The organism is Enterobacter cloacae complex sp. P1B (genome assembly GCF_014982345.1).
Lineage (GTDB): Bacteria > Pseudomonadota > Gammaproteobacteria > Enterobacterales > Enterobacteriaceae > Enterobacter > Enterobacter bugandensis.
This window is the reverse complement of record NZ_JADCLF010000013.1, coordinates 802,717-858,535: the sequence shown is the minus strand read 5'-3', so window position 1 is coordinate 858,535 and position 55,819 is coordinate 802,717. Positions and strand designations below refer to the sequence as shown.

The following is a 55,819-nucleotide window of genomic DNA, read 5'->3' as shown; positions in this document are numbered from 1 at the left end:
GGGCGAGAATAATCCCGTTAAACGGCAGGGCGGAGATACCTTCCGTCCCGTTGTAGTTCCCTTCCTGGGTCGCCGTCAGCAGAGGATGCAGCACTTTGATCGGTGCTTTAAACATCTCGACGAATTCCATAATCCCCTGGTTGGCGCGGCACAGCGCACCGGAATAGCCATAGGCATCCGGGTCGTTTTGTGCGAAGTTTTCCAGCTTACGGATATCGACTTTACCCACCAGCGCCGAGATATCCTGGTTGTTCTCATCACCCGGTTCCGTTTTGGCGATAGCGATCTGCTCCAGTATGGATGGCCACACTTTCACGACGCGGAATTTGGTGATATCACCGCCAAATTCGTGCAGGCGTTTTGCCGCCCACGGCGACATAATGGTGCCGAGGTAGCGACGCGGGATGCCAAACTCTTTATCCAGAATTTGCGCATCTTCCTGCGGGTTAAACAGGCACAGCGGATGGTCGTTCACCGGGCTGCGTTCGCCGTTGGCGCTCAGCACGTAAATCGGTACGCGCTGCATCAGCGACTTCAGGCGTTCAGCCAGCGAGGATTTACCGCCGCCGACGGGGCCGAGTAAATAGAGGATCTGTTTCTTCTCTTCCAGACCCTGGGCGGCATGCTTCAGATAGGAGACAATCTGTTCAATGGCATCTTCCATACCATAGAACTCTTCGAACGCCGGATATCGGGCGACCACCCGATTCGAAAATAGACGGGAAAGCCGTGGCTCCAGGGCAGTATCAACCATGTTTGGCTCACCGATAGCCATCAATAGCCGTTCTGCCGCATTGGCATAGGCACTGCGATCTTGCCGACAAATGGTAAGAAACTCCTGCAGTGTGAACTCTTCGTCCTTGGCAGCTTCGTAGCGCTGGCGATAGTGATCGAATATATTCATGGCATGCCGTCCTTTCGTTTTTTAGCACAGGATAAGAGCCGTTCGTATGAGTAGTGGAGGCTCCCGGAAGAGAATCTCTCGCACCCCACTGCCAGAGCAGCAACCTGTGTGCCAGGTCAGACGCTAAGAACCGCAGGTGTTCAGGAAAACTCTTCTTAAATTTAAGCGTAGATGGCATTTGCCAAACTTGCATGCTGAGAAAAACTAATTTCAATGACATATCAATAACTCATCCAAAAATTTCCACCCTGGTTATAAGGCTTAAGCACGTTTTTCATTCATCGGTCATATAAATGAAAGCGGGTTGTCATCTGAAAAGTTAAAAATAATGGGTTAATCAGACTGATTAGCAGGCAAAAAATTTTGGGATGTACGGGAATGGCGGTTACACTTCACCCGCTGATTATTTGACTACAGGAAAGAATGGATTGTGACCAAACTCAAACTTCTGGCATTGGGCATCCTTGCCGCGACCGCAGTTAGCACCGCTCAGGCGGAAAGTCAGTGGACGGTGGGTGCGGGCGTTGGCGTCATTAACAGCCCATACAAACAGTATGACCGCGATGTTTATCCTGTACCAGTTATCACCTATGAAGGCGATAACTTCTGGTTCCGCGGTCTCGGCGGCGGCTACTATCTGTGGAACGATACGGCCGATAAGCTTTCTATCATGGCCTACTACGATCCAACGCACTTCAAGCCGGGCGACAGCGACAGCCACGCGCTTCGCCAGCTCGACAAACGCAAAAGCTCTATGATGGCCGGGCTTTCATACGTGCATAACACCCAGTATGGCTTCCTCCGTACAGCCCTGGCGGGTGACACGCTGGATAACAGCAACGGCTTTATCTGGGATCTGGCGTGGTTGTATCGCTATACCAACGGTGGGCTCACCCTGACGCCGGGTATCGGCGTGCAGTACAACAGTGAAAACTACAACGACTATTACTACGGCGTTTCTAAAAACGAGTCCCGCCGCAGTGGGCTGAAAAGCTACAGCGCCGATGATGGCTGGGATCCTTACCTGGAGCTGACCGCGAGCTATAACTTCCTTGGCGACTGGAACGTCTACGGTACCGGCCGTTACGAGCGTCTGAGCGACGAAGTGAAGGATAGCCCGATGGTTGATAAGTCCTGGGCTGGCATCTTCTCGGTGGGTGTGACCTACAAGTTCTGATTGTGCATTATCGTGGTGCAATCATTGCATCAAAACGGGGCGCTTGCGCCCCGTTTGCTTTGGTGTGGTGCAGCGACCTTATCGCTTAACGATGCGAATTGTCTGCCCTAAACGAGACGGCTTTTCCTCGCTCGCTTTCTGCGGGGTGGTTACGCAGGCCGTTTCCACGCAGACGAACGTTTTGTAACCGTCATCAGGGATGTCGGCCATGCTGATGGAGAGTGCAGGCCCCGGGTTCCAGCCCACCACGTTGCTGTGATGGTGATGAACCACCTCAATGCCGCGGTTCAGAGCACCGTCGTGGATCACGCTGCACGCTTCCGGATGCAGATAGACGCGGTCAGTACGGTCAGGGAACGCCTGAACGCCGTCGCTCAGCTTACCTTCCTTCGCGTTATCAACTTTGTCGATAAAGGTATCGCCCAGGCCGCTCACCTTCACTGCATTGATGTCACCCACGTTGAAGTAGGTATGCAGGGCAGAGGTGGTCTCGAACTCGCCGTGGGCTTCCAGCTCAATCTCGCAGCTCTGACCCAGTTTGAAGCGGGCATACAGGGTGAAATCATGCGGCCACAGGGCGCGGGTTTCATCATTAGCCTGCAGCTCAAAGGTCAGTACTGCGCCGTTGTCATCTTCGTTATGCGCTTTCAGCGTCCACTGCTGGTTACGGGCGAAACCGTGAGAAGGCAAACCCGGCTGTACGGACGGGCCAAACCACGGCCAGCAGATCGGTACGCCGCCGCGAATCGCATCCCCTTTTTTGAACGAGGTGGCGTCACTCAGCCACAGCGCTTCCGCTTCGCCTTCCGGTTTCCAGGAGAGCAGGTGTGCGCCGTTCAGCGCCACGGAGGCTTTAACGCGCGGGTGGTCAACGACGATAACGTCGGCACCGTCAATCTGACGGCGGGAGAGCACAGGGGTAAGTTGTTCGACTACCGGAAGTGCAAAAATTTTATTTATCATTAAGCAATCCTCTGTCTAAAAAACAATAAAAAAGGCGACCGAAGTCGCCTTTTTGGATCAATCACTCATCTCAACTTATTTGGAGATGTGAGCGATCAGGTCCAGTACTTTGTTAGAGTAGCCGGTTTCGTTGTCGTACCAGGAAACCAGTTTCACGAAGTTGTCGTTCAGTGCGATACCTGCTTTAGCATCGAACACGGAAGTGCACACTTCGCCGTTGAAATCGGTAGATACAACGTCGTCTTCGGTGTAACCCAGAACGCCTTTCATTGGGCCTTCGGAAGCAGCTTTGATTGCTTTCTTAATTTCTTCATAAGAAGCAGCTTTTTCCAGACGAACGGTCAGGTCAACAACGGATACGTTAGGAGTTGGAACGCGGAACGCCATACCAGTCAGTTTGCCATTCAGTTCTGGCAGTACTTTACCTACAGCTTTAGCAGCACCGGTAGAGGATGGGATGATGTTCTGAGCCGCGCCACGGCCGCCGCGCCAGTCTTTGTGAGACGGGCCGTCAACGGTTTTCTGAGTAGCGGTGGTCGCGTGAACGGTAGTCATCAGACCTTCGATGATGCCGAAGTTGTCGTTGATCACTTTAGCCAGCGGTGCCAGGCAGTTGGTGGTGCAGGATGCGTTAGAAACGATGTCCTGGCCAGCGTAAGTTTCGAAGTTTGCACCGCGAACGAACATTGGGGTGTTGTCTTTGGAAGGACCAGTCAGAACAACTTTCTTCGCACCCGCAGTGATGTGTTTACGTGCAGTTTCGTCGGTCAGGAAGATACCGGTTGCTTCAGCAACAACGTCAACACCGATTTCGTTCCATTTCAGGTTAGCTGGGTCTTTCTCAGCAGTAACGCGGATGGTTTTGCCGTTAACAACCAGGTGGCCGTCTTTCACTTCAACGGTGCCGTCGAAACGACCGTGAGTTGAGTCGTACTTCAGCATGTACGCCATGTATTCAGCGTCCAGGAGATCGTTGATACCAACGATTTCGATGTCAGAACGTTTCTGAGCAGCACGGAAAACAATACGGCCGATACGGCCAAAACCGTTGATACCTACTTTGATAGTCATATATTCCACCAGCTATTTGTTAGTGAATAAAAGGTTGCCTGTAAAATTACAAAAACCTTACGCAGCGTCAAGCGGAATCGTGTCAATCATTGCGACAAATCAATCCTGTGACTAACGTTTGTGCGACTGACTCGCCTCACTTTCCCTTTGAGCTTGCAACCACATGGGGGCTGCGCCCGGAATTTTAAAGACCTCGCAGGATAAAAATGTGAACGTGATCACAATTGCCTGACCGCCTTTTCGCGACACATAAGTTTAGAACAAAAGTGCACGCAAGGGTGTTAATGTTTTGTTAGAATCCGGGTTAAAAGATGTCTGTTTCTACAGCGAGATGTAAGCATATGTCGAACCAACATAACCCTGACGATTTGAAAAAAAACCTCACCGAAATGCAGTTTTACGTGACCCAGAATCACGGCACGGAGCCGCCATTTACCGGGCGACTACTGCACAACAAGCGAGACGGTGTCTATCACTGTCTGGTCTGCGATGCCCCGCTGTTCAATTCACAAACGAAATACGACTCCGGCTGCGGCTGGCCGAGCTTTTACGAGCCGGTGAGCGATGACGCAATTCGCTATCTGACCGACTCGTCGCACGGTATGGTGCGCACGGAAATTCGCTGCGGTAACTGCGACGCGCACCTGGGGCACGTCTTCCCGGACGGTCCTCAGCCAACGGGTGAGCGTTTCTGCGTGAATTCAGCCTCAATGAGCTTCACCGATGACGAAAACGGCGACCAGATTAAGGGTTGAAAAAACGATTCAGCAAATTATTCCTTTAAAAGGGAGAGATCGTGAATATTGAGGACATGATTAACGGGATGACCCCGGAAGTTTATCAGCGTCTGGTGACCGCCGTTGAGCTGGGAAAATGGCCGGACGGTGTGGCGCTCACGCCTGAGCAAAAAGAGAACAGTTTGCAGTTGGTGATGCTGTGGCAGGCGCGCAATAACACCGATGCGCAACACATGACTATCGACACTAACGGTCAGATGGTGATGAAGAGCAAGCGCGAGCTGAAGGAAGATTTTGGCATCACGCCGAAGCCGATTGCGACGATCAAAATGCAATAACGGTACGGGTTGATGCCCTCACCAGGCCCTCTCTCTGTGGGAGAGGGCCTGGTGTCTTACTACTTATGCGGGATCCCGAGCGACTCCGCCAGCTGTTTCGCTAACTGATTATTGTCGTCTGCTCCGTACTCCCAGAACATCGCCCCGGCGAGGCCTTTCTCTTTGATGTAGTCCGCCTTGATCGCGACAGAACGCGGATTCTCATACGAAATCGCAAACAGCGCGTTGCCATCGGCACCCTTTACCGAGAGCCACGGTACCTTCGCCTGGTCGTCCCAGTGCTCGGTGAAACGCTTCTGCGGATCGTTCAGCAGCTTCTTCACGATATCGTTGTACTTCACGTAGGTATCTTTAGTCAGGTCATAGCCGAGCGACTTAAACAGGGCGATCTCCTGCGGTCCAAAGTAGGGCTGTGTGACCGGATTTTTTTGCGCGTCCGGCTTGCTCCAGTCAATGCCCGGTTCAACCGCACGTTTCGGTACGCGGCCGTAAAAACCGATCCCGAGATTCATCTGCTTCGGCTTAAGTCCGGCGGCCAGATAGTTGTTCACCACAAAATCGACGCTGTATTTGTCGGCGGCAGCCACCGTTGGCCAGGCGCTGGAGTCATACAGGTTCGCGTTGAAGTACTGTGTCCCGTACGCCATGTCGTAGGTCATCAGGTTGATGTAGTCGAGGAGCGGGGCGATGGCTTTAACATCCACCCAGCTTTTCGGACTTTCCGCATTCGCGCCCACCGCAATGGTCACCAGCTTTTTCTGCCCGAACGCGTCGCGCATCTCTTTCAGCAGGGCGGTGAAGTTATCCCTGTCGGCGGGCTGGCTTGCAACCAGCCCCCACGCGCCGTTGACCGGATATTCCCAGTCGAGATCGATCCCGTCCAGACCGTATTTCTCAACAATTTCCTTCGCGGAGCGGATAAACACCGCGCGACTCTCCTGGGTTGCCGCTGCGCCAGAGAAGCCACGCGCCCCCCAGCCGCCAACGGAGAGCAGGACTTTCAGGTTCGGGTTTTGCTTACGCAGAGTGGGGATTAAGGCCAGATCGGACGCCACTTTTGGCGACAGCCAGATTTGATGCAGCTTCGCCGGATCTTTCAGCGCGGGGTTGGTCTCGTCTTTCTCGTTGTTATAAACAAGCCCAAACGAGTAGTTCAGATGGGTGATCTGACGAACGTCCAGTTTATTGATATCGCCACCCGGTCCGGCGGTGACGTCGCCACCCCCGTTAAAGTAGCCCACGGACATCAGAGGTGCGGCGGAAGCAAGCGACGCGCAAAGCAAGGGTAATGCTGCCAGCAGGGGCAAACGTTTCATACAAGTTCCTCTTTGACTTAATAAAATAACCACGCCACAGAAAAGGCGTGGCGAAAAAACAGCCTGAAGAGAATAGCATTGCCGCTTCGCTGAGGATGCGAGGGAGTTCACTTTATGGGGATTGGGGAGGGGTTTTGCCGGGTAAGCGTCAGCGCCACCCGGCTTAAAAGGCTACGCCTGCGTTTCCTGCCAGTCTGCCAGCGTATACAGCGTGGCACCTTCGGCGGCCATATCCATAAATGCCTGAGCGCTGTCCTGTGGTTGGATGTTCACCCCACGACAGCCGTCGGTGATGACGCTAACGGTATAACCCAGCTGGAGCGCGTCCAGCACGGTAAACTTCACGCAGTAATCCGTCGCCAGACCCAGCACGATCAGCTCCGTGATTTCATGGTGACGTAACCAAGCATCCAGCGCCGTCTTCTGGCGATGCCCGTTATCGAAAAATGCGCTGTAGCTGTCGATAGCCGGATTTTCACCTTTATGAAACACCGCGTCGATGGCCTTCTGATTCAGGAGCGGGTGCAGCTCCGCTCCTTCGGTCTGCTGTACGCAGTGATCCGGCCAGAAGGTTTGCGCCAGACCGTCGAGTTCACCCTGGGTGAAAGGCTCAACGTTGTGCTGGCTGGCAAAGCTGCCGTGGTTCGCCGGGTGCCAGTCCTGGCTGGCGACAACCGCTTCACCGCGGGCTTTGCACCAGTCAATCAGGGTATTTGCCACGTCAACGGTACTGTCACCTTCGGCGACGGCCAGCGCGCCGCCCGCGCAGAAATCATTTTGCAAATCGACCAGTAGCAGGGCGCGTTGCTTCATGAGAGCTCCTTATTCGTCCGGGGTCAGCTCGCCGCGCAGGTTTTGCATCATCGCGCTGCGAATGGACTGAATGTCCAGATCCTGACTCAGTAAATAGTGAAGTTTAGTCAGCGTTGCCTCAACGGTCATATCGAAACCGCTGATCACCCCCGCATGCGCCAGCGCGTTGCCGGTGGCATAGCCGCCCATATTGACCTTGCCAGACATGCACTGGGTCAGGTTTACCACCACAATTCCGCGCTCGCTGGCCTCCTGAAGCTCTTTCAGGAATTCACCGTTCTGCGGGGCGTTGCCCACGCCGTAGGAGCGCAGCATCAGCGCCTTCACCGGCTGGCGCAGGAAGTTACGCACCACGTCCGCAGAGATACCCGGATAGATGGTGACCACGCCAATCGGTTGTGGCGTAATCGGATGCACAATCAGCTCGCCCGCGGTGTTTGGCGCAGGCGGCGTGCCCAGACGACGGATATGAATCCCGGCCTCCAGCAGCGGCTGCAGGTTGGGTGAGGCGAAGGCGTCAAAGCCGTCGGCGTGGGCTTTGGTGGTGCGGTTACCGCGATACAGACGGTTGTTAAAGAACAACGACACTTCGTTAATCGGGTAATTCGCCGCCACGTACAGGGAGTTCAGCAGGTTGATCTGCCCGTCGGAGCGCAGCTCCGCCAGCGGAATTTGCGACCCGGTCACAATAACCGGCTTGCTCAGGTTCTCCAGCATGAAGGAGAGCGCCGAGGCGGTAAACGCCATGGTGTCGGTGCCGTGCAGGATCACGAAGCCGTCGTACTGGTCATAATGGGCTTTAATGTCATCCGCGATGTGCTGCCAGTCTTCCGGCGTCATGTCGGAGGAGTCCATCAGCGGCTCGTATTCGTGGATAGTAAAGTCAGGCATTTCCGGACGGTGGAATTCGGGCATCAGCGCAAGCTGACGCTGCAGGTGGCCGGAGACGGGGATATAGCCGTTTTCAGAGCGCTGCATACCGATGGTACCGCCAGTGTAGGCTACATAAATGGATTTCTTCTGCATGGTAGTGAGTTCTTGTTCTTCAAAAGAAAAAAATCCCCTCTTCGCGGGAAGAGGGGACGGTTTTTAACGGACGTTCGCGCAGGTCAGGCAAAACGCGTAACGACTCTGTGGATCGTTAAAGGCCGCAAGCTTATCGCTTTCTGCCTTCATCGCTTTTGCCGCCGTGGCGACCGGCGCAGGCAGGTAAGCCTGCAGCGCCTCAGGCAGCATGGCACGCACCGAGCCGGACATGCTGTCCATGACCATATCGAAGAACGACGGTTCGTCCTGGTAATACTCGATATGCCACTGCTTCAGCTTCGCCAGTTCGGCGGCTTTCTTCACCGCGTCATCGAAGTCACCCAGGCTGTCCACCAGTCCATTGCTCTTCGCATCCTGACCGGTCCAGACGTGGCCCTGCGCAATCTGGTCAATCTGCTCAGGCGTCTTTTTACGCGAGTCCGCGACCAGGGTGATAAAGCGTTTATAGCCGTTCTCAATGCTGAGCTGCATCATCTCAGAGACTTCCGGCGGCAGGGATTTGGTCACCGAGACATCCGCCAGCGGAGAGGTCGCTACGCCGTCGGTATGCACGCCCAGATAATCCAGGCTGTTCTCTACGGTGTTGATCACCCCGAAGATGCCAATCGAGCCGGTCAGCGTGCTTGGGTTAGCCACGATGTAGTTGGCTGGCGTTGAGATCCAGTACCCCCCGGAGGCGGCCATTCCGCCCATTGAGACGACGACCGGCTTGCCGGCGGCGCGCGCCGCGGCCAGTTCAGCGCGGATCACCTCGGAGGCGCTGACGCTGCCGCCTGGGCTGTTGACCCGCAGAACAATCGCCTTCACTTTCGGATCGAGGCGCGCATCGCGGATTTGTGACGCCGTGGTATCGCCGCCCACGTTCCCCGGGGTCTCCTGACCGTCCATGATCGCACCGTTGGCAAAGACCACCGCGACGCTGTCACCGCTCTCATCCGGTTTCTTCGTCGAGTAATCATACATGCTGATAGCGCTGTAATTTTTGTCCTCTTTGCTCCAGCCAAACTGTTTGCTCAGGGATTTTTCAATCTCGGCGCTGGTGCCCAGGGCATCAACCAGTTTGTTATCGAGCGCATACTTCGCGGTATCGCCGTCAACCTTGCGCAGGCCTTCCAGCACGCCCTGCGCGCCGGGGAACACCTGCTCAGGCGTAATCTGACGATTAGCGGCAACGGTACCCAGATAGTTCTGCCACAGCTCGCCAATCCAGCGGCTGTCCGCTTCGCGGGCGGCAGGCGACATATCGTCGCGAATAAACGGCTCCACGGCGGATTTATACGTGCCGACGCGGAAGACGTGGGTGGTGACCTTCAGCTTGTCGAGCAGAGACTTGTAGTACAGGCCGTTGGTGGCGAAGCCGTGCAGATCGACCGCACCCTGCGGAGAGAGCCAGATCTTATTGGCGAAGCTCGCCAGATAATATTGCCCCTGGCTATAGCTGTCGCCTACGGCAATCACCGGCTTGCCGCTGTCGCGGAATTCGCGCAGCGCTTTACCGATGTACTGCATCGACGGCTGATCGCCTCCGGCAAAATCTTTCAGATCCAGCACGATGCCGGTGATGTTGCGGTCATCTTTCGCCTGGCGGATGGTATCGACGATATCGAAGAGAGAGTTTTCCTGCAGGCGGTCGGACGTGGCGCCAAACAGCTGGCGACCAATCACGCTCAGGCGACTGCTGGTGGACGGCTTATCAACGATGACGCCGGTAATATCGAGTAACAACGCGCCGCGCGTTGAATGCTGCGCCTGATTCGCGTTGCTGATATGCATCCAGATGCCCGCGCAAACCAGAACCAGCAGGATGAAGAAGATGTTCATCACCAGATTGCGGACGAAGTTGAGCAGTCGCCACGTCCATTTAAAGAAACCGGCAATAATTCGCCAAAGGGTTCGCATGTATTCTCCCTAACCAGAAAATGACTGTTTCCGTCGCCACTGGACGGTAATGTTGGGTTATCGTAATGACCCAACCGCCACTTGTCAGCAGGAATCGCCTGCCAGGCTGTAACAAAATCTGCCGTCGTGTTAATTTTGTGAGTAAATTTCAAGAAAGGAGTTAACCAATGGACGCACTCGAACTGCTTGTTAACCGCCGTAGCGCTTCCCGTCTGGCCGAACCTGCCCCGGCAGGCGAGCAGCTGGAGAACATTCTGCGTGCCGGCATGCGTGCCCCCGATCACGGCACGCTGCAGCCGTGGCACTTCTTTGTGATTGAAGGCGAAGGCCGCGATCGCTTCAGCCAGCTGCTGGAGCAGGGCGCGGTAGCCGCAGGGCAGGATGAGAAGGGGATCGATAAGGCGCGCAATGGCCCGTTTCGTGCACCGATGATTATTGCCGTCGTGGCAAAATGCCAGGCTGGTCATAAGGTGCCGGTCTGGGAGCAGGAAATGTCTGCGGGCTGTGCGGTGATGGCGATGCAGATGGCCGCCGTCGCGCAGGGCTTCAACGGTATCTGGCGCACCGGACCGCTGACCGAAAGCCCGGCGGTCCGGGACGGTTTTGGCTGCGGTGAGCATGACAAAATTGTCGGTTTTCTCTATCTCGGCACCCCGCAGCTCAAAGCCTCCAGCACCATCAGCGTGCCGGACGTCACGCCTTTCGTCAGCCGCTTCTGATAGCGCACGCTAAACTGTCTGGATTCTGAGCATCTGCCGCAGAATTCAGACAGTCATACTTACCTCTTGATGGAATGAGCGCTACCATAGCGCGATTGAGATGACAGGAGACGTCCATGAGCGAGCAAACCATTCGTTTAACGCAGTACAGCCACGGAGCCGGTTGCGGTTGTAAAATTTCCCCGAAAGTGCTTGAGACTATCCTGCACAGTGAACAGGCGAAGTTTGTCGACCCGAACCTGCTTGTCGGCAATGAAACGCGCGACGATGCTGCAGTTTATGACTTAGGTAACGGCACCAGCATTATCAGTACCACTGACTTCTTTATGCCGATTGTCGACAACCCGTTCGACTTCGGTCGCATTGCGGCCACTAACGCCATCAGCGATATCTTTGCCATGGGCGGTAAGCCGATTATGGCGATCGCCATTCTGGGCTGGCCGATCAACACCATCCCGCCGGAAGTGGCCCGTGAAGTGATTGATGGCGGCCGTTTTGCCTGCCAGCAGGCGGGGATTGCGCTGGCCGGCGGCCACTCTATCGATGCGCCGGAGCCTATCTTCGGCCTGGCCGTTACCGGCGTAGTGCCGACCGAACGCGTGAAGCGCAACAGCACCGCGCAGGCGGGCTGCAAGCTGTTCCTCACCAAGCCGCTGGGCATTGGCGTGCTGACCACCGCCGAGAAAAAATCCCTGCTCAAACCGGAGCACAAAGGGCTGGCAACAGAAGTCATGTGCCAGATGAACCTCGCGGGTGCCGCTTTCGCTAATATCGACGGCGTGAAGGCGATGACCGACGTGACCGGTTTTGGTCTGCTGGGGCACCTCTCCGAAGTGTGTCAGGGCGCGGGCGTGCAGGCGCAGGTCTGGTACCAGGACGTGCCGAAGCTGCCGGGCGTGGAAGAGTACATCGCGCAGGGCGCGGTTCCGGGCGGTACCCAGCGCAACTTCGCCAGCTACGGTCACCTGATGGGCGAAATGCCTGAAGAATGGCGCAACCTGCTGTGCGATCCGCAAACCTCCGGCGGCCTGCTGCTGGCGGTGACGCCGGAATCCGAAGCCGATGTGCAGGCCACGGCCGCCGAGTTCGGCATTACCCTGACGGCGATCGGCGAGCTGGTAACCGCGCGCGGTGGCCGACCGATGATTGAGATCCGTTAATTCGATGCGGTTGTTTATTGCCGAAAAGCCGAGCCTGGCCCGTGCCATTGCCGACGTGCTGCCTAAGCCGCATCGCAAAGGCGACGGCTTTATCGAATGCGGTAACGGGCAGGTGGTTACCTGGTGTATCGGTCACCTGCTCGAGCAGGCGCAGCCGGATGTTTACGACAGCCGCTACGCCCGCTGGAATTTGAACGATCTGCCCATCGTGCCTGAAAAATGGCGCCTGCAGCCCCGGCCTTCGGTTACTAAGCAGCTCAACGTAATCAAGCGCTTCCTGCATGAAGCCGATGAAATCGTGCACGCGGGTGACCCGGACAGGGAAGGACAGCTGCTGGTGGATGAGGTGCTGGACTATCTTGAACTGGCACCGGAAAAGCGCCAGCAGGTGCAGCGCTGCCTGATCAACGACCTCAACCCGCAGGCCGTTGAGCGGGCGATCTCGCGCCTGCGTTCCAACAGCGAGTTTATTCCGCTGTGCGTCTCTGCTTTAGCCCGCGCCCGCGCCGACTGGCTGTATGGCATCAACATGACCCGCGCCTACACCATTCTCGGGCGCAACGCGGGCTATCAGGGCGTGCTCTCGGTGGGGCGCGTGCAGACGCCGGTGCTGGGGCTGGTCGTACGTCGTGACGAAGAGATTGAGAACTTCGTCGCCAAAGATTTCTTTGAAGTGAAGGCGCATATCGTCACGCCTAAAGACGAGCGCTTTACCGCCGTCTGGCAGCCGAGCGATGCCTGCGAGTCGTACCAGGATGAAGAAGGGCGTTTGCTGCACCGTCCGCTGGCGGAACATGTAGTTAACCGGATTACCGGACAGCCCGCTATCGTTACCAGCTATAACGATAAACGGGAATCAGAACCCGCGCCGCTGCCGTTCTCGCTGTCGGCCCTGCAGATCGAGGCCGCAAAGCGCTTCGGCCTCAGCGCGCAGAACGTGCTGGATATCTGCCAGAAGCTCTACGAAACCCATAAGCTCATCACCTATCCGCGCTCGGATAGCCGCTATCTGCCGGAAGAGCATTTTGCCGGACGTCATTCGGTGATGAACGCCATTAGCGTGCACGCGCCGGATCTGCTGCCGCAGCCGGTGGTGAACCCAGATACCCATAACCGCTGCTGGGATGATAAAAAGGTGGACGCCCACCACGCGATTATCCCGACGGCGCGCGCCAGCAGCGTCAACCTGACCGATAACGAAGCGAAGGTCTATAACCTGATTGCCCGTCAGTACCTGATGCAGTTCTGCCCGGATGCGGTGTTCCGCAAGTGCGTCATCGAGCTGGAAATTGCCAAAGGCAAGTTTATCGCTAAAGCGCGTTTCCTCGCGGAAGCGGGCTGGCGCACGCTCCTCGGTAACAAAGAGCGCGATGAGGAGAACGACGGCACGCCGCTGCCCGTGGTCGCCAAAGACGATGAGCTGCTGTGTGAAAAAGGGGAAGTGGTGGAACGCCAGACCCAGCCGCCGCGCCATTTTACCGATGCGACGCTGCTTTCCGCGATGACCGGCATCGCCCGGTTCGTGCAGGATAAAGATCTGAAGAAGATCCTGCGCGCCACCGACGGTCTGGGTACGGAAGCAACCCGCGCGGGGATCATCGAGCTGCTTTTTAAGCGCGGTTTTCTCGAGAAAAAAGGGCGCTATATCCATTCAACCGAGCCGGGACGCGCGCTGATTCACTCCCTGCCGGAGCTGGCCGCAAGGCCGGACATGACCGCGCACTGGGAGTCGGTGCTGACGCAGATTAGCGAGAAGCAGTGCCGCTATCAGGACTTTATGCAGCCGCTGGTGGGGACGCTTTACCAGCTGATCGATCAGGCTCGCAGCACGCCGGTGAAGCGGTTCAGAGGCATGGTTGCACCCGCTGGTGGCGCGAAGAAACCGTTCAAGAAGAAAAAGAGCGCGGCCTGATACGCCCGGTTTTCTCCCTCTCCCTGTGGGAGAGGACCGGGGGCAGGGCTCCCGGCCGCACGATATAAACCTTAAATCACACCCTGCCCAATCATGGCATCCGCCACCTTCACGAACCCGGCGATATTCGCCCCGCGCACGTAGTTGGTTTGCGACGCTTCACCGCCATACTCCACGCAGGCGTGGTGAATATCCAGCATGATATGGTGCAGGCGCGCATCCACTTTCTCCGCCTTCCAGCCGAGACGCGCGGCGTTTTGCGCCATCTCGAGGCCGGACGTCGCCACGCCGCCCGCGTTGGCAGCCTTGCCCGGTGCAAACAGCACGCGCGCCTCCAGGAACAGGTCCGTCGCGTCGATCGTGGTCGGCATGTTCGCTCCTTCGGCTACCGCTTTTACGCCGTTGCTAATCAACGTGCGCGCGGCTTCCGCATCCAGCTCGTTCTGCGTGGCGCACGGCAGGGCGATATCCACCGGCACGCCCCACGGCTGTTTACCTTCGAGGTAGGTCAGACCAAACTCCCGGGCGTAATCCGCCACGCGACCGTCGCGGCTGGCTTTGATTTCACACAGGCGCGCCAGCTTCTCTGCCGTGAAGCCCGCTTCATCCACCACCGTTCCGCTGGAGTCGGAGGCGGTCACCACGCGAGCGCCAAACTGCATCGCTTTTTCAATCGCGTACTGCGCCACGTTACCGGAGCCGGACACCGCAACGCGCATACCTTCGAAGCCCAGTCCGTGACGCTTGAGCATGGCTTCGGTGAAGTAAACCAGTCCGTACCCGGTCGCTTCCGGGCGGATCAGGCTTCCGCCAAACGATAGCCCTTTGCCGGTAAAGACGCAGGCGCTGTTGTTGGAGAGCTTTTTCATCATCCCGGCCATAAAGCCCACTTCACGTCCGCCCACGCCGATATCACCGGCAGGCACGTCGGTATCCGGGCCGAGGTGACGGTAGAGTTCGGTCATCAGCGCCTGGCAGAAACGCATGACTTCACCTTCGCTTTTGCCTTTCGGGTCGAAATCGCTGCCGCCTTTCCCGCCGCCCATGGGGAGCGTGGTGAGGGCGTTTTTAAAGGTCTGCTCGAAGCCGAGGAATTTCAAAATGGACAAATTCACGGAAGGGTGGAAGCGCATGCCGCCCTTAAACGGGCCGATGGCGGAGTTAAACTGTACGCGCCACGCGCGGTTGACCTGCACCTGATTGCGATCGTCCACCCAGGTCACGCGGAACTGGACCACGCGCTCTGGCTCGACCAGGCGTTCGAGCAAAGACATCTGGCGATAGCGCGGATTTTGTTCAAGGAAGGGCCACAGCGTGGTCATCACTTCACGCACGGCCTGCGCGAACTCGCTTTGGTGCGGGTCGCGCTGCTGAACATGGGCAAGGAAACCTTCCAGAGAGCGTGTCTGATCCATAGATATAAGAACCTCTTATAATCATGCTTGTATGTGATTTATGCGTTTTGTGTTGTTTTTTTGACTATACCACCCGTACTGCTTTGTGTGGCAAGCAGAAATTCAGGGCGAAAGGGAAATTAATGATGGGGGGTGCGTCATAACCAAAAGCGATGACGATATATATTAAAGGTTCCGCGCGGGATTACCGTTATAGTCATTATCAAGGAAACAACAGGAAGATGTGTCTATGAACCGTTATGTACTTACCGCGTTATGTTTGATCTTTACCGCAGGCGCGCAGGCTGACCGCATTCGCCCGGACGTGGAAGTGAATGTGCCGCCAGAAGTGTTTAGCTCCAGCGGCCAGCGTGCGCAGCCGTGTAACCAGTGCTGCATTTATCAGGATCAAAACTATTCTGAAGGGGCCGTCGTGAAGGCGGATGGCGTGCTGCTGCAGTGCCAGCGCGACGAGCGCGCCATCAGCACGAACCCGCTGGTCTGGCGTCGCGTAAAACAATAAACGCCTCCAGCAGGGGAATATCCGCGGGGGCTAAGGTATAGCCAAACGCCTCTTCAGGCGTACACCACGCCAGCGCGCTGTGGTAGTGCGCCCTGAGCTCGCCGCTAAACGCAGGAACGTGCCAGGCGTGCAGGTTGATTAAGCGCTGCGAGACTTCGCGCTGGTGGCTTGCCACGTATTGCGCAGGGTGGGCTTCAATACCTAACTCTTCACGCAGCTCGCGGATAAGCGCCTCGGACTGGGTTTCTCCCGCCTCGACTTTACCGCCTGCAAATTCCCACATGCCCGGCTGGTCGGCGTGGGCAGGGCGCTGCGCCAGTAAAATTTTGTCGTCTTTTTCGATGATGGCGGCAACGACATCGAGTGTTTTCAGCATGGTCGTCAATAATTGATAGCAAAAAAAGACATATTATCGTGCCCTTTCTCAGAGTCCAGCTATCAGGAGAATCAGGTGAAAGAGACTACCGCCTGGGTTGCCCCTATTGAATCCCTTCCCGTTAGCCTTAAGCCCATTGCCGTGATGCAGAAAAAGCATTTTGGCGTCGTGCTGAATCCCACGCGCTGGTGGGGACGCATGCCGCGTCTGTTCTGGCTGGTGGCGTTGTTCGTCGGTTTTCTGGAGCGTCGTCGCGCGCGACTGACGCCCGTGCTTCGTTCGCTGCTCATGACGCGGGTGTCCCAGCTCTGCCACTGCGCTTTCTGTATTGATGCCAACAGCCTGCGGCTGGCCGGGCGCTGCGGAGCGCTGGAAAAGGTGCAGGCCGTGAGCGACTGGCGGGATTCCGCCTTGTTCACGGAGCAGGAGCGCGCGGCGCTGGCCTACGCCGAGGCGGTGACCGCCACGCCGCCCCGGGCGGATGAGGCCATCAGAGCGGCACTGAAGGACCACTTTACGGATGACGCCATCACCGAAATGACGGCGCTCATTGCTTTTCAGAACCTCTCGGCCCGCTTTAACGCCGCGCTGGATATTCCGGCGCAGGGGCTTTGCGCCACCTTTAACGAGACGCCCGATGCTTGATCGCCACCTCCATCCACGAATCAAACCCGTCCTGAATCGTCTGGTCTCCGTGCTGGACCGACCGGGAATAACGCCCGACGGATTAACCCTTGTCGGGTTTGCCATCGGCGTGCTGGCGCTGCCGTTTCTGGCCCTTGGCTGGTACCTGGCGGCGCTGGCTGCCATTCTCCTGAACCGCCTGCTGGATGGTCTGGACGGGGCGCTGGCGCGCCGCAGAGGGTTGTCCGATGCGGGGGGATTCCTCGATATCGCGCTCGATTTTCTGTTCTATGCCCTGGTGCCGTTTGGCTTTGCGCTCTCAGCACCGGCGGAAAATGCCCTGGCCGCCGCCTGGCTGCTATTTGCGTTTATCGGGACCGGCAGCAGTTTTCTGGCGTTTGCGGCGCTGGCCGCGAAGCACGACATCGACAACCCCGGCTATGCGCACAAGTCGTTTTATTACATCGGCGGGTTAACGGAAGGGACGGAGACCATCGCGCTGTTTGTGCTGTGCTGCCTCTTCCCGGCGCACTTTACGCTTTTCGCGTGGGTATTTGGCGCGCTGTGCTGGCTGACCACCACAACGCGCATCTGGAGCGGCTACGTGACGCTGAAGTCACTTAACGCTTAGAACGCGCTTTCTGGCCCGCGCTCACCGGTAGTCACCGGGTTCTGCGGGTGACTGCTCCATTCGTACCAGCCGCCGTCATAGACGGCGATATTCTTCCAGCCCATCGCCCGGGCGTACATAAAGGTTTCGGACGCCCGCCAGCCGGTGCCGCAGTAAAACGCGACGTGCTGTTCCGGCAGAATATTCCAGCGCTTCCACTGGGCGGCGATGTCGTCAGCGCTGCGCATGGTGCCATCCGGGTTATGGAAATCCTCCATGTGGGTGGCATCGCTGCCCGCGTGACCCCAGCGGGCACCGGCAATTTCACCTTTTGGCTTGATGTAGCTGTAGCCGCTGGTTTCGCCGGTGAACTCCGGCCACGAGCGAATGCTGACCAGGGAGGCATCCTGACGGTGCAGCATGCCGCGCGCCTGTTCCATATCCACCATCAGCTGCGGCTGGCCGGGGATCGGCGCGCCAAAATCGGGGGCGGGCGTCACTTTGCCGGGCGTGCCGCGTTCAACCGGCAGGCCTGCATCTGACCACGCCTTCCAGCCGCCATCGAGAATACGCACATCCTTCACGCCCGCGTACAGCATTATCTGCGCCACGCGCGCGGCGGCGTAGACGTCGCGGCCATACAAGATGACGGTGGTGTCGTGGCGGATCCCGTGCTTTGCCAGCACCGCTTTTAGCCTGTCGTCGGCGACTTTATTCCACAGCGGCTCGCTTTCCACCTCGTTGGTGTCGATGTAGCCCGCGCCGGGAATGTGGTTCAGCAGGTAAAACTTCGGTGCGCCCCACGCGGCTTCGATCACTTTCCAGTCGCCCGCCGGTGCGGCGATCGCGGGCTTACCCTGCTGGAGCCGGTGGATCCACTGCGGGTAAACCAGCTGTTCAAAGTGGGGCAGGCGCTGAAGGCGGTCGGGCGTCTGCAGAGCATCGCTGAGCAGCGAAACGTGGTGGTAACCCGCTTTCTCCAGACGGGCTTTCACCGCCTGGTTATCGTTCTCGTCGCCGTACAGCGCGATGGCCGTCGCAGGGGTAAGCTGATGCTGTTTTGCCCAAAGTGCAATCTGCTCGTCGCTCATGGCGCTAAGCCAGGCGGCAGCAAGGTTGAGCGCAGCGGGTTCGTGCCCGGAAGGACCGCTGAGGGTCTGAGGCCAGCCGTTATAGAAGGCGCTGGGGCGGGTGTCGATTGCCGCGCCGTGCTGCGCCTGAAGCTGAGACAGCGTGATTGCGTTGGGCATATCAGCCGCCAGCGAGGAAAAAGAGGCGAGGCCGCAGAGCAGGGCCAGCGCGGTCAGTTGAGAAACACGTTTCATCGAATAACCTGACGTCAGTAAAAGAGGGGGGCATTGTCGTCTCTCCCGAAACGGAAAACATTGCGTTAGCACATTATTGCCAGCGAGAAATCTCAATCAGCTCGCCGCCGGGTGGAATATCGTCCTCATCGTGCGTGACCAGCACCGCCGGGATATGGCGCGCGCGGATGGCGTCAAATACCCATGCCCGAAACGAGGCCCGTAACGCTTTATCGAGGCGGCTGAACGGTTCATCCAGCAGCAGCGCCTGCGGCTCCGCGAGCAGGGCCCGCAGCAGGCTGACCCGGGCGCGCTCCCCCCCGGAAAGGGTGGCCGGATCGCTGGCGTAATAACCGCTCAGCCCGGCAGAATCCAGCGCCTGCTCGACCGCTTCCCGACGCGCGCGCCCGGCGATCCGCTCAGGCAGCGCCAGCAGCAAATTTTGCCCGACGCTGAACTGATCGAACAGCAGCGCATCCTGAAAGAGAATGCCCAGCCCGCGGGACTCCACGGGAAGCGCGTCGCAGCGACGCGCGTCGAGCCACAGTTCGCCCCGCGCCTGGAAATCGTCTGACAGCGCGCCGACCATCCAGGAAAAAAGGGTCGATTTGCCGCTGCCGGACGGCCCCATCAGAGTGACGATCTGCCCGCGGGGCGCGCAAAAACTGACCTCGCGGAAAAGCGGTTCGATGGTGAGATTTTTTACCTTCAGCATTAACGTAACCCTTGTCGGTAGTGGCCCGCGAGCCGGGATAGCAGGGCGGCAGCACCAAACACCGAGCCCGTGACCAGCAGTAATCCCAGCGCCCGGTTAGCGAGAATCGGGATGCTGCCTCCGCTGCTGAGCGCCACGGTTTCGGTGGTCAGCGTGGCGAAACGCCCCGCGCCCAGCCACAGCGTCGGCATATATTGCGCCATGCTGACGGAAAAACCGGTGGCAAAGGCCAGCAGCGCTGGGCGCACCAGCAGGGGGCATTTCAGCAGTAAGAATATTTTTGCCCGTCGCCAGCCGAGCGTTCTGGCGGTGAGAATCAGCCGGGGATCGATCCGGCGCCAGGCGGGGTGCAGCACCAGCAGCATCCACGGCAATACCCACAGGAGGTGGCTCCAGAGCACGGCGGCGTAGTGCCCGTCGATGCCCAGGTGCAACGCAATCGCATACTGGCCGGTGACGAGCGGGAGGGCCGGAAGGGCGAGCGGTAGCCACACCCACAGCGCGCCGCGCTGCGGGCCCCACTCCAGCCAGAGTAACCCGACGACCAGGCCGATCAGGCTTGAAAGCAGGCCGAAGGAAAGGCTGGTTCCCACCGGGCCAGCGTCATCCCGTTGTGCCAGCATCAGCAGTACCGCGGCGCACAGGACGCCGCACGCGGGCAGGAACCCGCCCAGTGCCCGCTCAGGCAGGACCCGCTGCGACCGGGGGCGCGTTCCGGTGAGGTCCGAAAGCGTACGACGCCATGCCTTCCACAGGCCGTATCCCAGGGCGGCAAGCGCGGCCAGCAGCAGAAGGAGAAGCAGGCACAGCAGCGTCCCTTTTGCCTGCTGCTGCGCGTCGCCCTGGCTCAGCCACTGCCAGGCCAGCACGGCCAGGGTAGGCGGGTTGCCGGGCCCGAGAACGATCGCCACGTCCACAACCGACAGCGACCACGCCAGCACCGCCAGCATCACTGACCCGAGAACGGGCGCGACAGCCGGCAGGATCAGCCAGCTGAGCGTCTGAAAACGCCCGTAGCCCAACGTCTGAAGGACGATCTTCTGCTGCGCGAGCCGTTTCTCCGGCAGCACGGCGTAAATTGCCCACAGCACAAACGCGCTCTCTTTAACCGCGAGCGTCAGGCCCAGCCCGACGCCGTAGCGGTCAAACGGCGGCGAACAGACGGTACAGACCTGATAAAACAGACCGCCCTCGGCAAACAGCAGCAACGCGCCGGTAGCGAACGCCACATGGGGGATCGCCAGCAGCCACGGCAGGCGGGTTGTGAGGCGTCGCCAGCGTTTACCGGGCCAGACAAGGCTGACGAGGAGAAGGGCAATCAGCAATGCCCCCAGCGTGGCGATGAGCGTAGAGACCAGCGTGGCGACGGCCGCCTGAGGCAGCTGCGGATCGTTCAGCAGCCGCTGCCAGTTTGTCACCGAAAACGCCGGGGCCAGCAGCATGGCGCCGGCGGGCAGAAGCGGCAGATAAATTACCGCCATCGCCAGCCAGACGAGGCCGCTCAGCGGGTGCCGTAACGACGCAGCCATTCCTGCTCCAGCGCGTTCACCCAGGCGGACTGCGGCTCTGCAAGCACCTTCGGCAGCCCCTGCGGCGTATGGACCAGCAGCTGTCTGGCTTCACCTTCGGGCAGCGTTTTCGCATCCAGCACGCTCGGATCGCCCCAGATGGCCGGGTCAGCTTTACGGATCTGCGCCTGCGGTGACAGCAGGAAATTGGCGACCACTTTCGCGCCCGCGCTCGCGCTGGCGTTGGCCGGAATCGCCACAAAATGGACGTTGCCAATCGTTCCGCCGTGGAAACCAAAGCTGTAGCTGTCGGCGGGCAGTTCGCCGCTCGCCACTTTTTGCTGCGCATGCGCGGGGTTAAAGGTCAGCGACAGGTTCAGGCTGCCGCTGGCAAGCAGGGCATCCATCCGTGCAGGAGAAGGGGGAAAATCTTTCCCTTCGCGCCACAGCAGCGGGTGGAGTTTGTCCAGATAATCCCAGAGCGGGGCCGTCACCTGGGCAAAAGTGCTATCGGGGGCCTTTTGCAGCGCGTCCGGATGCGCGGTCAGCGTCAGCAGCAGCTGCTCAAGAAATGCCGTGCCGGTAAAATCGGGCGGGCGAGGATAGCTGATTTTACCGGGGTGCTGCTGCGCGTAAGCCAGCAGCGCCTGTGGATCTGCCAGCGGGGTCGACATGCTGGGTTTGCGGGCGATAAAGGTCAGCTGCGCGCCGCCCCACGGCGATTCCGCCCCGTCGGTTGGGACGGCAAAATCTTGCGTAACCGGTTTGCGGGTATCGACATAGCGCCAGTTGGGCAACGTCTGCGCCCATCCGGTCTGCAGCAGGTTTGCCTCTTTCAGCGTGCGGAAATTTTCGCCGTTAACCCACAGCAGGTCGACGGAGCCGTTGGCCTTACGCCCTGCGGCGGCTTCGGTCTGAATACGTTTTACCGCGTCTGCGGCATCCGCCAGCGGGACGATTTTAAGGGTAATGGCATAGTGCGTTTGCATCTCGCCGCTGACCCACTCCAGATAGCGGTTGACCGCCGGATCGCCGCCCCAGGCGTTAAACCAGACGGTCTGGCCTTTGGCCTGTTGCTGAATAGCCTGCCAGCCGTCGGCGGCATACAGAGGGGCCGCCAGCAGCAGCCCGGTGAGAAACGTGCAAAAACGCACACGGCGCATAATGCCTCACTTTTTTGCAGATGGGAGATAGCGGGAAAACAGCCGGCGGGTGACCAGCGGTAATAACCCCAGTAGTGTAAAGGCAATGACCATGCCCGGCGACATAATATCGCGTGGGGAGGTCACTTTTCCCAGCTCGCGCCCGGCGTTCAGAAAGACAATCGTGGCGGGCAGCATGGCAATCTGGCTGACCCACCAGTAGCGAAATACCCCAATGCGGGTCAGCCCCATCAGTAAATTCACCAGAAAAAACGGGAACAGCGGCATCAGGCGCAGGGCAAAAAGAGAGTTCGCGCCGTCGCGCGCCATGCCGGAATTCACAGTATCCATCTGCCGGGCAAACCGCCGTTGCACCCAGTCGCGTAAAAGATAGCGGCTGGCGAGCATGGCCAGCGTGGCCCCAAGCGTGGAGGCAAAGGAGACCAGCACGGTGCCTTCCCACAGGCTGAACAACGCTCCGGCCAGCAGGGTCAGGATCGCCGCGCCGGGTATCGAGAGGGCGGAGACCACGACATAGATAGCAAAAAAGATCAGCGCGCTGCGCAGCGGCGCGTGGTCGACATGAGCGAGTAACGCCTGCTGGTGAGTTTTAATCCCTTCCAGGGAGAGGGTGCCCGGGGGAAGCATGACAAACGACATGATAAATGCGCCCAGAAGGGCGCACAGGAGGAGTGTTTTTGGAATGTTCACGCGTTATTAAAGCTTGAATGTCGCCCACACCGGCGCGTGGTCAGACGGTTTTTCCATGCTGCGGATGTCGTAGTCGATACCGGTTTCGATGCAGCGCTCGGCCAGCGGCGAACTGGCCAGCAGAAGGTCGATACGCAGGCCGCGGTTGTCGTCAAAGCCTTTGGAGCGGTAGTCGAACCAGGAGAAGCGATCCTGCGTTTCCGGGTTGGCATTGCGGAACGTATCCACCAGGCCCCAGCCCAGCAGGCGCTCCATCCACTCACGTTCTTCCGGCAGGAAGGAGCATTTGCCGGTGCGCAGCCAGCGCTTGCGGTTTTCTTCGCCGATGCCGATATCCAGATCCGTCGGGCTGATGTTCATATCGCCCATGATCAGCACCGGATTCTCTTTTTTCAGTTCGGTCGTCAGATAGTTCTGCAGATCCTGATAAAACTTCGCTTTGGCCGGGAATTTTGTCTCGTGATCGCGGCTCTCACCCTGCGGGAAATAACCGTTAATGACCGTAATATTCCCGAGCGCGGAAGGCACTTCCGCCATGATGATGCGGCGCTGGGCTTCTTCACCGTCGCCGGGGAAGCCGCGGCGCACGGAAACCGGCGTGTCTTTTGTGAGCAGCGCGACGCCATAGTGACCTTTCTGACCGTGGTAAAAGACGTTGTAGCCGAGTTTCGCCACATCTTCGAGGGGGAACATGTCGTCGTGAACCTTGGTCTCCTGCAGGCCGATCACATCTGGCTGATGTTGCTCAACAATGGCTTCTAGCTGATGAGGGCGGGCGCGCAGGCCGTTGATATTAAAAGAGACAAATTTCATAGTCGCTGCCAGTGCAAGGTGAATAGTGCATGGATGGTAGCAGAATTTGCGTCAACTGTTACCGGGTTCGACCAATAACTGCGACAGATATTGCCGGTGGTGCAATATTTGCACCATTCTGACGCGCTTCGCCCTCAAACAGGGCGTAAAGGGCCGATAAATTTCGCGAGCGATCACAATTCCAGAATTATATTTGGCCTGTGCATACTCTTTCTGATTTTCATGCGGCAAAGCGCCGCTTGTCGTAAAAATATTCACTTTTTATGCACTAACAGTGAATAACTCCATATTGTAACCTATTGATATTCTGTTACCTCACCCCGTTTATGCATTTTTATCGCTGGCTGGCACGAAGGCTGCAATCTACATTCACAGTGCAAACACTCAATTATTTAACATTCAAATAACTTTTTATTTACCGGATGAGGTCGCTATGTCTCTGTCAATTACGCGTGAAAATTTCGATGAATGGATGATGCCGGTTTACGCTCCGGCGGCTTTTATTCCGGTTCGCGGGGAAGGCTCACGCCTGTGGGATCAGCAGGGTAAAGAGTATATCGACTTTGCCGGGGGGATTGCGGTGAATGCGCTGGGTCATGCCCATCCGGCGCTGCGTCAGGCGCTGAATGACCAGGCGGCGAAGTTCTGGCATACCGGTAACGGCTTTACCAACGAGCCCGCACTGCGCCTGGCGAAAAAGCTGATTGACGCGACCTTCGCCGAAAAAGTCTTTTTCTGTAACTCCGGCGCGGAGGCCAACGAAGCGGCGCTGAAGCTGGCGCGCAAATATGCCCACGACAAGTTTGGGACGCACAAGAGCGGGATTGTGGCGTTTAAAAATGCGTTCCACGGGCGCACGCTCTTTACCGTGAGCGCGGGTGGCCAGCCTTCTTATTCGCAGGATTTCGCTCCGCTGCCGCCGGATATCCGCCACGGCATTTATAACGATCTTCAGTCCGCCAGCGAGCTGATTAACGACACCACCTGCGCGGTGATTGTCGAACCGATGCAGGGCGAGGGCGGCGTGCTTCCGGCGCAAAAGGCATTCCTGCAGGGGCTGCGCGAGCTGTGCGATCGTCATGATGCGGTCCTGATTTTCGACGAAGTGCAGACCGGCGTGGGCCGCACCGGCGAGCTGTATGCCTATATGCACTACGGCGTGACGCCGGACGTTCTCTCTACCGCCAAAGCGCTGGGCGGCGGCTTCCCGATTGGCGCGACGCTGACCACCGATAAATTCGCCAGCGTGATGACCGTGGGCACCCACGGCACCACCTACGGCGGTAACCCGCTGGCCACCGCCGTCGCCGGACAGGTGCTCGACATCATTAACACCCCTGAGGTGCTGAAGGGCGTTAAGCAGCGTCACGAGTGGTTCGTTGAGCGCCTGAACGCCATTAACGGCAAGCTTGGCCTGTTTAAAGAAATTCGCGGCCTGGGGCTGTTGATCGGCTGCGAGCTCACGGCTGAGTTTGCCGGAAAAGCGAAGCTTATTTCACAGGAAGCGGCAAAAGCGGGCGTGATGGTGCTGATTGCCGGTGCCAACGTGGTGCGTTTTGCCCCTGCGCTGATTGTCAGCGAGGAAGAGGTGCAAACCGGTCTGGATCGTTTTGCGCTGGCGTGTGAGAAGGTGAAATCCGGGGTGTCATCATGATGGTCATCCGTCCCGTTGAGCGCGGCGATATTGCCGGGCTCATGCAGCTTGCCGGTAAGACGGGAGGCGGGCTGACCTCGCTTCCTGCCGATGAAAAAACGCTGTCGGCGCGCATTGAGCGCGCCCTGCAAACCTGGCAGGGGACGTTGCCAAAAAGCGAACAGGGTTACGTGTTCGTGCTGGAAGACACCGACACGGGGAGCGTGGCCGGGATCTGCGCCATTGAAGTGGCCGTCGGGCTTAACGACCCGTGGTACAACTACCGCGTCGGCACCATGGTTCACGCCTCGAAAGAGCTAAACGTCTATAACGCGCTGCCCACGCTGTTTCTCTGCAATGACCACACGGGCGCCAGCGAGCTCTGCACGCTGTTCCTCGACCCGGCGTGGCGCAAAGAGGGCAACGGCTATCTACTCTCCAAATCGCGCTTTATGTTTATGGCCGCTTTCCGCGATCGCTTTAACGAAAAAGTGGTGGCAGAGATGCGCGGCGTGATCGACGACAAAGGCTACTCGCCCTTCTGGGAGAGCCTGGGCGAGCGCTTCTTCTCGATGGAGTTCAGCCGGGCGGACTATCTCTGCGGCACCGGCCAGAAAGCGTTTATCGCGGAGCTGATGCCTAAACATCCTATCTATACCCATTTCTTAACGCCGGAAGCGCAGGCGGTAATTGGCGAAGTGCATCCGCAAACCGCGCCTGCCCGCGCGGTGCTGGAGAAAGAGGGCTTCCGCTACCGTAACTATGTCGACATCTTTGACGGCGGGCCAACGCTTGAGTGCGATATCGACCGCGTGCGCGCCATCCGTAAAAGCCGCCTGGTTGAGGTATCCGAAGGCCAGCCCGCGCCGGGTGACTGGCCGGCATGCCTGGTGGCGAACGAAAATTACGCCAACTTCCGCGCCATGCTGGTGCGGAGCAACCCGAAATGTGAACGTCTGGTGCTGACGGCTGCAGAGCTGGATGCCCTGAAATGTAACGCCGGCGATACGGTTCGCCTGGTGCGTCTCTGCCCTGAGGAGAAAACAGCATGACATTATGGATTAACGGTGACTGGGTAACGGGCGAAGGCGAACAGCGCGTAAAAACCAATCCAGTTGGAAAAGAGGTGCTGTGGAAGGGAAATGACGCCAGCGTCGCGCAGGTCGAGCAGGCCTGCCGTTCCGCACGACACGCGTTTCCCGCGTGGGCAAAACGGCCATTCGCCGAGCGCCAGGCGCTTATTGAAAAATTTGCCGGACTGCTGGAGGCCAACAAGGCCGAGCTGACGCGCATCATCGCGTCCGAAACCAGCAAACCGCGATGGGAAGCGGCGACCGAAGTGACGGCGATGATCAATAAAATCGCTATTTCGATTAAGGCGTACCACACCCGCACCGGCGAGCAGCATACCGAGATGCCGGACGGCGCGGCCACGCTGCGCCACCGTCCGCACGGCGTGCTGGCGGTGTTTGGCCCGTATAACTTCCCCGGGCATCTGCCGAATGGTCACATTGTGCCCGCGCTGCTGGCGGGCAATACCGTCATCTTCAAACCGAGCGAGCTTACGCCGTTAACCGGCGAGGCGGTGGTGAAGCTGTGGGAGCAGGCCGGGCTGCCGCCGGGCGTGCTGAACCTCGTGCAGGGCGGGAGGGAAACCGGTCAGGCGCTGAGCGCGCTGAGCGATGTCGATGGCCTGCTGTTTACCGGCAGCGCCGGAACGGGCTATCAGCTGCACCGCCAACTGGCGGGGCAGCCGGAGAAAATTCTGGCGCTGGAGATGGGCGGCAACAACCCGCTGATTGTCGAAGATCCCGACGATATCGACGCTGCGGTGCACCTGACGATCCAGTCCGCCTTTATTACCGCCGGACAGCGCTGCACCTGCGCCCGCCGCCTGCTGGTCAAGCGCGGCGCGCAGGGGGATGCCTTCCTGAAGCGTCTGGTAGAGGTGAGCGCGCGGCTGGTGCCTGCCGCGTGGGATGCCGATCCGCAGCCGTTTATCGGCGGGCTGATCTCCGAACAGGCCGCGCTGAACGTGCTCAACGCCTGGCAGGGCCACGTTGCGCGCGGGGCGAAAACCCTGCTGGAGCCGAAGCAGGTTCAGCCGGGTACCTCGCTGCTGACGCCGGGCATCGTTGAGATGAGCGGTGCGAGCAGCGTGCCGGATGAAGAGGTGTTTGGCCCGCTGCTGTGCGTCTGGCGTTACGACGATTTTGATACGGCCATTGCGATGGCGAATAACACCCGCTACGGCCTGTCGAGCGGGCTGATATCGCCGCATCGCGAGAAGTTTGAACAACTGCTGCTGGAAGCGCGTGCCGGGATCGTGAACTGGAATAAACCGCTGACCGGGGCGGCGAGCACCGCGCCGTTCGGCGGCGTGGGCGCCTCGGGCAACCATCGCGCCAGCGCCTGGTATGCCGCCGATTACTGCGCGTGGCCGATGGCGAGTCTGGAAACCCCGGCGCTGACGCTGCCGGCGACGCTTAATCCGGGGCTCGATTTTACGAAGGGAGAAGGCCATGAAAGCGCGTGAAGTCAACTTTGACGGGCTGGTGGGGCTGACGCACCACTATGCCGGTCTCTCCTTTGGTAATGAAGCCTCGACGAAGCACCGCTTTCAGGTCTCCAACCCGAAGCTGGCGGCGAAGCAGGGGCTGCTAAAAATGAAGGCGCTGGCGGATGCCGGCTTCCCGCAGGCGGTGATCCCGCCGCAGGAACGCCCTAACGTGGCGGTGCTGCGCCAGCTGGGATTTAGCGGTACGGACGAGCAGGTCGTCGAAAAAGCGGGTACGCAGACGCCGCATTTGCTCTCTGCGGCAAGCTCTGCCTCTTCAATGTGGGTGGCAAACGCGGCCACCGTCGCGCCGTCAGCCGATACGCTGGATGGTAAAGTCCATCTGACGGTGGCGAACCTGAATAATAAGTTTCATCGCGCCACCGAAGCGGACACCACCGAGCGCGTGCTGCGCGCTATTTTCAAGCATGACGCCCATTTTGAGATCCATCAGGCCCTGCCGCAGGTGGCGATGTTTGGCGACGAAGGCGCGGCCAACCATAACCGGCTGGGTGGCGATTACGGCGATCCCGCCGTGCAGCTGTTTATCTACGGGCGGGAAGAGGGTGGCCACGCCGCGCCAACCCGTTATCCAGCGCGTCAGACGCTCGCGGCCAGCCAGGCGGTTGCGCGCCTGAACCAGGTCAATCCTTCCCAGGTGATTTTTGCCCAGCAGAACCCGCACGTGATCGACCAGGGCGTGTTCCATAACGACGTGATTGCCGTGTCCAACCGCCAGGTGCTGTTCTGTCATGAGCAGGCCTTTGCCCATCAGGATAAGCTGCTCGCCACGCTGCACGAACGCGTGCCCGGTTTTATGCCGATCCAGGTGCCAACGCAGGCGGTCAGCGTGCAGGACGCGGTCGAAACCTATCTGTTCAACAGCCAACTGCTGAGCCGCGATGACGGTAGCATGATGCTGGTGCTGCCGCAGGAGTCCCGGGATCATCGGGGCGTGTGGCGCTACCTCACCGAACTGGTGAAAGCCGATAACCCGATTGACGAGCTGCGCGTGTTTGACCTGCGCGAAAGCATGGCTAACGGCGGTGGCCCCGCCTGTCTGCGCCTGCGGGTCGTGTTAACGCCAAATGAAATACAGGCCGTTAACCCGGCAGTCATGATGAATGAGACGCTCTTTAACGCCCTGAACGACTGGGTGGACCGCTACTATCGCGACCGGTTAACGCAGGCCGATCTGGTTGACCCGCAGCTGCTGCGCGAAGGGCGCGAGGCGCTGGACGCATTATCGTCAATCCTGCAGCTGGGCTCGGTTTACCCGTTCCAGCGCTAAAGGAGTGGATATGGAAAATTTACTGGCGCTGACCCTGGCCGATGAAACGCCGGACCAGAGTGAGGGGGAAGGCCCCTCATTCCGCTGGCGGTGGCTGGGGCGCGGGGTGCTTGAGCTGACGCCGAAGGCCAGCAGTGCGTTATCGCTGCTGCTTTCCTCGGGGATCCACGGGAATGAAACCGCACCCGTTGAGATCGTCGATGGGCTGCTGCGCGCGCTGTATCGCGGCGAGATATCCCTTGCGTGCCGCGTGCTGGTGGTGCTTGGCAATCCGCCTGCGCTGGCGCAAAACAAACGGTACCTGGTTAGCGACATTAACCGCATGTTCGGCGGTCGCTGGTCGCAGTTTCCGCAGAGTGACGAAACGGCGCGCGCGCAGTGGCTGGAGAATGTCGTGACGACGTTTTTTGCCGCGGCGGGACCGGCGCGCTGGCATCTGGATCTGCATACGGCGATCCGCGCCTCTTACCATGTCAGATTCGGCGTTCTGCCGCAGCGCAATCAGCCGTGGGATGAAGCGTTTCTGAGCTGGCTGGGGGATGCCGGGCTGGAGGCGCTGGTGTTTCATCAGTCGCCGGGCGGGACCTTTACTCACTTCACTTGCGAACGGTTTGGCGCGCTGTCCTGTACGCTGGAGCTGGGAAAAGCGCTACCGTTCGGACAGAACGATCTCACGCGCTTTGCGCCTACGGAGCTCGCGCTTCGGGCGCTGCTCGGTGGGACGGCTACCGAGCACGCACATCAGCCCGTTGAGCGGTACCGGGTCGTTCAGCAGATCACCCGCCGCAGCGAGGCTTTCCAGCTTCACATGGCCGCGCACACCCTGAACTTCACACCGTTTCGCAAAGGGGCTCTACTGGCGGAAGATGGCGAAGAGCGTTACGAGGTGCAGAAAACCACCGAATATGTGCTGTTCCCCAACCCCTCCGTAGCGTTTGGCCTGCGGGCCGGTCTGATGCTGGAAAAACTCACCTGAACCTTTCCCCTCTCACCATCCGGGAGGGGAAGTAAAAATGTTTTCTTAGCGATTAAAGCGCTCTGATTTCTTTTACGGAATATTCCTGGCGAATTGCTTTATTATTCACCGTCACTTCGTTATACTTCTGCTAAATATCTTTAAAATCATCGTATTGAATATTTCTTGTTGCAACTCTCCACGCTTTATCCTTATTTCCTCCACATTTGGCGAAAAAATGTTTTTTACACTTTCATTGTTTTACCGTTGCTCTGATTAATTGACGATAAACCCCGTAAAGTTAATCTCGTCAACACGGCATAGCGCCGAAGAATAACTGAAAGAAAGGAAATAAATTATGCGTAAGTTTACTGCACTGTTTGTTGCTTCTACCCTGGCTCTGGGCGCTACCAGCATGGCGTTCGCCGCAGATACCGCAACCACCACCGCCGCGCCAGCTGAAGGCAAAATGATGATGCATCATAAAGGCAAGCCGGGTATGCACCACGAGATGATGATGTTCAAAGATTTGAACCTGACGGACGCGCAGAAGCAGCAGATCCGCGACATCATGAAAAGCCAGCGTGACCAGATGAAGCGTCCTCCGCTGGAAGAGCGCCGCGCAATGCATGACATCATTGCCAGCGACAGCTTCGATAAGGCGAAAGCCGAAGCGCAGATCGACAAAATGGCCGAGCAGCACAAAGCCCGCATGCTGGCCCACATGGAAACCCAGAACAAGATCTACAACATTCTGACCCCGGAACAGAAAAAACAGTTTAATGCCAATTTTGAGAAGCGTCTGACAGAACGTCCGGCGATGGAAGGTAAAATGCCAGCACCAACCGAATAATCGGTTCACTCTCTTAAGACCGCCGGGATCCTGTCCACAAAAGCGAAATCGCTGTGGACAGGACCGGCGGTTTTTCTATTCTGCCCTCTTGCCTGCCGCCGCCAGCGCGGTATTCTCCTGTAGTCGCTTCAGAGAATGTCTGTAGAGTCATGGCGTTAGCATTTTTATTAACGTTCCGCTAAGGCCTGCCCGCTCTGCTGCCGATACTGTGTCTGTGAATACCTAACGATAACAAACAAGACTGCAGGGGTAGCGATATCCTTGCCCTGGCACGGGTTGTGCCATTCAGGAGTGGTGATGGAGTTCTTTGATATTCGTAAGATGCCGGTCAGCCTCTGGCGCAATGGTGCCGGCGAAACGCGAGAAATTTGCTGTATCCCTCCCGCGACGCGCGATTTTTACTGGCGTGCCAGTATCGCGACCATCGCCAGCAACGGCGAATTCTCCTCGTTTCCCGGTGTCGACCGGGTCATTACCCTGCTGGAAGGCGGGGAGGTGACGCTGGATGCCGGTCAGGCGTTCTGCCATACCCTTAAACAGCATCAGCCTTACAGTTTTGCCGGCGATTTGCCGGTGAAGGCGCTGCTTTCCGATGGCAGGATGGCGATGGATTTCAACATCATGACCCGGCGCGATTGCTGTCAGGCGAAGGTGCGGGTTGCCGATCGTACTTTTACCACCTTTGGCTCGCGCGGGGGCGTGGTGTTTGTATTAAGCGGTGCGTGGCAGCTGGGTGATAAATTGCTGACGGCCGATCAGGGCGCCAGCTGGCAGGAGGGGACCCATACTCTGCGTCTGCTGGAGTCTCAGGGCACCCTGCTGTTCAGTGAAATTAACTGGCTGCCGGGTCACTGAGTGCGATGATCTCGAACTTGCCCGCTAATACGGGCTTGCAGAGGATTTTGTAGCCGTCGTGGTCGAATCCCGCTGGGGTGCGCAGCAGGGTTGCCGCGTCGCTTAAATCATCGACAGCCCCGAGCCAGAGCCAGTTATTGACGATGTGATACTGCGTCATGGTTTCACCCACTTCTTTTAGCGCAACGGCGCCGTCCCACGGCCAGCAGTTGACGCTGATCCCGGCCAGGCCCGCGAGGAGCCGGGCGTGATGCGCCTCAACGCTCTCTTTTCCGCAGCAGGCGCCTGCGCAGCGCTTCAGAGCGGAGCGGAAACAGGCGCGGCCCCGCGTGGTGCCCTCTAGCCCTAAAAGGCTATAGCAAAGCTGCAGCTCGTCCGCGAGCGTCTGCAGAGACTGCAGGGCGGCACGCTTGTTTGCGAACAGCCCGAAGAGATTCGGGGCGTGGGAGAAATCGACCTCGCGGGCGTAGACGACCTGCGGCTTGCCGTCGGTGATCTGCAGGGAGCAGAGCTGGCGGTTGCGGCGCAGGCGCTTATTGAAGAGCGGCTGCTGCTCTTTTATCAGCCGGGCTTCCAGCAACAGCGCGCCCATTTCTCCCGCCGTCTGGAACCAGGTAATGCGTCGCGACTGGCGCAGCATGGCGGCCTCGTCCGGGGTGCGCAGGTGGGATAACACCCGGCTACGAATGTTAACGCTTTTGCCGATGTAGAGCGGCAGGGTCTCGCTTTCACCGTGAAATATGTACACGCCCGGCTGTTTGGGCAGCGCCTCAAGCCAGGGGCGAAGATGTTCGGGATATTCATATATAGCCGCCGCTTCAAACTCAAGACGCGGGGCTGATTGACGCCTGCTCACATACTGCTCCATATACTGTTCAGGTATACAGTATAGCAGGTGTGCTGTGGTTAAAAAAGAGCCGGGTGGCGGCTACGCCTCACCCGGCCATGACGTGCGGCCTGATGCCCTCACCCCAACCCTCTCCCACGGGAGAGGGCGCAAACACAAAAAACGGTAACCTGGGTTACCGTTTTGCGTTTATTTCCAGAAATCGTCAAACACCGTAATTGGCGTGTGGCGCTTGTGCTCGGTTTTCAGGTACCAGCCCTCGATAATTTTCGCGGTACCTTCATCCAGCGTTTTGCCTTCCAGATAATCATCAATGTTGTCATAGGTGACGCCAAGGGCCGCTTCATCCGGCAGGGAAGGGCGATCGTCTTCCAGATCCGCTGTTGGCGCTTTCTTGTACAGGTGCTCAGGGCAGCCCAGCGCGGCGAGCAGCTGCTTACCCTGACGCTTGTTGAGACGGAAAATCGGGTTGATGTCGGTGCCGCCATCGCCGTATTTGGTGAAGAAACCGGTGATCGCTTCTGCCGCATGGTCGGTGCCTACCACAACGCCTTTGGTCATCCCGGCGATGCTGTACTGCGCTTTCATGCGCTCGCGCGCTTTCTCGTTGCCGCGCACAAAATCACTCAATTCAATGCCCGCTTCGCGCAGCGCCTGCTCGCTTGCCAGCACCGAGGCTTTGATATTGACGGTAAGCACGCGATCGGGCTGGATGAACGCGATGGCGTCCTGGCAGTCCTGTTCGTCCGCCTGAACCCCGTAAGGCAGACGCACGGCGATAAACTGCAGCGCTTCGTCGCCCGTCTCTTCACGAAGCTCTGAAATCGCCATCTGGCAGAGTTTACCCGTCAGGGTAGAGTCCTGCCCGCCGCTGATGCCCAGCACCAGGGATTTCAGGAAAGCGTTCTTTTTTAAGTACGACTTTAAAAAATCCACGCTGCGGCGGATCTCTTCCTGTGCATCTATCGCAGGCTTAGCGCCCAGCGCCTGAATAATCTCTTGTTGCAGAGCCATCATGCCCTCCGTATGCAGAACATAAACAGAATGTGTTAACTGTTAAAACTAACCCTTTGGGCGGAAAACGACAAGGATCACAGTTTCGAGTGCGTTAATTTGCGGCGATTTAGCAGCTTATCGTTGTTTTATTAGAATTTTCCGAAATTCGTCTGGCGTAAATCACAAAGTTGAACAATAGTACTTTTTATCCCATGCTTAGATAACACGCTGATAAACAAGAGGACGGAATATGAACAAGAACGTAGCAGGAATTCTTAGCGCAGCGGCGGTACTGACGATGCTGGCAGGGTGTACGGCTTACGATCGCACTAAGGATCAGTTTACCCAGCCCGTGGTTAAAGACGTTAAAAAAGGGATGACACGTTCGCAGGTAGCTGCGATCGCCGGCAAGCCTTCTTCTGAAGTGACCATGATTCACGCGCGCGGTACGTGTCAGACTTATATCCTGGGTCAACGTGATGGTAAGGCAGAAACCTACTTCGTCGCGCTGGATGATACCGGACATGTGATTAACTCCGGCTATCAGACCTGTGCTGAATACGACACCGATCCGCAGGCACCTAAGGCGCAGTAACCCTGCTTGCCTGAAGATGTTAACAAACCGGCCTCTGGGCCGGTTTTTTTATTCATACGTTAATCTTATTTCTTTGCGCGAATTATTTGCCTGAAATGTGAAGGTAGTCAACAAGCCAGGTCAATGAGAGACAATTTAGGCCTATCCAGAATTATCTCCCCTCTGTACCATTGCGTATACTCACTTCAACGATAAACAACAGCACGCAAGCTACCTGTCTGCCGGGACAGCGAGTCGAGTGATAGCGCGACGGCAGGTAGTCATACAAGAGGGAAATTATGATGGAAAAGAAACATATCTACCTGTTCTGCTCAGCGGGCATGTCAACCTCGCTTCTGGTGTCAAAGATGCGCGCGCAGGCTGAAAAGTATGAAGTTCCTGTGGTGATTGAAGCGTTTCCGGAAACGCTGGCGGGCGAAAAAGGCCAGAAAGCCGATGTGGTGTTACTGGGGCCGCAAATTGCCTATATGTTGCCCGAAATTCAACGACTGCTACCGAATAAACCGGTCGAAGTGATCGATTCGGGGCTGTACGGCAAGATCGATGGTTTAGGTGTACTTAAAGCTGCTGTGGCAGCCATTAAAAAAGCTGCTAATTAATTTTTATTTTTCCCGTCAAAGAGTTATTTCACACACAATTACGCCGTAACATACGTTACGGCATTTGAGGGTATTTTCCTATGAGTAAAGTCATCGCTTCACTTGAAAAGGTACTCCTTCCTTTTGCTGTTAAAATAGGAAAGCAGCCTCACGTTAATGCCATCAAAAACGGTTTTATTAAATTAATGCCGTTGACGCTGGCCGGGGCCATGTTCGTTTTAATTAACAACGTTTTTCTGAGCTTTGGTGAAGGTTCCTTCTTTTATTCATTAGGAATTCGGTTAGACGCTTCCACTATTGAAACCCTTAATGGTTTTAAAGCCATCGGCGGCAACGTATATAACGGTACGTTGGGTATTATGTCGCTGATGGCGCCTTTCTTTATTGGGATGGCGCTGGCTGAAGAGCGGAAAGTGGATCCGCTGGCCGCCGGATTATTATCCGTTGCCGCGTTTATGACCGTCACGCCTTACAGCGTGGGTGAAGCCTACGCCGTTGGCGCAAACTGGCTGGGCGGAGCCAACATCATCTCCGGTATTGTTATCGGCCTGGTGGTGGCAGAAATGTTCACCTTTATTATCCGTCGCAACTGGGTTATCCGCCTGCCGGATAGCGTGCCGGCCTCCGTTTCTCGTTCATTTTCCGCGTTGATCCCAGGCTTCATTATCCTCTCCATCATGGGGATTATCGCCTGGGCGCTCTCTCACTGGGGCACGAACTTCCACCAGATCATTATGGACTCTATCTCTACGCCGCTGGCGTCGATGGGTGGCGTGGTCGGTTGGGCGTATGTGATTTTCACCTCTCTGCTGTGGTTCTTCGGCGTGCATGGTTCACTGGCACTGGCCGCGCTGGACAGCGGAATTATGACCCCATGGGCACTGGAAAACGTTGCGCTTTACCAGCAGTACGGCTCCGTTGACGCGGCGCTGGCGGCAGGTAAAACCTTCCATGTGTGGGCGAAGCCGATGCTTGACTCCTATATCTTCCTGGGTGGTACCGGGGCGACCCTGGGTCTGATCATCGCGGTCTTTATTGTTTCTCGTCGCGCTGACTATCGTCAGGTGGCGAAACTGGCCCTGCCATCAGGCATCTTCCAGATTAACGAGCCGATTCTGTTCGGTCTGCCAATTATCATGAACCCGGTAATGTTTATCCCGTTCATCCTGGTGCAGCCGCTGCTGGCAGCGATCACCCTGACGGCTTACTACATGGGTATTATTCCACCGATCACCAACATTGCTCCGTGGACCATGCCGGCAGGTCTGGGTGCCTTCTTTAACACCAACGGTAGCGTCGCGGCCTTCCTGCTGGCGATATTCAACCTCGGGATTGCCACCCTGCTGTACATGCCGTTCGTGGCGATTGCGAACAAAGCTGCCACCATCATTGATGAAGAAGAGAGCGAAGAGGAAATTGCCCTCTCACTGAAATTCTAAGATTGACTGGCGCGGGGAAGCCCGCGCCAGCCACAAGGAGCTAAAACATGTTAGATTTGGATAGTATCGTCGCAGACGAAGCCGTAGAGAACGATCTCGAAGAAGTGGTGATGGGCCTCATCATCAACTCCGGGCAGGCGCGCAGCCTGGCGTATGCCGCACTGAAGCAGGCCAAGCAGGGCGATTTCGCCGCCGCGAAAACCATGATGGAGCAGTCCCGCACGGCGCTGAACGAAGCGCACCTGGTGCAGACAAAGCTGATTGAAAGCGACCAGGGAGAAGGGAAGATGAAGGTCAGCCTGGTGCTGGTACACGCTCAGGATCACCTGATGACGTCCATGCTGGCGCGTGAGCTGGTGGCGGAGTTGATTGAGCTTCACGAGAAAATGCACTAGGTCGGATTGAGCAGCAGGAGGTCAGCACGATGGAAATCAAAACCGCATTTGAACAGCAACTGTTTAATGGCAAAAATTTTCACGTGGTTATCTACAACAAGACGGAGAGCGCCAGCGGTCTGCACCAGCATGACTACTATGAGTTCACGATTGTTCTGACCGGCCGCTACTACCAGGAGATCAACGGTAAGCGCGTCCTGCTGGAGCGAGGGGATTTTGTCTTCCTGCCGATGGGTTCCTATCACCAGAGCTTTTACGAATTTGGCGCGACCCGCATTCTGAACGTGGGCGTCAGCAGACGCTTCTTTGAGAAGCACTATCTGCCGCTGGTGCCGTTCTGCTTTGTGGCGTCCCAGGTATATCGTGTGAAAAACGAGTTCATGACCTGGATTGAAACGGTCATCGCCTCGCTTAACTTCCGCGACAATGAGTTTGATGAATTTATTGAAACGGTGACCTTCTACGTGATGAACCGGTTGCGGCATCACCGTGAAGAGCAGCAGGTGACGGATGATGTTCCACAGTGGCTGCGCAGCACCGTGGAACTGATGCACGATAAAGGCCAGTTCAGCGAAAATGCGCTGGAAAATATGGTATCCCTCTCGGGGAAATCCCAGGAATATCTGACCCGCGCGACGCAGCGTTATTATCGTAAAACGCCGGTGCAAATAATTAATGAAATCCGCATTAATTTTGCCAAAAAACAGCTGGAGATTACCAACTATTCTGTCACCGATATTGCCTATGAGTCAGGATATAGCAGTCCCAGCCTGTTTATTAAAACTTTTAAGAAGTTGACCTCATTCACACCGAACAGCTACCGGAAGAATTTAACGGTAATTAATTAACTTTCGGCGGATTACCCGCCATAAATATTGCTTTAATGGCTTGCCCAAATAGCGGGAAGAGTACGCTATACCTTGCAGGCGATTAACCTGATACGCTAAGGGAGATATTATGCAAAAGAAATTAAAAGTCGTAACCATTGGTGGCGGCAGCAGCTATACCCCGGAATTACTCGAAGGTTTTCTGAAACGTTATCATGAATTACCGGTCAGCGAATTATGGCTGGTGGACGTTGAGGAAGGTCAGGAGAAGCTGGATATTATTTTCGACCTGTGCAAGCGCATGGTTGAGAAAGCGGGCGTGCCGATGACCGTGCATAAATCCCTCGATCGTCGCCTGGCGCTGAAAGATGCGGATTTCGTTACCACTCAGCTGCGCGTCGGCCAGCTAAAAGCGCGCGAGCTGGACGAGCGTATTCCGCTGAGCCACGGCTACCTGGGGCAGGAGACCAACGGCGCGGGCGGCCTGTTCAAAGGCCTGCGTACCATTCCGGTGATTTTTGACATCGTCAAAGATGTGCAAGAGATCTGCCCGAACGCGTGGGTGATTAACTTCACTAACCCGGCCGGAATGGTGACCGAGGCGGTTTATCGTCATACCAATTTCAAACGCTTTATCGGCGTCTGTAATATCCCGATCGGCATGAAGATGTTTATCCGCGACGTGCTGGAGCTGACCGACAGTGACGATTTCTCAATCGATCTGTTCGGCCTGAACCACATGGTGTTCATTAAAGACGTCATCGTGAACGGAAAATCGCGCTTTGCCGAACTGCTCGACGGCGTGGCTTCCGGTCGCCTGACCGCGGCCTCCGTGAAGAACATCTTTGACCTGCCGTTCAGCGAAGGGCTGATCCGCTCGCTGAATCTGCTGCCGTGCTCATACCTGCTTTACTACTTCAAGCAGAAAGAGATGCTGGCTATCGAAATGGGCGAGTACTATAAGGGCGGCGCGCGTGCGCAAATCGTTCAGAAAGTTGAGAAGCAGCTGTTCGATTTATATAAAGATCCGAACCTGAACGTCAAACCGAAAGCGCTTGAGCAGCGTGGTGGGGCCTATTACTCCGATGCAGCGTGTGAAGTGATCAACGCCATCTACAACGACAAGCAGGCGGAGCACTATGTTAACGTGCCGCATCACGGCCATATCGACAATATCCCGGCGGACTGGGCCGTCGAGATGACCTGCATTCTGGGGCGCGAGGGGGCTAAACCGCATCCACGTATCACCCACTTCGACGACAAAGTTATGGGCCTGATCCACACCATCAAAGGCTTTGAAGTGGCGGCGAGCAACGCGGCGCTGAGCGGTGAACTCAATGACGTGCTTCTGGCGCTGAACCTCAGCCCGCTGGTGCATTCCGACCGCGATGCGGAGCAGCTGGCCAGCGAGATGATCCTGGCGCATGAAAAATGGTTGCCGAACTTTGCCGCCACGATTGAGAAGCTGAAGTTCAAACAACACTGAGAGGACGCACAATGGAAAACCTGCTGATCGTTAATGCTGATGACTTTGGCCTTTCGAAAGGCCAGAACTACGGCATTATTGAAGCCTGTCGCCGCGGGGTAGTGACCTCTACAACGGCACTGGTGAACGGTGAAGCGGTTGAACACGCGGCGCAGCTGAGCCGCGAGGTGCCAGAGCTGGGTGTCGGCATGCATTTTGTGCTGACGCTCGGGATGCCGCTTTCACCCATGCCAGGCCTGACGCGTGACGGTCTGCTGGGCAAATGGATTTGGGAACTGGCGGAGCAGGACGCTCTGCCGCTCGAGGAGATTGCTCGTGAGCTGGACTGCCAGTACAACCGCTTTGTTGATCTTTTTGGCAAGGCGCTGACGCATATCGACAGCCACCATCATGTGCACATGCTCCCGGCGATTTTCCCGATTGTTGCGGCGTTTGCCCAACGCAAAGGCGTGGCGATGCGCGTGGATCGTGAGGTGCAGGGCGTGCCGGACTGTGCCGTGACAGCAACAGAGGGGTTCAGCAGTGCCTTTTACGGTGACGAGATCGACGAAGCGCTGTTCCTCAAGGTGCTGGATGATTCCGCCGCGCGGGGGGAACGCTCGCTGGAGGTCATGGCGCATCCTGCCTTTGTCGATAACACCGTGCGTAAGAGCGCCTACTGCTGGCCGCGCCTGGCGGAGCTGGATGTCCTGACGTCGCCGTCGCTGAAGTACGCCATTGCCGAGCGTGGGTATCGGTTGGGGACGTTTGGGGATCTGTAAGGCGTGCCGGGTGGCGAGGTAAAAGCAAAACGGTAACCTGGGTTACCGTTTTTATTGTTTTCTCCCTCTCCCGTGGGAGAGGGGCGGGTTGAGGGCATCAGGCCGCACAACCGGGAATGGTTTTTACGCCGGAATCTGATCGATCTTACTGCTGCGCGACCAGACGCGGTGCGCGGCGAGCAAATCAAACAGCTTCGTCATAAACGCATCGTCAACGTTATCGCCCTCGACAATGCCGTCCTCACCCTGATCGGCTACCTTCAGCTGTGCTTTAAACTGACGCGCGTCGCCGGACAGCGCAATGGGCTTCAGGTGCTTATAGGCTTCCAGCAGATAATAGATGGCATCACCGTTGTTGAGCAGGCTGGCAATATCTCCGCACGGCACAATCACCGCATCGACGGTCAGCGACGGCGCGCCGGCAAAGGTCGCCGCGACCGGCAGCACAGAACCATCGTCGGCGGTCACTTCACCCATGCGGGAATAGAGCAGTTTGGCGTGTACGCCCTGTGTTTTTAGCGCCTGCATAATCCCCAGCACGTCGCTGGCGCGGGTTTTGTCGTTCAGCAGGATGGCGACCACGCGGCCTTTAATTGAACCACCCGGCACCGCATACAGGCTCAGCGATGGATCTTTCTTCACGCCGTTAACCTCTTTCGGCGGCGCAAGGTTGCGCTGTTCGTCCGTTAGCGTGATGCCAAGGTTATCCGCCACGCTCTGGGCAAGCTGAATATCAATGTGCGCCAGCTGATCGACCACGCGCTCGCGGATGTAGGTGCGCACCACTTTGCTCAGTTCGAAGCTAAAGCCGCCGATGATGTGCTGTTGCTCAATCGGCGTCTGGCTGTTCCAGAACAGGCGAGGGTGGGCGTAGTACTCACCGAACGAGGGGCTGCGCTCGCGAATTTTGTTGCCGTCGATACGCTCCTGGTACGATTCGAATCCGCCGCGTTTCGGCCCCGGCGGGGTTTCTCGCGGCCAGTTGTCGTTGATGGAGTTCGGCTCATAGTTTGCCGGGTTGGTATCAATATCCTGACGGTGCATCCCGTCGCGCTGGAAGTTATGGTACGGGCAGGTTGGGCGGTTAATCGGGATCTCGTGGAAGTTCGGCCCGCCAAGACGGCTAATCTGCGTATCGGTATACGAGAACAGACGTCCCTGTAAGAGCGGATCGTTGGTGAAATCCAGTCCGGGGACGATGTGGCCCGGGTGGAACGCGGCCTGCTCGTTTTCGGCAAAGAAATTATCCGGGTTGCGGTTAAGCACCATTTTCCCCACCAGCTGAACGGGCACCAGCTCCTCAGGGATGAGTTTTGTCGGGTCAAGCAGGTCGAAATCGAACTTAAACTCGTCTTCTTCCGGGATCAGCTGTAAGCCCAGTTCATATTCCGGGAAGTCACCCGCTTCAATGGATTCCCACAGTTCGCGGCGATGGAAGTCCGGATCGCGCCCGGTGAGCTTCTGCGCCTCATCCCATACCAGCGAGGCTTTGCCCGCTACCGGCTTCCAGTGGAAGCGCACAAACGTGGCTTTTCCTTCCGCGTTGATCATGCGGAAGGTATGAATACCGAACCCTTCCATCGTGCGATAGCTGCGCGGGATCCCACGGTCGGACATCGCCCACATCACGTTGTGTAAGGTTTCAGGCTGCAGGGAGACATAGTCCCAGAAGGTATCGTGCGCACTTTGTCCCTGGGGTATGGCCCAGTGGGGCTCCGGTTTTACCGCATGGACAAAGTCAGGAAATTTATGCGCATCCTGAATGAAAAACACCGGGGTGTTATTGCCCACCAGATCGAAAATACCCTCTTCGGTATAAAACTTGGTGGCAAAGCCGCGGATATCACGCACCGTATCTGCCGAACCTGCGCCACCCTGCACGGTGGAGAAACGCACAAAAACCGGCGTGATTTTATCCGGGTCGGAGAGGAAATCCGCTTTGGTGATCGCTTTCAGGCTTTTATAGGGCTGGAAGTAGCCGTGCGCCGCAGAACCGCGCGCGTGAACGATGCGCTCCGGAATTCGCTCGTGGTCAAAATGGGTAATTTTTTCCCGCAGGATGAAATCTTCCAGCAGGGTCGGTCCGCGCGCGCCTGCGCGAAGGGAGTTTTGATCGTCAGCAATGCGCACGCCCTGATTGGTGGTGAGTGCAAAACCTTCACCGCCTTTACGGTGTGGCTCAAGCGATTTCAGCTTCTCGTTTCCGGTGTCCGGCGATTTCATGCTTCCCGGCGCGGTTGGTTGTTCGCCAGGGGCTGATGGGCCCGGCGAGGGGCGGTGAGAGCCGTCAGCAGGGGCGAGAGAGTCCATACCCGGTTGAGATTCTTCAGTGCCATGAATCGGTGATTGATGTGATTTATCTTTGTTCGACATTGCACGCTTCTCCTTTATCCATTGCTAAAAACCCTATTAAGGATAGAACAATGTCGTGAGATAGCTCGCTAACTAAGCGTTTTTCACATGACGTTATTAACGAAAGGAGCCATCTCACCCACTCGGAGCGCGACGTAAGGCAGCAGGATCGGCTATCATAGAATTTTCCTGCTTCAAGAATTTGCTTTAGTGAATCCGTCGCTTATGAAACCTCTTCGTCAACAAAACCGCCAGGTTATTAGCTATGTGCCCCGCGTTGAGCCAGCGCCGCCTGACCATGCACTGAAAGTGGATGGTTTTCGTGATGTCTGGCTGCTTCGCGGTAAATATGTGGCTTTTGTCCTGATGGGGGAACATTTCCGCCGGTCGCCGGCGTTTTCCGTGCCGGAGTCAGCCCAGCGATGGGCGACGCAAATCCGCCAGGATGAAGAGGTTGAAGAATAACAGCCATAAAAAAACCGCCATCAGGCGGTTTTTTTATTTCTATCGAGATTAACGGTGCGCCAGCTCGGCGTCGTCTTCACTTTCCAGAATGGTTTTGTCGGTCTGCTTCAGCCACTGGCTGGTCAGCGTACCGGCAGTCATGGAGCCACTCACGTTCAGCGCGGTACGGCCCATGTCGATCAACGGTTCAACGGAGATCAGCAGGGCGACCAGCGTGACGGGCAGGCCCAGCGCGGGCAGCACAATCAGCGCGGCGAAGGTTGCACCGCCGCCGACACCTGCAACGCCGGCGGAGCTGATGGTAACAATCCCGACCAGCGTGGCGATCCAGACCGGATCCAGCGGGTTGATACCCACGGTTGGGGCAACCATCACCGCCAGCATCGCCGGGTAGAGACCCGCGCAGCCGTTCTGACCGATGGTAGCACCAAAGGAGGCAGAGAAGCTGGCGATAGATTCCGGCACGCCCAGACGACGGGTCTGCGCTTCAACGTTCAGCGGAATAGACGCTGCGCTGGAACGGCTGGTGAAGGCAAAGGTCAGTACCGGCCATACTTTGCGGAAGTATTTCAGCGGGCTGACGCCGTTCACGCCCAGCAGGATACCGTGCACCACGAACATAATGCCCAGGCCCAGATAAGAGGCGACTACGAAGCTGCCCAGCTTAATGATGTCCTGCAGGTTAGAGCCGGCTACCACTTTGGTCATCAGTGCCAGAACGCCGTATGGCGTCAGCTGCATGACCAGACGGACCAGCTTCATCACCCAGCTTTGCAGGGTATCAATCGCCGTCAGTACGCGTTCGCCTTTCGGCGCGTCGTCTTTCAGCAGCTTAAGCGCAGCCACGCCCAGGAATGCCGCGAAGATCACCACGCTGATGATAGAGGTTGGGCTTGCACCGGTCAGGTCAGCAAACGGGTTCTTCGGAATGAAGGAGAGGACCATCTGCGGAACCGTCAGATCAGCCACTTTACCCACGTAGTTGGTTTGAATTGCGGTCAGACGCGCCGTTTCAGCGGTACCCTGAACCAGACCTTCGGCCGTCAGGCCAAACAGGTTGGTAACCAGCACCCCCACCAGCGCGGCAATCAGCGTGGTAAAGAGCAGCGTACCAATGGTCAGAAAGCTGATTTTACCCAGCTGAGTGGCGTTGTGCAGACGGGCTACGGCGCTCAGAATAGAGGCGAATACCAGCGGCATAACGATCATCTGCAGCAGTTGGACGTAGCCGTTACCGACAATGTTGAACCACTGAATGGACTCTTTCAGTACCGGACTATCGGAGCCGTAGACGGCGTGTAAGGCCAGACCAAACGCCACACCCATGACCAGACCGACCAGTACTTTTTTCGCCAGGCTCCACTGTTTGTGGCGCGCCTGCGCGAGAAGCAATAGTAATACGACGAACACGACTATGTTCGCGATGAGTGGAAAATTCATCCCCGTTCTCCTGATTTATTATGTGGGATCGGTTTTTCCCGATCCTGTTGGCGGAAGGTTAGCAGAAGTGTGATGTGGCGCTTATATCCAAATGGAATGGTTTATGACAAATGGAATGATTTTGTTGGTTTACTGTTCAATCTGGTGATGAATAAAACGATTGAACTGAAATTGCAGCGAATTGATCATCTGGGAAGACCAGCGCACTGCACTGTTTTCGGGCAAGGTTTGCGGCATCCAGACGGCGTAGGCGAACAGCGCCATGCACAGCACGCGTTCAAGCTGATTCCCTTTCTGTGGCGCAAGGATCGGAAAACGGAAACGCCAGCGGCAGGGCCACAGCAACGGCACGCCCGCGGGCGTCAGCATATCGGCGAGGATATGGCTTAAATAACCCAGCACCATGCCCTGAATGGCATCACCCGGCACTATCCAGCTTTCAGGGACTTTTAAATAGAAAAGCGTGAGCAGGCCAAAAACGGCCAGCAGGCTGTGGGTAAACCCGCGGTGGCCGAACGCGCGGGCGATGGGCTTCGACACCCACTTCAGGCGCTGTCCGAGGAAGGATTTTGGGTGGTCAATATCGGGCAGCAGACAGGTTAAAACGGCGGAAGGGACAATATGCCACCAGTCTCCCTGTGCAAGAACGGGAGTAAGTTCTGCGTTTTTGGCAAATACTGCGCACGCAATTGAAAAAAGCAGGTGGCCTTCCGCCGTCATGATAAAACCCACGAAACTGTCAATTTATACAGTATAGGGTTTTTATACAGTGGGCGAAAGAGGTGACGGTGTAACTGTTTGTCACAAACGCGCCTCAGCGCGCCAGCCAGCCGCCGTCGACGGCTAAGGTGTGACCATTCACGTAATCTGATGCGGGGGAGGCTAAAAAGACGACCGGCCCCTGAAGGTCATCCGGTACTCCCCATCGACCTGCCGGAATGCGGTCAAGGATCTCCGCGTTACGCTGTTCGTTATCGCGCAGCTGCTGCGTGTTGTTCGTCGCCATGTAGCCCGGCGCGATGGCATTCACGTTGATGCCATGTAGCGCCCACTCATTTGCCAGCAGGCGCGTGATCCCCAGTACGCCGCTTTTCGAGGCGGTATACGACGGCACGCGAATGCCGCCCTGAAAGGAGAGCATAGAGGCGATATTGATAATTTTGCCGCCCTGGCCCTGGGTGATAAATCGCTTAGCGACCGCCTGAGAGAGGAAAAAGAGCGACTTGAGATTCAGGTTCATAACGTCATCCCAGTCTTTTTCGCTGAACGTCAGAGCCTCCTCCCGGCGAATCGTCCCGGCATTGTTCACCAGAATATCAATTCGTCCCATCTCCGCCACGGCGGTGTCCACGACGTACTGAAGATTTTCCTGCTGGCTCAGATCGGCCCGAATAGCCACAAAACGTCTTCCCAGGGCGGTGACGGCGCTGGCCGTTTTCTCAGGAGCTTTGCGATTTACCCCAACGATATCGCAACCTGCCTGCGCGAGCGCAATAGCCATGCCTTGCCCCAGCCCGGTATCGCACCCGGTGATGAGGGCTACTTTGCCTGAAAGAGTAAAGGTGTCCAGTATCATACGCGCCTCAGAAGCTGGTTATCGTCGTGTTGACGTTAAAGATAGGAGGCAGGGATGAGAAAAGCAAACAAAATGAAACTGTGTTTTGTTTTTATCAGGCAGCATGACGCTGCCTGTAAGAGGGGCGCTATTCGCCGCGCAGGTGTTGTACCGTCAGTTCAGCCAGCGAATTCAGCTTAACGTCGGCAAGAGCATACCGCGGATCGTGGCGGTTTTCTTCATCGGGAACCACGATGGAGCGCATACGCGCGGCTTTGGAGGCCACCATGCCGTTTACTGAATCTTCCAGCGCGACGCAGGTAAGCGGATCAAGACCCAGCTTCGCTGCGCAGTCCATATAGACCTGCGGATGCGGCTTGCTGTAGGGCAGTTTTTCCGCAGACGCCAGGGCGTCAAAACTGTCGCGCAGCTCAAACATGATCAGCACTTTTTCCAGCATATGCAGCGGTGAAGCGGAAGCCAGGCCAACCTTCAGCCCCTGAGACTTGCACAGCGCGACAGCCTCATGTACGCCCGGCAAGAGCGGCTTGTTCTCCTCCACCAGCGCGATGGCGCGGCTGATAATACGCGAGGTGACTTCGTCGCGATCGGGCCCAACCCACGGCTGTTGGGCGTACCACAGGTCTACGACCATATCAATACGCAGGCCCAGTGTGTCGGGAAGTTCATTACGGCGACTGATATCAACGCCCAGGCTGGCCATCACGTCCAGCTCGGCGCGATCCCACAACGGCTCGGAATCAATCAGTAATCCATCCATGTCAAAAATAGCGGCAAGTATCTGGCGCGGTGTCGACATCACAACGTCTCCTTATCCAGGTGTTCGACAGACGATAAGTGCTAAGCACAGTCTGCAATTTAGCATATTGCTTTTAAAGAGCGGGCGAAATTGATGTCCAGCAGGTAGACTTAGGCTCAAATCACGCGTCTTTATGAAGAGGAACTGATGACGTATCAACAAGCTGGACGCATTGCTGTCTTAAAACGTATTGCAGGCTGGGTGATTTTTATTCCCGCCGTCATTTCTACGCTGATATCCGTGCTGAAGTTTATGTACGATCACAGCGAAAAACAGCCGGGCATTAATGCGGTAATGCTTGATTTTGCGCATGTCATGATTGAGATGGTGCGGTTTAATACCCCGTTCCTGAACGTCTTCTGGTTCAACTCGCCAACGCCGGACTTTCACCAGCAGCTGAATGTTGGGTTCTGGATTATCTATGCGCTGATTTTTATTGCGATGGCGCTGCAGGCATCGGGCGCACGAATGAGTCGCCAGACCCGTTTTTTACGCGAAGGGGTGGAAGATCAGCTTATCCTTGAGAAGGCGAAAGGTCCTGAAGGAATGAGCCGGGAGCAGATTGAATCCCGCATTGTGGTGCCTCGTCACACCATTTTCCTGCAAATTTTCCCGCTCTATATCCTGCCGGTTATCATCATCGTGGCGGGATATTTCTTCTTCTCACTGCTCGGTTTTCTGTAACGAATTAGGGTGGCGGCAAGGCCACCCGTTTTGTCTTTAAGCCGCAAGCACGCGTTCAAGCGCGCGCTGGGCGTTGACCAGATGTTGCCCGCCAAAAAGAATGGCTCGGTTCATCAGCGTATAGAGCTGATACACGGGCTGGCGCTCAAGGAAGTCCGGCGGCAGGGGGGAGACAGACTGATAGCCATCGTATATTTGCGGCGGTTGTTCGGGATGCAGGGGCAACATGGCCAAATCGCACTCTCTGTCGCCCCAGTAGCAGGCCGGGTCGAAGATATACGGGCCGTTGGGGCCCAGCGCGCAGTTATCGGACCATAAATCACCGTGCAGCAAAGACGCCTGAGGCTGGTGGGAGGCCAGGCGCTGTTGCACATGCTCGACGATGGCATCAATGTTGCCAAATTCCAGCCCTTTCTCTGCGGCCAGCTCAAGCTGCCATCCGATGCGCTGCTCGGCAAAGAACGTCGACCAGCGGCGCTGCCAGGCATTGGGCTGCGGCGTAGTGGAAAGGTCGTTGTCGAAGTCGAGACCAAACTGGGGCTGGTCGCTCCACTGGTGCAGGCGCGCTAACTGTTGCCCGAGAATAAAGGCATTATGGGCATCCAACGGGCGGGCAGGGAGATAGTCCATCACCAGAAAGCTGTAGTCCCGGTCACTGCCCACGGCCAGCACCTCAGGTACCGTCACCGTTTTACTGCGGGACAACAGTTCAAGCTGATCGGCTTCAGCGGTAAAAATCGGGAGCAGCTCTCGCTCGTCGCATTTAACGAACAGATCGCGTCCTGCGTAGCGTAAATGCCACGCGGCGTGAATTTCCCCGCCCGGCAGCTCGTTACGCAGTTCAATTTCACCTTCACCCAATTGCTCATGTAAAAGATGACTGATAGCCTGCCACATGTTGACTCTCCCATGTTGTCTGCCAGATCATAAAGTTAGCGCATAACTGCGGTAAAAAATACGAACTAACGCACACCTGAGCGGATTAATTTCATGCAGGGCACTTATTGTTCTTTTTTCTGCCAGCGTTCCCACGTCTCCACGGTGATGTCGGCAGGCTTGTCGGTCACGCTTTCCACCAGGCTGGCGGCCAGCGCATGCACCTCTTCTTCACTCAGGGCTGCGATCAGGCCAAACGCCAGGGTGCCTAAATCATGAATATGACCTTCGTCATCCGTTAGCGTGAGCAGGAAATTCGCCCGTGTAAAGGCATTGTTGAGCTCGTTAAGCTCGGTCAGCGATGCTTCATGAAGGCTGATGGTCACGACGTAGCGGGTGATATCACCACTGCTCATAATTCACCTCGTTGTTATTCTGAAAGTTTTTTTAGCATAGTCGATACGCCATATTTGGCGACTTCCACAGATATCCCCCTCCACCAGGAGGGGGATATATCGGTTAGCTTCGTGACAGGTAATCGACGATTTTCTGCGTATCGGCAAGCGAACACAGGCGCGTTCCCTGATTGATGGTGGCGGCACTCCCCGCCGCGACGCCATAGCGCGTCATCTCCAGAAGTGATGCACCCTGCGCCAGCTTCAGCGCCATCGCGCCGACCATACTGTCGCCTGCGCCGACGGTGCTCTGGCTTTTCATTGGGGGCGGAACAACCTGCACAAAGCCCGTCTTGTCGACGGCCAGCGCACCCTGAGGACCGAGAGAGACGACAACGCGGTGCGCTTTGCCGCTGCGAACCAGTTCTTCTGCGGCAGTACGCACGTCATCCGGCTGGCTAAGTTCGCGATTAACAAGCGCACTCAGCTCTTTCTGGTTAGGCTTAACCAGCTCAAGCTGTCCGGGTTCTAATGCCGCCTGCAGGGCTTCGCCTGAACTGTCGACAATGCAGCGAATGCCGCGCTGAAGTACGGCATCAACCAGTGCTGTCAGCTTTTCTGTTTTGACGCCTGGCGGCAGGCTACCGCTGATGACCAGCAGCGAGCCGCTTTCAATGGTTAGCACCTTCTCTTCCAGCTGACGAAACTCATCATCGCTCAGCCTGGCGCCTGGCATAACGAAACGATACTGTTCCCCGCTGGACTCAACGTGGACATGCAGGTTCTGCCGGGTCCAGTCTTTGGCGTCAACGGTATCCACGGCAACCTGTTCATCGGCCAGCAAGGCAACAAGATGCTCCCCCGTTGCACCACCGGCCGGAAAGATGGCAGTCGCTTTACCACCGAGGTGGGTAATCGCGCGCGCAACGTTAATCCCGCCACCGCCCGGCTCAAATACGGGTGCGCTACAGCGTAGTTTACCTTCCGGGTAAATCTGCGGCGTTATGGTCGCGGAGTCGAGGGAAGGGGAGAGCGTCAGCGTATAAATAGAAGCCATCATAACCTCCTTTTAGCATGGGTTCTTTTAAGCCTGGCACCGATCGACAGGAAGGCAATGTAAATAACAGTATGATTTTAAAAATGAATGCTGACATAAATGCGATGAGGGATATATAAAATAAAACGCGTTTTGAGATCGTTCTTATTCAAAAAATGAAATAAGAAAATATTGCTATGTTATTTGCGCCTTTTTATAATTTGTTACCTTTCTCTGGACGCCTTGTCATTGATCCTCAAGAAAGTTTCCGAGACCGTGGTGGTCTCTTTTTTTGTTGTACGGACTCCTTAAATAAAATGAAGCTTTTGAAGACAGTACCCGCAGCACTGATGCTGGCGGGTGGCGTTTTTGCATCACTGAATGCAGCCGCCGATGACACCGTTTTTACTGTCATGGACGATCCCTCCACTGCCAAAAAACCGTTTGAAGGTAACCTGAACGCCGGGTATCTCGCGCAATCGGGTAACACGAAAAGCTCTTCTCTGACGGCGGACAGCACCCTGACCTGGTACGGCAATACCACTGCATGGTCGCTGTGGGGGAATGCCAGCAACACGTCCGCTAACGATGAACGCTCATCCGAGAAATACGCGGTCGGTGGACGTAGCCGTTACAACATGACCGACTATGACTACATCTTTGGTCAGGCAAGTTGGTTAACCGACCGCTTCAACGGCTATCGCCAGCGCGATGTGTTCACCGCCGGTTATGGTCGTCAGTTCCTGAATGGTCCGGTACACAGCCTCCGTTTCGAATTCGGTCCTGGTGTCCGCTATGACGAGTACACCAATGGCGAAAATGAAACCCAGCCGCTGGGCTATGCTTCAGGCACGTATGCCTGGCAGATGACCGACAACACAAAATTTACGCAGGGTGTTTCTGTGTTTGGTGCCGAGGATACGACGCTGAATTCCGAAAGCGCTTTGAATGTGGCTATCAATGAACACTTCGGTTTGAAATTGGCCTACAACGTGACCTGGAACTCTTCACCGCCAGAAACGGCACCGGATCATACCGATCGCAGAACCACGATTTCGCTGGGCTATAAAATGTAATCATAGCGGGCCGATGAAAGTGTCGGCCCGTTTTCATTATTATGGTTAACCCGCGCCAATAAACTCTCATCACGCGCCACGGCAATTATTTTTATTTGTACTTAGCCCCAAATCATTGCCGCCCACCGAAATAACAGCATTGCACCGCAGATGGCAACCAGCACCAGCACCATTTTCCAGTGTTTTACGGCAAATCGTTTTGTTGGCATAACCTAATCCTTGTTCGTTGATACGCATAGTCTATCAAACGGGGCCAAAAGATGCGCCTTCCCGGGAGCGATCGAGTTATGCCAACAAGGGGGCGGCTCAGAACCAGTGGAATCGTTCGGCGAGGATCAACACTAAACCTGTTGCGGAAAGGATGTTCAAAATCACAACCGTTCTACTGGATACATTCATGGTATGCACCTGTTGATATAAAAGGCATGTTCAAGAGTAGCCCAGCATGTCTGAAATGCGAGCGCCGGAGAGATGCAATCTGCAAATTTACGCTACGTGCCAGCCCATCATTCTGGCTGCAGAGGGTGCAATCTCCTTGCTGATAGTGTTAACATTACGTCGCTTGCCGTAAATCCGCATTAATCTGAATTCGGCAGGTGCATGATGACGAACCAATTTGACGATTGTTGGTCAGATGGTGTCGTAATCTATTGTCAAATCACGATTATTTTCTTTGTATATGCTCTTATGTGTGGGGCATCACTGCAAATAAGGATATAAAATGCCTGTAATTACTCTTCCTGATGGCAGCCAACGCCATTTCGACCACGCTGTTAGCCCTATGGATGTCGCCCTGGACATCGGTCCTGGCCTCGCGAAAGCGACCATCGCCGGCCGTGTTAACGGTGAGCTGGTTGATGCGTCCGATCTGATTGAAAACGATGCGACGCTTGCAATCATCACCGCGAAAGACGAAGAAGGTCTGGAGATCATTCGTCACTCCTGCGCACACCTGTTGGGTCATGCTATCAAGCAGCTGTGGCCAAACACCAAAATGGCGATCGGTCCGGTTATCGACAACGGTTTCTACTACGACGTTGATCTTGACCACACCCTGACCCAGGAAGATATCGACGCGCTCGAAAAACGTATGCACGAGCTCGCCGAGACCAACTATGACGTCATCAAGAAGAAAGTCAGCTGGCACGAAGCGCGTGAAACCTTCGTCAAGCGTGGCGAGAGCTATAAAGTCTCTATTCTCGATGAAAACATTGCTCATGATGACAAGCCTGGCTTGTACCATCACGAAGAATACGTCGACATGTGCCGTGGACCGCACGTGCCGAACATGCGCTTCTGTCATCATTTCAAACTGATGAAGATCGCCGGCGCCTACTGGCGTGGTGACAGCAACAACAAGATGTTGCAGCGTATCTATGGTACCGCGTGGGCGGATAAGAAAGCCCTGAACGCGTACCTGCAGCGCCTGGAAGAGGCCGCGAAGCGTGACCACCGTAAAATCGGTAAGCAGCTTGACCTGTACCACATGCAGGAAGAAGCGCCGGGTATGGTGTTCTGGCATAACGATGGCTGGACTATCTTCCGTGAACTGGAAACGTTTGTACGTTCCAAGCTGAAAGAGTACCAGTATCAGGAAGTGAAAGGCCCGTTCATGATGGACCGTGTGCTGTGGGAAAAAACCGGCCACTGGGACAACTATAAAGATGCGATGTTCACCACCTCGTCCGAGAACCGTGAATACTGCATCAAGCCAATGAACTGCCCGGGCCACGTTCAGATCTTCAACCAGGGTCTGAAATCCTACCGCGACCTGCCGCTGCGTATGGCGGAGTTCGGTAGCTGCCACCGTAACGAGCCATCAGGTGCGCTGCACGGTCTGATGCGCGTGCGTGGCTTTACGCAGGATGATGCGCATATCTTCTGTACTGAAGATCAGGTTCGTGATGAAGTTAACGCCTGTATTCGTATGGTCTACGATATGTACAGCACCTTTGGCTTCGAGAAGATCGTGGTCAAACTCTCAACGCGTCCGGAAAAACGTATCGGTAGCGATGAGACCTGGGATCGCGCAGAAGCGGATCTCGCCGTAGCGCTGGAAGAGAACGGTATTCCGTTCGAATACCAGCTGGGCGAGGGCGCATTCTACGGTCCGAAAATTGAATTTACCCTGTATGACTGCCTCGATCGCGCATGGCAGTGCGGTACTGTACAGCTGGACTTCTCCCTGCCGCAGCGTTTAAGCGCCTCTTATGTTGGCGAAGACAACGAGCGTCAGGTACCGGTCATGATTCACCGTGCTATTCTCGGTTCTCTGGAGCGCTTCATCGGCATCCTGACCGAAGAGTTCGCGGGCTTCTTCCCAACCTGGCTTGCGCCAGTGCAGGTCGTGGTGATGAACATTACCGATTCTCAGGCAGATTACGTTAAAGAATTGACGCAGAAACTACAAAATGCGGGCATTCGCGTAAAAGCAGACTTGAGAAATGAGAAGATTGGCTTTAAAATCCGCGAGCACACTTTACGTCGTGTCCCGTATATGTTGGTCTGTGGTGATAAAGAGGTGGAAGCAGGCAAAGTTGCCGTTCGCACCCGCCGTGGTAAAGACCTGGGCAGCCTGGACGTAAGTGAAGTGATTGAGAAGCTGCAACAAGAGATTCGCAGCCGCAGTCTTCAACAACTGGAGGAATAAGGTATTAAAGGCGGAAAACGAGTTCAAACGGCACGTCCGAATCGTATCAATGGCGAGATTCGCGCCCAGGAAGTTCGCTTAACAGGTCTGGAAGGCGAGCAGCTGGGGATTGTGAGTCTGAGAGAAGCGATCGAAAAGGCTGAAGAAGCTGGAGTAGATTTAGTTGAAATCAGCCCTAACGCCGAACCGCCAGTTTGTCGTATCATGGACTACGGCAAGTTCCTTTATGAAAAGAGTAAGTCTTCTAAGGAACAGAAGAAGAAGCAAAAAGTTATCCAGGTTAAGGAAATCAAATTCCGTCCTGGTACCGACGATGGCGATTATCAGGTAAAACTCCGCAGCCTGATTCGCTTTCTGGAAGATGGCGATAAGGCCAAGATCACACTGCGTTTCCGCGGTCGTGAGATGGCCCACCAACAGATTGGTATGGAAGTGCTTAACCGCGTCCGTGACGATCTGAGTGAACTGGCAGTAGTCGAATCCTTCCCTACGAAGATCGAAGGCCGCCAGATGATCATGGTGCTCGCTCCTAAGAAGAAACAGTAAGGCCTTCAAGCAGCAAAATCTGTGGAGCCTTCGGGTTTCATAGGTTTTGTTCGCCTATGTTTCGTTTATTTAACAATGCGAAGTGGAAGTTATTAAGATGCCAAAAATTAAGACCGTACGCGGTGCTGCTAAGCGCTTCAAAAAAACCGGTGGTGGTGGATTTAAGCGTAAGCACGCAAACCTGCGTCATATTCTGACCAAAAAATCTACTAAGCGTAAACGTCACCTGCGTCCAAAAGGCCTTGTTTCTAAAGGCGATCTGGGTCTGGTTATCGCGTGCCTGCCGTACGCATAAGCCGTTAACGTTTAATTTTTTACTAAGAATATAGATACAGGAGAGCACATATGGCTCGCGTAAAACGTGGTGTAATTGCACGTGCACGTCACAAGAAAATTTTGAAACAAGCTAAAGGCTACTACGGTGCGCGTTCACGCGTATACCGCGTTGCCTTCCAGGCTGTTATCAAAGCAGGTCAGTACGCTTACCGTGACCGTCGTCAGCGTAAGCGTCAGTTCCGTCAACTGTGGATTGCGCGTATCAACGCAGCAGCACGTCAGAACGGTATTTCTTACAGCAAATTCATCAACGGCCTGAAAAAAGCCTCTGTTGAAATCGACCGTAAGATCCTGGCTGACATCGCAGTATTCGACAAAGTAGCGTTCACCGCTCTGGTCGAAAAAGCGAAAGCAGCACTGGCATAAGCCAGTTGAGAGAGGGGGCCTGGCTCCCTCTTTTCATTTAACACCATCAGAAGATTGACATTTATCCGTGCAGGCTTTTCAATAAGGTCTTACCGGTTTTTACCCAACAAGGTAACGCAAGCATGAATGCTGCTATTTTCCGCTTCTTCTTTTACTTTAGCACCTGACTCCAGGAGGCTAGCGCGTGAAAGATGAAACGAAAAACAGCGCCAGATAAGCCTCCCGATGGAGGCTTTTTTTGTGCCTGAATTTGAGAGAATAACTCCACCAAATCGGTGTCTGCACCGACATAATGAGGAAAATCATGTCACATCTCGCAGAGCTGGTTGCCAGTGCAACAGCCGCCATTAATCAGGCCTCAGATGTTGCCGCGTTAGACAATGTCCGCGTCGAATATCTTGGGAAGAAAGGGCACCTGACCCTTCAAATGACAACCCTGCGTGAACTGCCGCCAGAAGAACGCCCGGCAGCGGGTGCGGTGATTAACGAAGCCAAAGAGCAGGTTCAGCAGGCGCTGAACGCGCGTAAGGCCGAGCTGGAGAGCGCGGTACTAAACGCGCGTCTTGCGGCAGAAACCATCGACGTTTCTCTGCCGGGTCGCCGTATTGAAAACGGTGGTCTGCATCCGGTTACCCGTACTATCGATCGTATTGAAAGTTTCTTCGGTGAGCTCGGCTTTACCGTGGCGACTGGCCCGGAAATCGAAGATGATTACCACAACTTCGACGCCCTGAACATTCCTGGCCATCATCCGGCACGCGCTGACCACGACACTTTCTGGTTTGACGCGACGCGTCTGCTGCGTACCCAGACCTCTGGCGTTCAGATCCGTACCATGAAGGATCAGGAACCGCCAATCCGCATCATCGCGCCGGGCCGCGTGTATCGTAACGACTACGATCAGACCCACACCCCAATGTTCCACCAGATGGAAGGTCTGATTGTTGATAAAAACATCAGCTTCACCAACCTGAAGGGCACGCTGCACGATTTCCTGAACAACTTCTTTGAGGAAGATTTGCAGGTTCGTTTCCGTCCGTCCTACTTCCCGTTCACCGAACCGTCTGCGGAAGTTGACGTGATGGGTAAAAACGGCAAATGGCTGGAAGTGCTGGGCTGCGGCATGGTGCATCCAAACGTGCTGCGCAACGTGGGTATCGATCCGGAAGTATACTCCGGCTTTGCCTTCGGCATGGGCATGGAGCGTCTGACCATGTTGCGCTACGGCGTGACCGACTTACGTGCATTCTTCGAAAACGATCTGCGTTTCCTCAAACAGTTTAAATAAGGGCAGGACAGAACAATGAAATTCAGTGAACTGTGGTTACGCGAATGGGTTAACACCACGCTGGACAGC

At 56.4% G+C, this 55,819-nt stretch carries 60 protein-coding genes and 1 other annotated feature (2 of these 61 running past the window's edge); of the genes, 33 read left to right on the top strand and 27 right to left on the bottom strand.

What is annotated here, in order from left to right; all coding sequences use genetic code 11:
• On the bottom strand, window positions 1-904 hold the 5' end (the start) of the coding sequence (gene yeaG / locus INF77_RS16945) for a protein kinase YeaG (RefSeq protein WP_014883443.1). 1,031 nt of this gene lie to the left of the window's left edge; the window shows 904 of its 1,935 coding nt (coding positions 1-904); its start codon is at window positions 902-904; its stop codon lies off the left edge, out of view.
• 430 nt (window positions 905-1,334) lie between these two features.
• Between yeaG and INF77_RS16940 the strand changes: the two genes are divergently transcribed.
• Window positions 1,335-2,081, top strand: coding sequence for a MipA/OmpV family protein (locus tag INF77_RS16940; RefSeq protein ID WP_041910477.1), 747 nt, complete (start codon window positions 1,335-1,337; stop codon window positions 2,079-2,081).
• 78 nt (window positions 2,082-2,159) lie between these two features.
• On the opposite strand, the gene INF77_RS16935 is transcribed toward INF77_RS16940, so the two are convergent.
• Window positions 2,160-3,044 (bottom strand): D-hexose-6-phosphate mutarotase, encoded by an 885-nt coding sequence (locus tag INF77_RS16935; protein WP_045261609.1) that lies wholly within the window; start codon window positions 3,042-3,044, stop codon window positions 2,160-2,162.
• Window positions 3,045-3,119: 75 nt separating this feature from the next.
• Entirely contained in the window at window positions 3,120-4,115 is a 996-nt protein-coding gene (gene gapA / locus INF77_RS16930; protein ID WP_006809136.1) for a glyceraldehyde-3-phosphate dehydrogenase, read from the bottom strand.
• A 341-nt stretch (window positions 4,116-4,456) separates the two neighbouring features.
• On the opposite strand from gapA, the gene msrB reads away from it, so the two are divergent.
• Both msrB and INF77_RS16920 read left to right on the top strand, forming a co-directional pair.
• Window positions 4,457-4,870 carry a peptide-methionine (R)-S-oxide reductase MsrB gene (msrB, locus tag INF77_RS16925; RefSeq protein ID WP_028012770.1) on the top strand — a complete coding sequence of 138 codons (414 nt, stop codon included), beginning with the start codon at window positions 4,457-4,459 and terminating at the stop codon, window positions 4,868-4,870.
• 41 nt (window positions 4,871-4,911) lie between these two features.
• Entirely contained in the window at window positions 4,912-5,190 is a 279-nt protein-coding gene (locus INF77_RS16920; protein ID WP_028012771.1) for a YeaC family protein, read from the top strand.
• A gap of 59 nt (window positions 5,191-5,249) precedes the next feature.
• Here INF77_RS16920 and INF77_RS16915 read toward each other — a convergent pair whose 3' ends face one another.
• The 4 genes from INF77_RS16915 to sppA form a co-directional block, all read right to left on the bottom strand.
• Entirely contained in the window at window positions 5,250-6,506 is a 1,257-nt protein-coding gene (locus INF77_RS16915) for a glycoside hydrolase family 18 protein (RefSeq protein WP_045630118.1), read from the bottom strand.
• Window positions 6,507-6,677: 171 nt separating this feature from the next.
• Window positions 6,678-7,319: a bifunctional nicotinamidase/pyrazinamidase gene (gene pncA, locus INF77_RS16910; RefSeq protein WP_028012773.1), complete on the bottom strand. Its 642-nt coding sequence runs from the start codon at window positions 7,317-7,319 to the stop codon at window positions 6,678-6,680.
• A 9-nt stretch (window positions 7,320-7,328) separates the two neighbouring features.
• Window positions 7,329-8,345, bottom strand: coding sequence for an asparaginase (gene ansA, locus INF77_RS16905; protein ID WP_193532598.1), 1,017 nt, complete (start codon window positions 8,343-8,345; stop codon window positions 7,329-7,331).
• Window positions 8,346-8,408: 63 nt separating this feature from the next.
• A complete protein-coding gene (gene sppA / locus INF77_RS16900) occupies window positions 8,409-10,265 on the bottom strand; it encodes a signal peptide peptidase SppA (RefSeq protein ID WP_193532597.1) in 1,857 nt (618 codons plus the stop codon).
• A gap of 167 nt (window positions 10,266-10,432) precedes the next feature.
• Here sppA and INF77_RS16895 point away from each other — a divergent pair, with 167 nt between their 5' ends.
• The 3 genes from INF77_RS16895 to INF77_RS16885 all read left to right on the top strand — a co-directional run bounded on the left by INF77_RS16895 (window position 10,433) and on the right by INF77_RS16885 (window position 14,056).
• Window positions 10,433-10,984: an NAD(P)H nitroreductase gene (locus tag INF77_RS16895; protein ID WP_193532596.1), complete on the top strand. Its 552-nt coding sequence runs from the start codon at window positions 10,433-10,435 to the stop codon at window positions 10,982-10,984.
• A gap of 116 nt (window positions 10,985-11,100) precedes the next feature.
• Window positions 11,101-12,144 carry a selenide, water dikinase SelD gene (gene selD / locus INF77_RS16890; RefSeq protein WP_100170448.1) on the top strand — a complete coding sequence of 348 codons (1,044 nt, stop codon included), beginning with the start codon at window positions 11,101-11,103 and terminating at the stop codon, window positions 12,142-12,144.
• Between the two features lie 4 nt (window positions 12,145-12,148).
• Window positions 12,149-14,056 (top strand): DNA topoisomerase III, encoded by a 1,908-nt coding sequence (locus INF77_RS16885; protein ID WP_193532595.1) that lies wholly within the window; start codon window positions 12,149-12,151, stop codon window positions 14,054-14,056.
• Between the two features lie 71 nt (window positions 14,057-14,127).
• Here INF77_RS16885 and gdhA read toward each other — a convergent pair whose 3' ends face one another.
• Window positions 14,128-15,471 (bottom strand): NADP-specific glutamate dehydrogenase, encoded by a 1,344-nt coding sequence (gdhA, locus tag INF77_RS16880; protein WP_193532594.1) that lies wholly within the window; start codon window positions 15,469-15,471, stop codon window positions 14,128-14,130.
• Between the two features lie 229 nt (window positions 15,472-15,700).
• On the opposite strand from gdhA, the gene INF77_RS16875 reads away from it, so the two are divergent.
• Window positions 15,701-15,973 carry a YnjH family protein gene (locus INF77_RS16875; protein WP_023343917.1) on the top strand — a complete coding sequence of 91 codons (273 nt, stop codon included), beginning with the start codon at window positions 15,701-15,703 and terminating at the stop codon, window positions 15,971-15,973.
• Here the strand turns inward: INF77_RS16875 and INF77_RS16870 are convergent.
• Window positions 15,933-16,349, bottom strand: coding sequence for a pyrimidine (deoxy)nucleoside triphosphate diphosphatase (locus INF77_RS16870; protein WP_283253314.1), 417 nt, complete (start codon window positions 16,347-16,349; stop codon window positions 15,933-15,935). The two genes, INF77_RS16875 and INF77_RS16870, sit on opposite strands and share 41 nt — an antisense overlap.
• Before the next feature lie 75 nt (window positions 16,350-16,424).
• On the opposite strand from INF77_RS16870, the gene INF77_RS16865 reads away from it, so the two are divergent.
• The gene (locus INF77_RS16865) at window positions 16,425-16,994 is read left to right on the top strand and encodes a carboxymuconolactone decarboxylase family protein (RefSeq protein WP_193532593.1); all 570 of its coding nucleotides are present in this window, start codon (window positions 16,425-16,427) and stop codon (window positions 16,992-16,994) included.
• On the top strand, window positions 16,987-17,604 hold the full coding sequence (locus tag INF77_RS16860; RefSeq protein WP_193532592.1) for a CDP-alcohol phosphatidyltransferase family protein: 618 nt from the start codon (window positions 16,987-16,989) through the stop codon (window positions 17,602-17,604). The genes INF77_RS16865 and INF77_RS16860 overlap by 8 nt, the downstream gene beginning before the upstream one ends.
• Here the strand turns inward: INF77_RS16860 and INF77_RS16855 are convergent.
• The 6 genes from INF77_RS16855 to xthA all read right to left on the bottom strand — a co-directional run bounded on the left by INF77_RS16855 (window position 17,601) and on the right by xthA (window position 23,776).
• The gene (locus INF77_RS16855; RefSeq protein WP_150146234.1) at window positions 17,601-18,908 is read right to left on the bottom strand and encodes a sulfurtransferase; all 1,308 of its coding nucleotides are present in this window, start codon (window positions 18,906-18,908) and stop codon (window positions 17,601-17,603) included. The genes INF77_RS16860 and INF77_RS16855 overlap by 4 nt on opposite strands.
• A gap of 73 nt (window positions 18,909-18,981) precedes the next feature.
• Entirely contained in the window at window positions 18,982-19,602 is a 621-nt protein-coding gene (locus INF77_RS16850) for an ATP-binding cassette domain-containing protein (RefSeq protein ID WP_193532591.1), read from the bottom strand.
• Window positions 19,602-21,131 carry a thiamine ABC transporter permease gene (locus INF77_RS16845; RefSeq protein ID WP_193532590.1) on the bottom strand — a complete coding sequence of 510 codons (1,530 nt, stop codon included), beginning with the start codon at window positions 21,129-21,131 and terminating at the stop codon, window positions 19,602-19,604. The genes INF77_RS16850 and INF77_RS16845 overlap by 1 nt, the downstream gene beginning before the upstream one ends.
• Entirely contained in the window at window positions 21,104-22,264 is a 1,161-nt protein-coding gene (locus INF77_RS16840; RefSeq protein ID WP_370529644.1) for an ABC transporter substrate-binding protein, read from the bottom strand. Before INF77_RS16840 ends, INF77_RS16845 begins: the two co-directional genes overlap by 28 nt.
• Window positions 22,265-22,279: 15 nt before the next feature.
• On the bottom strand, window positions 22,280-22,963 hold the full coding sequence (locus tag INF77_RS16835; protein WP_193532588.1) for a TVP38/TMEM64 family protein: 684 nt from the start codon (window positions 22,961-22,963) through the stop codon (window positions 22,280-22,282).
• A 6-nt stretch (window positions 22,964-22,969) separates the two neighbouring features.
• Complete coding sequence (xthA, locus tag INF77_RS16830) at window positions 22,970-23,776, bottom strand: exodeoxyribonuclease III (protein WP_193532587.1); 807 nt, start codon at window positions 23,774-23,776, stop codon at window positions 22,970-22,972.
• 433 nt (window positions 23,777-24,209) lie between these two features.
• On the opposite strand from xthA, the gene INF77_RS16825 reads away from it, so the two are divergent.
• From INF77_RS16825 to ves, 7 genes are all read left to right on the top strand, one after another.
• Window positions 24,210-25,430 carry an aspartate aminotransferase family protein gene (locus INF77_RS16825; protein WP_028012790.1) on the top strand — a complete coding sequence of 407 codons (1,221 nt, stop codon included), beginning with the start codon at window positions 24,210-24,212 and terminating at the stop codon, window positions 25,428-25,430.
• Window positions 25,427-26,461: an arginine N-succinyltransferase gene (gene astA, locus INF77_RS16820; RefSeq protein WP_136486089.1), complete on the top strand. Its 1,035-nt coding sequence runs from the start codon at window positions 25,427-25,429 to the stop codon at window positions 26,459-26,461. Before INF77_RS16825 ends, astA begins: the two co-directional genes overlap by 4 nt.
• Entirely contained in the window at window positions 26,458-27,945 is a 1,488-nt protein-coding gene (astD, locus tag INF77_RS16815) for a succinylglutamate-semialdehyde dehydrogenase (protein ID WP_193532586.1), read from the top strand. The genes astA and astD overlap by 4 nt, the downstream gene beginning before the upstream one ends.
• Entirely contained in the window at window positions 27,932-29,257 is a 1,326-nt protein-coding gene (gene astB, locus INF77_RS16810) for an N-succinylarginine dihydrolase (RefSeq protein WP_047368346.1), read from the top strand. The genes astD and astB overlap by 14 nt, the downstream gene beginning before the upstream one ends.
• Window positions 29,258-29,267: 10 nt before the next feature.
• On the top strand, window positions 29,268-30,233 hold the full coding sequence (gene astE / locus INF77_RS16805; RefSeq protein ID WP_193532585.1) for a succinylglutamate desuccinylase: 966 nt from the start codon (window positions 29,268-29,270) through the stop codon (window positions 30,231-30,233).
• A 337-nt stretch (window positions 30,234-30,570) separates the two neighbouring features.
• Window positions 30,571-31,065 (top strand): ATP-independent periplasmic protein-refolding chaperone Spy, encoded by a 495-nt coding sequence (spy, locus tag INF77_RS16800; RefSeq protein WP_028012795.1) that lies wholly within the window; start codon window positions 30,571-30,573, stop codon window positions 31,063-31,065.
• A 297-nt stretch (window positions 31,066-31,362) separates the two neighbouring features.
• Window positions 31,363-31,920 carry an environmental stress-induced protein Ves gene (ves, locus tag INF77_RS16795; protein WP_041910459.1) on the top strand — a complete coding sequence of 186 codons (558 nt, stop codon included), beginning with the start codon at window positions 31,363-31,365 and terminating at the stop codon, window positions 31,918-31,920.
• Here ves and cho read toward each other — a convergent pair.
• A complete protein-coding gene (gene cho, locus INF77_RS16790; protein ID WP_370529640.1) occupies window positions 31,898-32,776 on the bottom strand; it encodes an excinuclease Cho in 879 nt (292 codons plus the stop codon). The genes ves and cho overlap by 23 nt on opposite strands.
• A 180-nt stretch (window positions 32,777-32,956) precedes the next feature.
• Window positions 32,957-33,781: an ammonia-dependent NAD(+) synthetase gene (nadE, locus tag INF77_RS16785; RefSeq protein ID WP_028012798.1), complete on the bottom strand. Its 825-nt coding sequence runs from the start codon at window positions 33,779-33,781 to the stop codon at window positions 32,957-32,959.
• Between the two features lie 232 nt (window positions 33,782-34,013).
• On the opposite strand from nadE, the gene osmE reads away from it, so the two are divergent.
• The 7 genes from osmE (at window position 34,014) to chbG (ending at window position 39,865) form a co-directional block, all read left to right on the top strand.
• The gene (gene osmE, locus INF77_RS16780; protein ID WP_003857836.1) at window positions 34,014-34,358 is read left to right on the top strand and encodes an osmotically-inducible lipoprotein OsmE; all 345 of its coding nucleotides are present in this window, start codon (window positions 34,014-34,016) and stop codon (window positions 34,356-34,358) included.
• A 281-nt stretch (window positions 34,359-34,639) separates the two neighbouring features.
• Window positions 34,640-34,957, top strand: a complete 318-nt coding sequence (chbB, locus tag INF77_RS16775; protein ID WP_014883474.1) for a PTS N,N'-diacetylchitobiose transporter subunit IIB — start codon at window positions 34,640-34,642, stop codon at window positions 34,955-34,957.
• Window positions 34,958-35,037: 80 nt separating this feature from the next.
• Complete coding sequence (gene chbC / locus INF77_RS16770) at window positions 35,038-36,396, top strand: PTS N,N'-diacetylchitobiose transporter subunit IIC (protein ID WP_028012799.1); 1,359 nt, start codon at window positions 35,038-35,040, stop codon at window positions 36,394-36,396.
• Window positions 36,397-36,443: 47 nt separating this feature from the next.
• Window positions 36,444-36,791, top strand: a complete 348-nt coding sequence (gene chbA, locus INF77_RS16765; RefSeq protein WP_063142895.1) for a PTS N,N'-diacetylchitobiose transporter subunit IIA — start codon at window positions 36,444-36,446, stop codon at window positions 36,789-36,791.
• 5 nt (window positions 36,792-36,796) lie between these two features.
• On the top strand, window positions 36,797-37,639 hold the full coding sequence (chbR, locus tag INF77_RS16760; protein ID WP_028012801.1) for a transcriptional regulator ChbR: 843 nt from the start codon (window positions 36,797-36,799) through the stop codon (window positions 37,637-37,639).
• A 109-nt stretch (window positions 37,640-37,748) separates the two neighbouring features.
• A complete protein-coding gene (locus INF77_RS16755; protein WP_193532583.1) occupies window positions 37,749-39,104 on the top strand; it encodes a 6-phospho-beta-glucosidase in 1,356 nt (451 codons plus the stop codon).
• Between the two features lie 11 nt (window positions 39,105-39,115).
• On the top strand, window positions 39,116-39,865 hold the full coding sequence (gene chbG, locus INF77_RS16750; protein ID WP_193532582.1) for a chitin disaccharide deacetylase: 750 nt from the start codon (window positions 39,116-39,118) through the stop codon (window positions 39,863-39,865).
• A 123-nt stretch (window positions 39,866-39,988) separates the two neighbouring features.
• Here chbG and katE read toward each other — a convergent pair whose 3' ends face one another.
• Window positions 39,989-42,238 (bottom strand): catalase HPII, encoded by a 2,250-nt coding sequence (gene katE, locus INF77_RS16745; RefSeq protein ID WP_049000718.1) that lies wholly within the window; start codon window positions 42,236-42,238, stop codon window positions 39,989-39,991.
• Window positions 42,239-42,406: 168 nt separating this feature from the next.
• Between katE and cedA the strand changes: the two genes are divergently transcribed.
• Entirely contained in the window at window positions 42,407-42,682 is a 276-nt protein-coding gene (gene cedA, locus INF77_RS16740) for a cell division activator CedA (RefSeq protein ID WP_223239595.1), read from the top strand.
• A gap of 48 nt (window positions 42,683-42,730) precedes the next feature.
• Here the strand turns inward: cedA and INF77_RS16735 are convergent, their stop codons facing one another.
• The 4 genes from INF77_RS16735 to hxpB form a co-directional block, all read right to left on the bottom strand.
• Window positions 42,731-44,122: an L-cystine transporter gene (locus tag INF77_RS16735; protein WP_049000720.1), complete on the bottom strand. Its 1,392-nt coding sequence runs from the start codon at window positions 44,120-44,122 to the stop codon at window positions 42,731-42,733.
• 129 nt (window positions 44,123-44,251) lie between these two features.
• Window positions 44,252-44,842, bottom strand: a complete 591-nt coding sequence (locus INF77_RS16730; RefSeq protein ID WP_032644865.1) for a metal-dependent hydrolase — start codon at window positions 44,840-44,842, stop codon at window positions 44,252-44,254.
• A gap of 94 nt (window positions 44,843-44,936) precedes the next feature.
• On the bottom strand, window positions 44,937-45,698 hold the full coding sequence (gene kduD, locus INF77_RS16725) for a 2-dehydro-3-deoxy-D-gluconate 5-dehydrogenase KduD (RefSeq protein ID WP_041910455.1): 762 nt from the start codon (window positions 45,696-45,698) through the stop codon (window positions 44,937-44,939).
• Window positions 45,699-45,825: 127 nt separating this feature from the next.
• On the bottom strand, window positions 45,826-46,497 hold the full coding sequence (gene hxpB, locus INF77_RS16720; RefSeq protein WP_028012808.1) for a hexitol phosphatase HxpB: 672 nt from the start codon (window positions 46,495-46,497) through the stop codon (window positions 45,826-45,828).
• Window positions 46,498-46,644: 147 nt separating this feature from the next.
• On the opposite strand from hxpB, the gene INF77_RS16715 reads away from it, so the two are divergent.
• Entirely contained in the window at window positions 46,645-47,181 is a 537-nt protein-coding gene (locus tag INF77_RS16715; RefSeq protein WP_045261585.1) for a YniB family protein, read from the top strand.
• Between the two features lie 36 nt (window positions 47,182-47,217).
• Here INF77_RS16715 and INF77_RS16710 read toward each other — a convergent pair whose 3' ends face one another.
• From INF77_RS16710 to pfkB, 3 genes are all read right to left on the bottom strand, one after another.
• Window positions 47,218-48,078, bottom strand: a complete 861-nt coding sequence (locus INF77_RS16710; protein ID WP_041910453.1) for a fructosamine kinase family protein — start codon at window positions 48,076-48,078, stop codon at window positions 47,218-47,220.
• 104 nt (window positions 48,079-48,182) lie between these two features.
• Entirely contained in the window at window positions 48,183-48,473 is a 291-nt protein-coding gene (gene ghoS / locus INF77_RS16705; protein WP_028012811.1) for a type V toxin-antitoxin system endoribonuclease antitoxin GhoS, read from the bottom strand.
• Between the two features lie 103 nt (window positions 48,474-48,576).
• Entirely contained in the window at window positions 48,577-49,509 is a 933-nt protein-coding gene (gene pfkB / locus INF77_RS16700; protein ID WP_041910452.1) for a 6-phosphofructokinase II, read from the bottom strand.
• A 296-nt stretch (window positions 49,510-49,805) separates the two neighbouring features.
• Between pfkB and INF77_RS16695 the strand changes: the two genes are divergently transcribed.
• Entirely contained in the window at window positions 49,806-50,564 is a 759-nt protein-coding gene (locus INF77_RS16695) for a YdiY family protein (protein ID WP_028012813.1), read from the top strand.
• A gap of 101 nt (window positions 50,565-50,665) precedes the next feature.
• On the opposite strand, the gene yniD is transcribed toward INF77_RS16695, so the two are convergent.
• The gene (gene yniD, locus INF77_RS16690; protein ID WP_088205299.1) at window positions 50,666-50,773 is read right to left on the bottom strand and encodes a small membrane protein YniD; all 108 of its coding nucleotides are present in this window, start codon (window positions 50,771-50,773) and stop codon (window positions 50,666-50,668) included.
• Window positions 50,774-50,870: 97 nt separating this feature from the next.
• On the bottom strand, window positions 50,871-50,963 hold the full coding sequence (gene yncL, locus INF77_RS16685; protein WP_071787459.1) for a stress response membrane protein YncL: 93 nt from the start codon (window positions 50,961-50,963) through the stop codon (window positions 50,871-50,873).
• A gap of 322 nt (window positions 50,964-51,285) precedes the next feature.
• On the opposite strand from yncL, the gene thrS reads away from it, so the two are divergent.
• The 7 genes from thrS to pheT form a co-directional block, all read left to right on the top strand.
• The gene (gene thrS / locus INF77_RS16680) at window positions 51,286-53,214 is read left to right on the top strand and encodes a threonine--tRNA ligase (RefSeq protein WP_028012814.1); all 1,929 of its coding nucleotides are present in this window, start codon (window positions 51,286-51,288) and stop codon (window positions 53,212-53,214) included.
• Window positions 53,215-53,217: 3 nt separating this feature from the next.
• The gene (gene infC / locus INF77_RS16675; protein WP_023616141.1) at window positions 53,218-53,760 is read left to right on the top strand and encodes a translation initiation factor IF-3; all 543 of its coding nucleotides are present in this window, start codon (window positions 53,218-53,220) and stop codon (window positions 53,758-53,760) included.
• Between the two features lie 97 nt (window positions 53,761-53,857).
• Window positions 53,858-54,055, top strand: coding sequence for a 50S ribosomal protein L35 (rpmI, locus tag INF77_RS16670; RefSeq protein ID WP_003030583.1), 198 nt, complete (start codon window positions 53,858-53,860; stop codon window positions 54,053-54,055).
• A gap of 50 nt (window positions 54,056-54,105) precedes the next feature.
• On the top strand, window positions 54,106-54,462 hold the full coding sequence (gene rplT / locus INF77_RS16665; RefSeq protein ID WP_000124850.1) for a 50S ribosomal protein L20: 357 nt from the start codon (window positions 54,106-54,108) through the stop codon (window positions 54,460-54,462).
• A 117-nt stretch (window positions 54,463-54,579) separates the two neighbouring features.
• Window positions 54,580-54,704: a sequence feature (Phe leader region), on the top strand.
• Complete coding sequence (pheM, locus tag INF77_RS16660) at window positions 54,585-54,629, top strand: pheST operon leader peptide PheM (protein WP_001386830.1); 45 nt, start codon at window positions 54,585-54,587, stop codon at window positions 54,627-54,629. (Overlaps the previous feature by 45 nt.)
• Before the next feature lie 62 nt (window positions 54,705-54,766).
• A complete protein-coding gene (pheS, locus tag INF77_RS16655) occupies window positions 54,767-55,750 on the top strand; it encodes a phenylalanine--tRNA ligase subunit alpha (RefSeq protein WP_010426091.1) in 984 nt (327 codons plus the stop codon).
• Window positions 55,751-55,765: 15 nt separating this feature from the next.
• Window positions 55,766-55,819 carry the 5' end (the start) of a phenylalanine--tRNA ligase subunit beta gene (pheT, locus tag INF77_RS16650; protein ID WP_193532581.1) on the top strand. 2,334 nt of this gene lie beyond the right edge of the window, so only the first 54 of its 2,388 coding nucleotides appear in the window; it begins with the start codon at window positions 55,766-55,768; its stop codon lies off the right edge, out of view.

Excerpts from the sequence above, each read along its gene's own strand:
- INF77_RS16935 (WP_045261609.1), bottom strand. The coding sequence starts at position 3,044 with ATGATAAATAAAATTTTTGCACTTCCGGTAGTCGAACAACTTACCCCT.
- gapA (WP_006809136.1), bottom strand. The coding sequence starts at position 4,115 with ATGACTATCAAAGTAGGTATCAACGGTTTTGGCCGTATCGGCCGTATT.
- msrB (WP_028012770.1), top strand. The coding sequence starts at position 4,457 with ATGTCGAACCAACATAACCCTGACGATTTGAAAAAAAACCTCACCGAA.
- INF77_RS16915 (WP_045630118.1), bottom strand. The coding sequence starts at position 6,506 with ATGAAACGTTTGCCCCTGCTGGCAGCATTACCCTTGCTTTGCGCGTCG.
- pncA (WP_028012773.1), bottom strand. The coding sequence starts at position 7,319 with ATGAAGCAACGCGCCCTGCTACTGGTCGATTTGCAAAATGATTTCTGC.
- ansA (WP_193532598.1), bottom strand. The coding sequence starts at position 8,345 with ATGCAGAAGAAATCCATTTATGTAGCCTACACTGGCGGTACCATCGGT.
- sppA (WP_193532597.1), bottom strand. The coding sequence starts at position 10,265 with ATGCGAACCCTTTGGCGAATTATTGCCGGTTTCTTTAAATGGACGTGG.
- INF77_RS16895 (WP_193532596.1), top strand. The coding sequence starts at position 10,433 with ATGGACGCACTCGAACTGCTTGTTAACCGCCGTAGCGCTTCCCGTCTG.
- selD (WP_100170448.1), top strand. The coding sequence starts at position 11,101 with ATGAGCGAGCAAACCATTCGTTTAACGCAGTACAGCCACGGAGCCGGT.
- INF77_RS16885 (WP_193532595.1), top strand. The coding sequence starts at position 12,149 with ATGCGGTTGTTTATTGCCGAAAAGCCGAGCCTGGCCCGTGCCATTGCC.
- gdhA (WP_193532594.1), bottom strand. The coding sequence starts at position 15,471 with ATGGATCAGACACGCTCTCTGGAAGGTTTCCTTGCCCATGTTCAGCAG.
- INF77_RS16875 (WP_023343917.1), top strand. The coding sequence starts at position 15,701 with ATGAACCGTTATGTACTTACCGCGTTATGTTTGATCTTTACCGCAGGC.
- INF77_RS16870 (WP_283253314.1), bottom strand. The coding sequence starts at position 16,349 with ATGCTGAAAACACTCGATGTCGTTGCCGCCATCATCGAAAAAGACGAC.
- INF77_RS16860 (WP_193532592.1), top strand. The coding sequence starts at position 16,987 with ATGCTTGATCGCCACCTCCATCCACGAATCAAACCCGTCCTGAATCGT.
- INF77_RS16855 (WP_150146234.1), bottom strand. The coding sequence starts at position 18,908 with ATGAAACGTGTTTCTCAACTGACCGCGCTGGCCCTGCTCTGCGGCCTC.
- INF77_RS16850 (WP_193532591.1), bottom strand. The coding sequence starts at position 19,602 with ATGCTGAAGGTAAAAAATCTCACCATCGAACCGCTTTTCCGCGAGGTC.
- INF77_RS16845 (WP_193532590.1), bottom strand. The coding sequence starts at position 21,131 with ATGGCTGCGTCGTTACGGCACCCGCTGAGCGGCCTCGTCTGGCTGGCG.
- xthA (WP_193532587.1), bottom strand. The coding sequence starts at position 23,776 with ATGAAATTTGTCTCTTTTAATATCAACGGCCTGCGCGCCCGCCCTCAT.
- INF77_RS16825 (WP_028012790.1), top strand. The coding sequence starts at position 24,210 with ATGTCTCTGTCAATTACGCGTGAAAATTTCGATGAATGGATGATGCCG.
- astA (WP_136486089.1), top strand. The coding sequence starts at position 25,427 with ATGATGGTCATCCGTCCCGTTGAGCGCGGCGATATTGCCGGGCTCATG.
- astD (WP_193532586.1), top strand. The coding sequence starts at position 26,458 with ATGACATTATGGATTAACGGTGACTGGGTAACGGGCGAAGGCGAACAG.
- astB (WP_047368346.1), top strand. The coding sequence starts at position 27,932 with ATGAAAGCGCGTGAAGTCAACTTTGACGGGCTGGTGGGGCTGACGCAC.
- astE (WP_193532585.1), top strand. The coding sequence starts at position 29,268 with ATGGAAAATTTACTGGCGCTGACCCTGGCCGATGAAACGCCGGACCAG.
- spy (WP_028012795.1), top strand. The coding sequence starts at position 30,571 with ATGCGTAAGTTTACTGCACTGTTTGTTGCTTCTACCCTGGCTCTGGGC.
- ves (WP_041910459.1), top strand. The coding sequence starts at position 31,363 with ATGGAGTTCTTTGATATTCGTAAGATGCCGGTCAGCCTCTGGCGCAAT.
- nadE (WP_028012798.1), bottom strand. The coding sequence starts at position 33,781 with ATGGCTCTGCAACAAGAGATTATTCAGGCGCTGGGCGCTAAGCCTGCG.
- osmE (WP_003857836.1), top strand. The coding sequence starts at position 34,014 with ATGAACAAGAACGTAGCAGGAATTCTTAGCGCAGCGGCGGTACTGACG.
- chbB (WP_014883474.1), top strand. The coding sequence starts at position 34,640 with ATGGAAAAGAAACATATCTACCTGTTCTGCTCAGCGGGCATGTCAACC.
- chbC (WP_028012799.1), top strand. The coding sequence starts at position 35,038 with ATGAGTAAAGTCATCGCTTCACTTGAAAAGGTACTCCTTCCTTTTGCT.
- chbA (WP_063142895.1), top strand. The coding sequence starts at position 36,444 with ATGTTAGATTTGGATAGTATCGTCGCAGACGAAGCCGTAGAGAACGAT.
- INF77_RS16755 (WP_193532583.1), top strand. The coding sequence starts at position 37,749 with ATGCAAAAGAAATTAAAAGTCGTAACCATTGGTGGCGGCAGCAGCTAT.
- chbG (WP_193532582.1), top strand. The coding sequence starts at position 39,116 with ATGGAAAACCTGCTGATCGTTAATGCTGATGACTTTGGCCTTTCGAAA.
- katE (WP_049000718.1), bottom strand. The coding sequence starts at position 42,238 with ATGTCGAACAAAGATAAATCACATCAATCACCGATTCATGGCACTGAA.
- INF77_RS16735 (WP_049000720.1), bottom strand. The coding sequence starts at position 44,122 with ATGAATTTTCCACTCATCGCGAACATAGTCGTGTTCGTCGTATTACTA.
- INF77_RS16730 (WP_032644865.1), bottom strand. The coding sequence starts at position 44,842 with ATGACGGCGGAAGGCCACCTGCTTTTTTCAATTGCGTGCGCAGTATTT.
- kduD (WP_041910455.1), bottom strand. The coding sequence starts at position 45,698 with ATGATACTGGACACCTTTACTCTTTCAGGCAAAGTAGCCCTCATCACC.
- hxpB (WP_028012808.1), bottom strand. The coding sequence starts at position 46,497 with ATGTCGACACCGCGCCAGATACTTGCCGCTATTTTTGACATGGATGGA.
- INF77_RS16715 (WP_045261585.1), top strand. The coding sequence starts at position 46,645 with ATGACGTATCAACAAGCTGGACGCATTGCTGTCTTAAAACGTATTGCA.
- INF77_RS16710 (WP_041910453.1), bottom strand. The coding sequence starts at position 48,078 with ATGTGGCAGGCTATCAGTCATCTTTTACATGAGCAATTGGGTGAAGGT.
- ghoS (WP_028012811.1), bottom strand. The coding sequence starts at position 48,473 with ATGAGCAGTGGTGATATCACCCGCTACGTCGTGACCATCAGCCTTCAT.
- pfkB (WP_041910452.1), bottom strand. The coding sequence starts at position 49,509 with ATGGCTTCTATTTATACGCTGACGCTCTCCCCTTCCCTCGACTCCGCG.
- INF77_RS16695 (WP_028012813.1), top strand. The coding sequence starts at position 49,806 with ATGAAGCTTTTGAAGACAGTACCCGCAGCACTGATGCTGGCGGGTGGC.
- yniD (WP_088205299.1), bottom strand. The coding sequence starts at position 50,773 with ATGCCAACAAAACGATTTGCCGTAAAACACTGGAAAATGGTGCTGGTG.
- yncL (WP_071787459.1), bottom strand. The coding sequence starts at position 50,963 with ATGAATGTATCCAGTAGAACGGTTGTGATTTTGAACATCCTTTCCGCA.
- thrS (WP_028012814.1), top strand. The coding sequence starts at position 51,286 with ATGCCTGTAATTACTCTTCCTGATGGCAGCCAACGCCATTTCGACCAC.
- rpmI (WP_003030583.1), top strand. The coding sequence starts at position 53,858 with ATGCCAAAAATTAAGACCGTACGCGGTGCTGCTAAGCGCTTCAAAAAA.
- rplT (WP_000124850.1), top strand. The coding sequence starts at position 54,106 with ATGGCTCGCGTAAAACGTGGTGTAATTGCACGTGCACGTCACAAGAAA.
- pheS (WP_010426091.1), top strand. The coding sequence starts at position 54,767 with ATGTCACATCTCGCAGAGCTGGTTGCCAGTGCAACAGCCGCCATTAAT.